This is a genomic window from Kitasatospora sp. NPDC048298, assembly GCF_043201465.1.
In the GTDB taxonomy this organism is placed as follows: Bacteria; Actinomycetota; Actinomycetes; order Streptomycetales; family Streptomycetaceae; genus Kitasatospora.
In genome coordinates, this window is record NZ_JBICYZ010000011.1 from 1 (window position 1) to 57,145 (window position 57,145).

Annotated in this window: 48 protein-coding genes (1 of these 48 cut by a window edge); 28 read left to right on the forward strand and 20 right to left on the reverse strand. The window is 74.6% G+C overall.

Translation table 11 applies throughout. The annotated features are described in order from the left end of the window. Positions 1–138: 138 nt before the first annotated feature. The gene (locus ACGF0D_RS11590; RefSeq protein WP_392875358.1) at positions 139–1,272 is read right to left on the reverse strand and encodes an alpha/beta hydrolase; all 1,134 of its coding nucleotides are present in this window, start codon (positions 1,270–1,272) and stop codon (positions 139–141) included. A gap of 311 nt (positions 1,273–1,583) precedes the next feature. Between ACGF0D_RS11590 and ACGF0D_RS11595 the strand changes: the two genes are divergently transcribed. From ACGF0D_RS11595 to ACGF0D_RS11625, 7 genes are all read left to right on the forward strand, one after another. Further along, the gene (locus ACGF0D_RS11595; RefSeq protein ID WP_392875360.1) at positions 1,584–2,603 is read left to right on the forward strand and encodes a substrate-binding domain-containing protein; all 1,020 of its coding nucleotides are present in this window, start codon (positions 1,584–1,586) and stop codon (positions 2,601–2,603) included. Then, complete coding sequence (locus ACGF0D_RS11600) at positions 2,600–3,646, forward strand: ABC transporter permease (RefSeq protein ID WP_392915002.1); 1,047 nt, start codon at positions 2,600–2,602, stop codon at positions 3,644–3,646. The genes ACGF0D_RS11595 and ACGF0D_RS11600 overlap by 4 nt, the downstream gene beginning before the upstream one ends. Next, positions 3,643–4,560 carry an ATP-binding cassette domain-containing protein gene (locus tag ACGF0D_RS11605; protein WP_392915005.1) on the forward strand — a complete coding sequence of 306 codons (918 nt, stop codon included), beginning with the start codon at positions 3,643–3,645 and terminating at the stop codon, positions 4,558–4,560. The genes ACGF0D_RS11600 and ACGF0D_RS11605 overlap by 4 nt, the downstream gene beginning before the upstream one ends. Further along, positions 4,557–5,663 (forward strand): ROK family glucokinase, encoded by a 1,107-nt coding sequence (locus ACGF0D_RS11610; RefSeq protein WP_392875369.1) that lies wholly within the window; start codon positions 4,557–4,559, stop codon positions 5,661–5,663. Before ACGF0D_RS11605 ends, ACGF0D_RS11610 begins: the two co-directional genes overlap by 4 nt. Before the next feature lie 273 nt (positions 5,664–5,936). Next, entirely contained in the window at positions 5,937–7,727 is a 1,791-nt protein-coding gene (ggt, locus tag ACGF0D_RS11615; RefSeq protein ID WP_392875372.1) for a gamma-glutamyltransferase, read from the forward strand. Positions 7,728–7,863: 136 nt separating this feature from the next. Beyond that, complete coding sequence (locus ACGF0D_RS11620; RefSeq protein ID WP_392875375.1) at positions 7,864–8,667, forward strand: exodeoxyribonuclease III; 804 nt, start codon at positions 7,864–7,866, stop codon at positions 8,665–8,667. Between the two features lie 202 nt (positions 8,668–8,869). Continuing rightward, on the forward strand, positions 8,870–9,442 hold the full coding sequence (locus ACGF0D_RS11625; RefSeq protein WP_392915007.1) for a hypothetical protein: 573 nt from the start codon (positions 8,870–8,872) through the stop codon (positions 9,440–9,442). Between the two features lie 165 nt (positions 9,443–9,607). Here the strand turns inward: ACGF0D_RS11625 and ACGF0D_RS11630 are convergent, their stop codons facing one another. Then, positions 9,608–10,336 carry a lysoplasmalogenase gene (locus ACGF0D_RS11630; RefSeq protein WP_392915010.1) on the reverse strand — a complete coding sequence of 243 codons (729 nt, stop codon included), beginning with the start codon at positions 10,334–10,336 and terminating at the stop codon, positions 9,608–9,610. 225 nt (positions 10,337–10,561) lie between these two features. Between ACGF0D_RS11630 and ACGF0D_RS11635 the strand changes: the two genes are divergently transcribed. Further along, positions 10,562–12,229 (forward strand): DUF2398 family protein, encoded by a 1,668-nt coding sequence (locus ACGF0D_RS11635; protein WP_392915011.1) that lies wholly within the window; start codon positions 10,562–10,564, stop codon positions 12,227–12,229. Positions 12,230–12,473: 244 nt separating this feature from the next. Here the strand turns inward: ACGF0D_RS11635 and ACGF0D_RS11640 are convergent, their stop codons facing one another. The 3 genes from ACGF0D_RS11640 to ACGF0D_RS11650 form a co-directional block, all read right to left on the reverse strand. Then, on the reverse strand, positions 12,474–12,653 hold the full coding sequence (locus tag ACGF0D_RS11640; protein WP_392875385.1) for a hypothetical protein: 180 nt from the start codon (positions 12,651–12,653) through the stop codon (positions 12,474–12,476). A gap of 120 nt (positions 12,654–12,773) precedes the next feature. After that, positions 12,774–14,405 carry a BCCT family transporter gene (locus ACGF0D_RS11645; RefSeq protein WP_392915013.1) on the reverse strand — a complete coding sequence of 544 codons (1,632 nt, stop codon included), beginning with the start codon at positions 14,403–14,405 and terminating at the stop codon, positions 12,774–12,776. A 133-nt stretch (positions 14,406–14,538) separates the two neighbouring features. Then, positions 14,539–14,934, reverse strand: coding sequence for a MerR family transcriptional regulator (locus ACGF0D_RS11650; protein ID WP_392915014.1), 396 nt, complete (start codon positions 14,932–14,934; stop codon positions 14,539–14,541). A 493-nt stretch (positions 14,935–15,427) separates the two neighbouring features. On the opposite strand from ACGF0D_RS11650, the gene ACGF0D_RS11655 reads away from it, so the two are divergent. Further along, complete coding sequence (locus ACGF0D_RS11655; protein WP_392915218.1) at positions 15,428–16,678, forward strand: sulfite oxidase; 1,251 nt, start codon at positions 15,428–15,430, stop codon at positions 16,676–16,678. 81 nt (positions 16,679–16,759) lie between these two features. On the opposite strand, the gene ACGF0D_RS11660 is transcribed toward ACGF0D_RS11655, so the two are convergent. Further along, a complete protein-coding gene (locus ACGF0D_RS11660; RefSeq protein WP_392875393.1) occupies positions 16,760–17,410 on the reverse strand; it encodes a TetR/AcrR family transcriptional regulator in 651 nt (216 codons plus the stop codon). A 90-nt stretch (positions 17,411–17,500) separates the two neighbouring features. Further along, a complete protein-coding gene (locus ACGF0D_RS11665; protein ID WP_392875396.1) occupies positions 17,501–18,409 on the reverse strand; it encodes an acyl-CoA thioesterase in 909 nt (302 codons plus the stop codon). Positions 18,410–18,627: 218 nt separating this feature from the next. On the opposite strand from ACGF0D_RS11665, the gene ACGF0D_RS11670 reads away from it, so the two are divergent. The 3 genes from ACGF0D_RS11670 to ACGF0D_RS11680 all read left to right on the forward strand — a co-directional run bounded on the left by ACGF0D_RS11670 (position 18,628) and on the right by ACGF0D_RS11680 (position 23,914). Continuing rightward, positions 18,628–20,076, forward strand: a complete 1,449-nt coding sequence (locus ACGF0D_RS11670; RefSeq protein WP_392915016.1) for an SWIM zinc finger family protein — start codon at positions 18,628–18,630, stop codon at positions 20,074–20,076. Further along, on the forward strand, positions 20,073–22,817 hold the full coding sequence (locus tag ACGF0D_RS11675; RefSeq protein WP_392915018.1) for a DUF6493 family protein: 2,745 nt from the start codon (positions 20,073–20,075) through the stop codon (positions 22,815–22,817). The genes ACGF0D_RS11670 and ACGF0D_RS11675 overlap by 4 nt, the downstream gene beginning before the upstream one ends. Before the next feature lie 152 nt (positions 22,818–22,969). Next, positions 22,970–23,914: a DUF389 domain-containing protein gene (locus ACGF0D_RS11680; protein ID WP_392875405.1), complete on the forward strand. Its 945-nt coding sequence runs from the start codon at positions 22,970–22,972 to the stop codon at positions 23,912–23,914. 20 nt (positions 23,915–23,934) lie between these two features. Here ACGF0D_RS11680 and ACGF0D_RS11685 read toward each other — a convergent pair whose 3' ends face one another. The 3 genes from ACGF0D_RS11685 to ACGF0D_RS11695 form a co-directional block, all read right to left on the reverse strand. Further along, positions 23,935–25,143 (reverse strand): MBL fold metallo-hydrolase, encoded by a 1,209-nt coding sequence (locus ACGF0D_RS11685; protein ID WP_392915219.1) that lies wholly within the window; start codon positions 25,141–25,143, stop codon positions 23,935–23,937. A gap of 375 nt (positions 25,144–25,518) precedes the next feature. After that, the gene (locus ACGF0D_RS11690) at positions 25,519–25,971 is read right to left on the reverse strand and encodes a MaoC family dehydratase (RefSeq protein WP_392875408.1); all 453 of its coding nucleotides are present in this window, start codon (positions 25,969–25,971) and stop codon (positions 25,519–25,521) included. A 74-nt stretch (positions 25,972–26,045) separates the two neighbouring features. After that, on the reverse strand, positions 26,046–26,651 hold the full coding sequence (locus ACGF0D_RS11695; protein WP_392915020.1) for a pyridoxamine 5'-phosphate oxidase family protein: 606 nt from the start codon (positions 26,649–26,651) through the stop codon (positions 26,046–26,048). A gap of 120 nt (positions 26,652–26,771) precedes the next feature. Here ACGF0D_RS11695 and ACGF0D_RS11700 point away from each other — a divergent pair, with 120 nt between their 5' ends. From ACGF0D_RS11700 to ACGF0D_RS11760, 13 genes are all read left to right on the forward strand, one after another. Beyond that, positions 26,772–27,659, forward strand: coding sequence for a hypothetical protein (locus tag ACGF0D_RS11700; RefSeq protein ID WP_392875413.1), 888 nt, complete (start codon positions 26,772–26,774; stop codon positions 27,657–27,659). Positions 27,660–27,796: 137 nt separating this feature from the next. After that, on the forward strand, positions 27,797–28,420 hold the full coding sequence (locus tag ACGF0D_RS11705; RefSeq protein ID WP_392915021.1) for a hypothetical protein: 624 nt from the start codon (positions 27,797–27,799) through the stop codon (positions 28,418–28,420). Further along, positions 28,414–29,355 (forward strand): hypothetical protein, encoded by a 942-nt coding sequence (locus ACGF0D_RS11710; protein ID WP_392915022.1) that lies wholly within the window; start codon positions 28,414–28,416, stop codon positions 29,353–29,355. Before ACGF0D_RS11705 ends, ACGF0D_RS11710 begins: the two co-directional genes overlap by 7 nt. A 160-nt stretch (positions 29,356–29,515) precedes the next feature. Further along, positions 29,516–30,418 carry an SAF domain-containing protein gene (locus ACGF0D_RS11715; protein ID WP_392915024.1) on the forward strand — a complete coding sequence of 301 codons (903 nt, stop codon included), beginning with the start codon at positions 29,516–29,518 and terminating at the stop codon, positions 30,416–30,418. Next, positions 30,418–32,007, forward strand: a complete 1,590-nt coding sequence (locus ACGF0D_RS11720) for a hypothetical protein (protein WP_392915026.1) — start codon at positions 30,418–30,420, stop codon at positions 32,005–32,007. Before ACGF0D_RS11715 ends, ACGF0D_RS11720 begins: the two co-directional genes overlap by 1 nt. After that, complete coding sequence (locus ACGF0D_RS11725) at positions 31,997–33,622, forward strand: CpaF family protein (protein ID WP_392915028.1); 1,626 nt, start codon at positions 31,997–31,999, stop codon at positions 33,620–33,622. Before ACGF0D_RS11720 ends, ACGF0D_RS11725 begins: the two co-directional genes overlap by 11 nt. After that, positions 33,622–34,587: a type II secretion system F family protein gene (locus tag ACGF0D_RS11730; protein ID WP_392915031.1), complete on the forward strand. Its 966-nt coding sequence runs from the start codon at positions 33,622–33,624 to the stop codon at positions 34,585–34,587. The genes ACGF0D_RS11725 and ACGF0D_RS11730 overlap by 1 nt, the downstream gene beginning before the upstream one ends. Next, entirely contained in the window at positions 34,584–35,462 is an 879-nt protein-coding gene (locus tag ACGF0D_RS11735) for a hypothetical protein (RefSeq protein ID WP_392915033.1), read from the forward strand. Before ACGF0D_RS11730 ends, ACGF0D_RS11735 begins: the two co-directional genes overlap by 4 nt. Positions 35,463–35,569: 107 nt before the next feature. Next, positions 35,570–35,869, forward strand: coding sequence for a hypothetical protein (locus ACGF0D_RS11740; RefSeq protein WP_392915036.1), 300 nt, complete (start codon positions 35,570–35,572; stop codon positions 35,867–35,869). 38 nt (positions 35,870–35,907) lie between these two features. Further along, positions 35,908–36,282 (forward strand): TadE/TadG family type IV pilus assembly protein, encoded by a 375-nt coding sequence (locus ACGF0D_RS11745; protein ID WP_392875436.1) that lies wholly within the window; start codon positions 35,908–35,910, stop codon positions 36,280–36,282. 167 nt (positions 36,283–36,449) lie between these two features. Beyond that, entirely contained in the window at positions 36,450–36,818 is a 369-nt protein-coding gene (locus ACGF0D_RS11750; protein ID WP_392875439.1) for a pilus assembly protein, read from the forward strand. 163 nt (positions 36,819–36,981) lie between these two features. Continuing rightward, positions 36,982–37,428, forward strand: coding sequence for a hypothetical protein (locus tag ACGF0D_RS11755; protein WP_392875442.1), 447 nt, complete (start codon positions 36,982–36,984; stop codon positions 37,426–37,428). After that, positions 37,428–41,525 (forward strand): LysM peptidoglycan-binding domain-containing protein, encoded by a 4,098-nt coding sequence (locus ACGF0D_RS11760; RefSeq protein WP_392915039.1) that lies wholly within the window; start codon positions 37,428–37,430, stop codon positions 41,523–41,525. The genes ACGF0D_RS11755 and ACGF0D_RS11760 overlap by 1 nt, the downstream gene beginning before the upstream one ends. Positions 41,526–41,661: 136 nt before the next feature. Here ACGF0D_RS11760 and ACGF0D_RS11765 read toward each other — a convergent pair whose 3' ends face one another. Then, a complete protein-coding gene (locus ACGF0D_RS11765; RefSeq protein ID WP_392915041.1) occupies positions 41,662–42,192 on the reverse strand; it encodes an HAD domain-containing protein in 531 nt (176 codons plus the stop codon). Between the two features lie 171 nt (positions 42,193–42,363). Here ACGF0D_RS11765 and ACGF0D_RS11770 point away from each other — a divergent pair, with 171 nt between their 5' ends. Next, positions 42,364–44,817, forward strand: a complete 2,454-nt coding sequence (locus ACGF0D_RS11770; RefSeq protein ID WP_392915044.1) for a hypothetical protein — start codon at positions 42,364–42,366, stop codon at positions 44,815–44,817. A gap of 153 nt (positions 44,818–44,970) precedes the next feature. Here ACGF0D_RS11770 and ACGF0D_RS11775 read toward each other — a convergent pair whose 3' ends face one another. Continuing rightward, complete coding sequence (locus ACGF0D_RS11775) at positions 44,971–46,341, reverse strand: S8 family serine peptidase (protein WP_392875451.1); 1,371 nt, start codon at positions 46,339–46,341, stop codon at positions 44,971–44,973. Positions 46,342–46,586: 245 nt separating this feature from the next. Then, complete coding sequence (locus tag ACGF0D_RS11780; protein ID WP_392915046.1) at positions 46,587–47,576, reverse strand: helix-turn-helix transcriptional regulator; 990 nt, start codon at positions 47,574–47,576, stop codon at positions 46,587–46,589. Positions 47,577–47,669: 93 nt separating this feature from the next. On the opposite strand from ACGF0D_RS11780, the gene ACGF0D_RS11785 reads away from it, so the two are divergent. Beyond that, entirely contained in the window at positions 47,670–48,068 is a 399-nt protein-coding gene (locus ACGF0D_RS11785; protein WP_392875457.1) for a VOC family protein, read from the forward strand. Between the two features lie 182 nt (positions 48,069–48,250). Here the strand turns inward: ACGF0D_RS11785 and fabG are convergent, their stop codons facing one another. The 3 genes from fabG to ACGF0D_RS11800 all read right to left on the reverse strand — a co-directional run bounded on the left by fabG (position 48,251) and on the right by ACGF0D_RS11800 (position 51,589). Further along, a complete protein-coding gene (fabG, locus tag ACGF0D_RS11790) occupies positions 48,251–49,009 on the reverse strand; it encodes a 3-oxoacyl-ACP reductase FabG (RefSeq protein ID WP_392875460.1) in 759 nt (252 codons plus the stop codon). Positions 49,010–49,176: 167 nt separating this feature from the next. Then, on the reverse strand, positions 49,177–50,376 hold the full coding sequence (locus ACGF0D_RS11795; protein WP_392915049.1) for a thiolase family protein: 1,200 nt from the start codon (positions 50,374–50,376) through the stop codon (positions 49,177–49,179). 49 nt (positions 50,377–50,425) lie between these two features. Then, positions 50,426–51,589 carry an acyl-CoA dehydrogenase family protein gene (locus ACGF0D_RS11800; protein WP_392915051.1) on the reverse strand — a complete coding sequence of 388 codons (1,164 nt, stop codon included), beginning with the start codon at positions 51,587–51,589 and terminating at the stop codon, positions 50,426–50,428. Between the two features lie 172 nt (positions 51,590–51,761). On the opposite strand from ACGF0D_RS11800, the gene ACGF0D_RS11805 reads away from it, so the two are divergent. Continuing rightward, positions 51,762–52,514, forward strand: a complete 753-nt coding sequence (locus ACGF0D_RS11805) for a TetR/AcrR family transcriptional regulator (protein ID WP_392915054.1) — start codon at positions 51,762–51,764, stop codon at positions 52,512–52,514. 211 nt (positions 52,515–52,725) lie between these two features. Here ACGF0D_RS11805 and ACGF0D_RS11810 read toward each other — a convergent pair whose 3' ends face one another. The 4 genes from ACGF0D_RS11810 to egtB form a co-directional block, all read right to left on the reverse strand. Further along, complete coding sequence (locus ACGF0D_RS11810) at positions 52,726–54,153, reverse strand: sugar porter family MFS transporter (protein WP_392875803.1); 1,428 nt, start codon at positions 54,151–54,153, stop codon at positions 52,726–52,728. 151 nt (positions 54,154–54,304) lie between these two features. Further along, the gene (gene egtD / locus ACGF0D_RS11815) at positions 54,305–55,276 is read right to left on the reverse strand and encodes an L-histidine N(alpha)-methyltransferase (RefSeq protein ID WP_392875470.1); all 972 of its coding nucleotides are present in this window, start codon (positions 55,274–55,276) and stop codon (positions 54,305–54,307) included. 51 nt (positions 55,277–55,327) lie between these two features. Next, positions 55,328–56,077, reverse strand: a complete 750-nt coding sequence (gene egtC, locus ACGF0D_RS11820; RefSeq protein WP_392915056.1) for an ergothioneine biosynthesis protein EgtC — start codon at positions 56,075–56,077, stop codon at positions 55,328–55,330. After that, a protein-coding gene (egtB, locus tag ACGF0D_RS11825; RefSeq protein WP_392915059.1) for an ergothioneine biosynthesis protein EgtB crosses the window boundary here: on the reverse strand, positions 56,077–57,145 show its 3' portion. 386 nt of this gene lie beyond the right edge of the window; 1,069 of the gene's 1,455 nt are visible here — the last part of the coding sequence; its start codon lies off the right edge, out of view — the gene reads right to left on this strand; its stop codon occupies positions 56,077–56,079. The genes egtC and egtB overlap by 1 nt, the downstream gene beginning before the upstream one ends.

The following is a 57,145-nucleotide window of genomic DNA, read 5'->3' on the forward strand; positions in this document are numbered from 1 at the left end:
GTGGTGGTGGGGGGTGGTGGCCTTCCTGCGGGGGCGCCGCCCGCCCCCCCCCCCCCCCCCCCCCCCCCCCCCCCCCCGCCCCCGCCCCCCCCCCCCCCCCCCCGGGCCCTGCCCGTACGGTTCGCTACTGCCGGTCGGTCACTGTACCGGGATGACGGAGGTCAGCCACTGGAAGGCGGACGGGACCATCTTCTTCCACTGCTCGGTGGTGTGCGGGCCGGAGCCCTCCTCGACCTGGACGGTGGTCGGGGCCTTGGCCGCGGTGCGGATCGCCTCGCCGTCCTCGAAGCCGTCCCCCTTGGAGCCGCTGACCAGCAGGGCGACCTTCGGCGGCTGCGCGGCGGTCTTCAGGATGTTGACCGGGTTGTTGGCCTCGCGCAGCTTGGCGTCCTTGCCGACCAGGGAGTCCGGCTCCTGGGCCGGGTCGTTGTAGCCGGACATCGCGATGGCGGCCCGGTACCGGTTGGGGTGGGCCAGCGACAGCTTGGCCGCGCAGTGGGCGCCGGCCGAGTAGCCGGCGATCGCCCACCGGTCCGCGGACGGGTCGGCGCGGAAGTTGTCCAGCACCATCTGCGGGACGTCGCGGGTGATCCAGGCGTCGGCGTTGATCTTGCCGGGGATGTCGGTGCAGCCCGCGTCCTGGTTGTTCAGCAGCTTCGTGCGGGGCGAGACCAGGATGAACGGGGCGACCTTGCCCTGCTGCATCAGCGGCTTGAGCTGGTCGGAGACCTTGAGGGTGCCGTACCAGGTGGAGGAGGAGCCGGGGTAGCCGGGGATCAGCTCGACCACGGGGAACTTCTTGTCCTTGAACGCCGGGTCGTTGTACTGCGGCGGCAGCCAGACCAGCACCTCGCCGTCGACGCCGGAGACCTGGCCCTTGAGCTCGGTCCGCTGCACGTCCTTCGGTACCGCCGGGTCGTCGACGCCGCCGAAGCTCTGCTTGACCTTCGGCGGCTCCTTGGCGGCGTCGGCGGCGCTCTGGCCCGGTGCGGCCGCGGCCGGGTCGACCGGGGTCACCACGGGCACCGCGCGGACGTGGTTGCCGGTGCCGAGCAGGTCGTCCCAGTTGCCGTAGATCAGGTTGGCGTTGTTGACCATCACGAAGACCATCAGGACGGCCGTGACCTGGCAGAACATGATCATGACGATCCGAGTGAGGTACCGCACCGGCTCGGGGCCGCCGACCTTCCCCCAGAACAGCAGCGCCACCGCGATGGAGACCGGCACCAGGATGACGGTGAGGAGGAAGAATGGCGTACCTGTCAGTTCCATCGATTCTCGTATCCGGGTCGCACGCCGCCCGGGCCCCACTCGCCCGGACGCACGTCAATGGCATCAGACGGCGATGGACCGATGATCGGTTGCCGTCCGAATCTGTGCGGAACCTGAGAGGAACATCACGTTCTCGTGATGAACCCCCTTCGGATCGGCGCCTAAGTCTGCCACCCGAACGGACGCCGTCCGGACCAGGTGCTCAGCGAACTACCAGGAAAGGTCCCCCGGGGCACCATACCTCCCAGGCCGTTCGAGCTGCCGGGCGAGGCGGTGCGATCGCGCGCGGCCCGGGCAGGGAGACTATGGGGATGAGCATCACCCGCTTTCGCCCGTCCCGCCGCTTCTGGCCCGTGTGCGCCGTTCTGGCACTCGCGGTCACCGCGGCCGGTTGCAGCAGTACCGGAGGCAGACGCGCCGAGGAGGCCCGCGCCAAGGCCGCGGCCACCGGCGGCAGCGCCGTCACCACCCCGCGCTGGAAGGTCGCCATGGTGACCCACGCCGGAGCCGGCGACGCCTTCTGGGACACTGTGCGCAAGGGCGCCGAGCAGGCCGCCGCCAAGGACAACATCACCTTCCTGTACTCCAACGACGCGCAGACCCAGAACCAGGTCCAGCTCGTCCAGGCCGCCATCGACCAGAAGGTCGACGGCCTGCTGGTCACCCTCGCCAAGGGCGACGCCATGGCCGACGTCCTCGGCAAGGCCAAGGCCGCCGGCATCCCCGTGATCACGATCAACTCCGGTCAGGAGTTCTCGCAGAAGTTCGGCGCGCTGACCCACGTCGGCCAGGACGAGTCCACCGCCGGCCAGGCGGCCGGCGCCGAGCTGGCCTCGCGCGGCCGCAAGAACACCCTCTGCGTGATCCACGAGCAGGGCAACGTCGGCCAGGAGCAGCGCTGCTCCGGCGCCCAGTCCAAGGCCGGCGGAACGTTCCAGGTGCTCTACGTCAACGGCGTCGACATGCCCGACGCCCGCGCCGCGATCTCCGCCAAGCTCCAGGCCGACCCGTCCATCGACACCGTGCTCACCCTCTCCGGCCCGATGGCCGCCACCGGCCTCCAGGCCATCCAGGACGCCCACCGCGGCGTCGAGCTGGACACCTTCGACCTGGGCACCCAGGTGGTGTCCGGGCTGAAGTCCGGCAGCGTCGGCTTCGCCGTCGACCAGCAGCCCTACCTCCAGGGCTACACGGGCGTCGACCTGATCTGGCTGTACAAGTACAACCTGAACATGCTCGGCGGCGGCAAGCCCGTCGAGACCGGCCCGCAGATCCTGACCAAGGACAACGCCGACGCGCTCGCCGAGTACGTCGCGAGGGGGACCAGGTGAGCACCCCCGACCTCCTCGCCAGGGACGGCCTGCTCGACGACCGTCCGGCGGCCCTGCGGCGGCTCCTCGCCCGCCCCGAGCTCGGCTCGCTGATCGCCGCCGTCGCGGTCTTCGCGGTCTTCGCCGCCGTCGCCGAACCCTTCCTACGGGTCTCCTCGATGGGCACCGTGCTGTACGCCGCCTCCACCATCGGGATCATGGCCGTGCCGGTCTCGCTGCTGATGATCGGCGGCGAGTTCGACCTCTCGGCCGGCGTGCTGGTCACCACCGCCGCGCTGACCTCGTCGATGGTCTCGTACCAGTTCACCGCGGTGACCTGGGTCGGCGTGCTGGTCTCGCTGGCGACCACGCTGGCCATCGGCTGGTTCAACGGCTGGATGCTCGGCCGCACCAGGCTGCCCAGCTTCATCGTCACGCTCGGCACCTTCCTGATGCTGACCGGCGCCAACCTGGGCGTCACCAAGGCGATCTCCGGCACCGTCTCCACCAAGTCGATCGCCGACATGGAGGGCTTCGCCTCCTGCCGGTGGCTGTTCGCCTCCGAGGTCACCATCGGCGGACTGGCGATCAAGGCCACCGTCTGGTGGTGGCTCGGCCTGCTCCTGGTCGGCAGCTGGGTGCTGCTGCGCACCCGCTTCGGCAACTGGATCTTCGCGGTCGGCGGCGACGCGGACGCGGCCCGCGCGGTCGGCGTGCCGGTCGCCCGGACGAAGACCCTGCTCTACCTGGGCGTCGGCTTCGGCGCCTGGGTGCTCGGCCAGCACCTGCTGTTCTCCTTCGACACCGTGCAGTCCGGCGAGGGCGTCGGCAACGAGCTGATCTACATCGTCGCGGCCGTCATCGGCGGCTGCCTGATCACCGGCGGCTACGGCTCGGTGGTCGGCTCCGCGCTCGGTGCGCTGATCTTCGGCATGGCCAGCAAGGGGATCATCTACGCCCAGTGGAACCCGGACTGGTTCAAGTTCTTCCTCGGCGCGATGCTGCTGCTGGCCGCGCTGCTGAACGCCTACGTCAAGCGCCGGGCCGAGCGGGGGCCGCGATGAGCAAGGACGTTTCGGCGGCCTCCACGGTCTCCGCCGGGGACGAGCTGCTCTCCCTGGACGGCGTGGGCAAGAGCTACGGCACCGTCCGGGCGCTGCAGGACGTCTCGCTGACCCTGCGGGCCGGCGAGATCAGCTGCGTGCTCGGTGACAACGGGGCCGGCAAGTCCACCCTGATCAAGATCATCGCGGGGCTGCACCAGCACGACGAGGGCACCCTGACCGTCGGCGGCGAGGAGGTCCGCTTCGACTCCCCGCGCCAGGCCCTGGACCGCGGCATCGCCACGGTCTACCAGGACCTCGCGGTCGTCCCGCTGATGCCGGTCTGGCGCAACTTCTTCCTCGGCTCCGAGCAGGGCATGCGCCGCTGGGGCGGCCTGCGGCTGGACGCCGACGGGATGCGCGCCACCACCCGCGAGGCGCTCGCCAGGATGGGCATCGACCTGCACGACGTCGACCGGCCGATCGGCACCCTCTCCGGCGGACAGCGCCAGTGCGTGGCGATCGCCCGCGCGGTGCACTTCGGCGCCAGGGCGCTGATCCTGGACGAGCCCACCGCCGCGCTCGGCGTCAAGCAGTCCGGGGTGGTGCTCAAGTACGTCACCGCCGCCCGCGACGCCGGACTCGGGGTCGTGCTGATCACCCACAACCCGCACCACGCGTACCTGGTCGGCGACCACTTCACGCTGCTCAAGCGGGGGCGGATGGCGGGCAGCCACCCGCGAGCCGAGATCAGCCTCGAACAGCTCACCACCGAGATGGCCGGCGGCTCCGACCTTGCGGAGCTCTCGCACGAGCTGGCCAGGCCGTCCGTCTCCGGTCCGTCCGTCTCCAGTCCGTTCGCCACCGGCCCTTCCGACTCCGGAGATTCCGGCTCCGATCCGTCCGACCCCCGTGAGGAGCGTCCGCAGCTGTGACCAGCTCCCAAGGCAGCACCCGGCCGCCCGTCCTGCCCACCCTGCTCGGCCTCGGCCCGCGCGCCGAGCGCCGCCGCCGCGCCCTGCCCGCCGGGATACTGCGCCTGCCCACCATCGGCGTCGACATCGGCGGCACCAAGGTGGTCGCCGGGGTGGTGGACGGCGAGGGCAAGGTGCTGGAGAAGCTGCGCACGGACACGCCGCACAAGAGCAAGAGCCCCAAGGTCGTCGAGGACGTCATCGTCGACCTGGTGCTCCAGCTCGCCGACCGGCACGACGTCCACGCCGTCGGCATCGGCGCGGCCGGCTGGGTCGACGCCGACCGCTCCAAGGTGCTGTTCGCCCCGCACCTCAACTGGCGCAACGAGCCGCTCCAGGAGGCGCTCAGCGAGCGGCTGCGGTTCCCGGTGATCGTGGAGAACGACGCCAACGCGGCCGCCTGGGCCGAGTGGCGCTTCGGCGCCGGCCGCGGCGAGGACCACATGGTGATGCTGACCCTGGGCACCGGCATCGGCGGCGCGGTGGTCCGGGACGGCTACGTGGACCGCGGCAAGTACGGCCTGGCGGGCGAGTTCGGGCACATGCAGGTGCTGCCCGGCGGCCACCGCTGCCCGTGCGGCAACCGGGGCTGCTGGGAGCAGTACTCCTCCGGCAACGCGCTGGTGCGCGACGCGCGCGAACTGGTCGCCGAGGAGTCGCCGGTGGTGCAGCCGCTGCTGGCCCGGGCCGGCGGCACGGTCGAGGGCATCACCGGGCCGCTGGTCACCGAGGCCGCCCAGGACGGCGACGCGACCGCGACCGAGCTGCTCTACGAGGTCGGCACCTGGCTCGGCGTCGGCATCGCCAACCTGGCCGCCGCGCTGGACCCGGGCCGCTTCGTGATCGGCGGCGGGGTCTCCGAGGCGGGCGACCTGCTGCTCGGCCCCGCCCGGGACACCTTCCGCCGCACCCTCACCGGACGGGGCTTCCGCCCGGAGGCCGCCATCGTGCACGCCGCCCTCGGCAACGAGGCCGGCCTGGTCGGCGCGGCCGACCTGGCCCGGCAGGTGGCGCGGCGCTTCCGCACGATCAAGCGGCGGCGGGTGGAGCGCAGCGCGCTGTAGCGGGGAGCCGCTGACGGCGGACGGCGGACAGCTGACGCCGGACGGCTGACGACGAACGGCCGACAGCTGACAGCTGACAACAAACAGCCGACAGATTTCAGATGACAGATTTCGTTTTCTGTCATCTGAAACCTGTCGGCTGTTGCCGTTCCGCTTCCACCGGATCCGCCCCGCCGACCCGTCAACTACCCATTGATATCGGCGCGGTGTGGTTGTCGGATCATGCCTCCTGTGGAACAACTGATGAGTTGACGTCGACTCAGGAGGACTCGCATGAGAGCTCTGGCCCGTCTCGCGCCGTCTCTGTTACTCACCACCGCACTGGTCTGGTCCGGCGTCGGACCGGCCGGCGCCGCGGCCCCGCCGTCGAAGGTGCCGGAGGCGGTGGGCTGGGGCGGGGCGGTGGCCACCGTCGACGCCGACGCCACCGCCGCCGGCATCGAGGTGCTGCGCAACGGCGGCAACGCGGTGGACGCGGCCGTCGCCGCCGCCGCGGCCCTCGGGGTCACCGAGCCGTACTCCTCCGGCATCGGCGGCGGCGGGTACTTCGTCTACTACGACCACGCCACCGGCCGGGTGCACACCATCGACGGCCGCGAGACCGCCGGCCGCACCGCCGACAGCGGCCTCTTCCTGGAGGACGGCAAACCCCTGGCCTTCGCCGACGCCGTCACCAGCGGCCTGTCCGTCGGCGTCCCCGGCACCCCCGCCACCTGGGACGCCGCGCTGCGCCACTGGGGCACCCGCTCGCTCGCCCGGAACCTCGAACCGGCCGAGCGGATCGCCGACAACGGCTTCGTCGTGGACGACACCTTCCGCAACCAGACCGCCGACAACTACGCCCGGTTCAAGGACTTCCCGGCGACCGCCAAGCTCTACCTGCCGAACGGCAAGCCCCCCGAGACCGGCAGCGTGCAGCGCAACCCCGACCTCGCCGCCACCTACCGGCTGCTCGCCAAGGACGGCGTCAAGGCCTTCTACCAGGGCGAGTTGGCCCGGGACATCGCCGACACCGTGCAGCACCCGCCGGTCGACCCGGCCTCCGGCCGGGGCGTCCGCCCCGGCAAGGTCGACACCACCGACCTCGCCGACTACCGGGTCCGCGACCAGGCGCCCACCCACGTCTCCCACGGCGCCTACGACGTCTACGCGATGGCCCCGTCCAGCTCCGGCGGCACCACCGTCGGCGAGGCGCTCAACATCCTGGAGGACGGCGGCGACGTCTCCGCCTACAGCAGCACCCAGTACTACCACCACTTCCTGGAGGCCTCCCGGATCTCCTTCGCCGACCGCAACCGGTGGGTCGGCGACCCGGCCTTCACCGACGTCCCCACCAGGCAGCTGCTCTCCGAGCGCCACGCCGCCGCCCGGGCCTGCCTGATCAGCCCGGACCACGCGCTCACCAGCCCGCTCGCCCCCGGCGACCCGAGCCACCCCGCGCCCTGCGCCGACACCGGCCAGGCCGTCCCCGAGCCGTACGAGGGCCCCAACACCACCCACCTGACGGTCGCCGACCGCTGGGGCAACATCGTCTCCTACACGCTCACCATCGAGCAGACCGGCGGCAGCGGCATCACCGTCCCCGGCCGGGGCTTCCTGCTCAACAACGAGCTGACCGACTTCGACTTCACCCCGCTCGCCCCGGGCGTCCCCGACCCCAACCTGCCGGGCCCGGGCAAGCGGCCGCGCTCCTCGATGTCCCCGACGATCGTGCTGCGCGACGGCGAGCCGCTGCTCGCCACCGGCAGCCCGGGAGGCGCGACCATCATCACCACCACCCTCCAGGTGCTGCTCGGGCGGCTCGACCGGGGCCTGAGCCTGGAGCAGGCCATCGCCGCGCCGCGCGCCAGCCAGCGCAACAGCGCCGCGACCCAGGCCGAGCCAGGCTTCCTGGCCCTGCCCGAACGGGCCGCGCTGGAGGGCCTCGGGCACAGCTTCGTCAACGGCGGTGAGATCGGTGCCGCCACCGGCGTGGAACGGCTGCCGGACGGCCGCTGGGTGGCCGCCGCGGAACCGGTGCGGCGCGGCGGCGGCTCGGCCGCGGTGGTCCGGCCCGCACGCTGATCGGACCGGCCTGTCGGTGCCGGGCGGTATGTTCGGGGTGGGCCTCCCGGGAGGGGAGGCCCACCCCGTCCGTCATGCCCGTCCGCACATCCGTCGCACACCCGTCCGCACCGAACCACCGGGAAGGCCGCCCGCCGTGACCGTCCGCATCGCCACCTGGAACATCAACTCCGTCACCGCGCGGCTGCCCAAGCTCCTGGAGTGGCTGGAGAGCGCCAAGCCCGACGTGCTCTGCCTCCAGGAACTCAAGTGCGCGGCCGACGCCTTCCCGTACGAGGCGGTCCGCGAGCTCGGCTACGAGACGGCCGCGCACGGCACCGGCCGCTGGAACGGCGTCGCGATCGTCTCCCGGCTCGGCCTGGAGGACGTCGTGCGCGGCCTGCCCGACCAGCCCGGCTACCTCGCCGACGGCGCCCTGCTGCCCGAGGTCGAGCCGCGCGCCGTCGCCGCCACCTGCGGCCCGGTCCGGGTCTGGTCGGTGTACGTGCCCAACGGCCGCGAGGTCGGCCACGCGCACTACCGGTACAAGCTGGAGTGGCTGGAGGCGCTGCGCAAGGCCGCCGCCGAGGACGCCGCCGGCTCCCGCCCGTTCGCCGTCCTCGGGGACTTCAACATCGCCCCGACCGACGAGGACGTCTTCGACACCGCCGCCTTCGAGGGCCTCACCCACGTCACCCCGGTCGAGCGCGCCGCGCTCACGGCCCTCGGCGAGATCGGCCTCCAGGACGTGCTGCCCCGCCCGCTCAAGTACGACCGCCCCTACACCTACTGGGACTACCGCCAGCTGGCCTTCCCCAAGAACCGGGGCATGCGGATCGACCTCACCTACGCCAACAAGCCCTTCGCGGACGCCGTCACCGACAGCTACGTGGACCGCGAGGCCCGCAAGGGCAAGGGCACCTCGGACCACGCGCCCGTCGTGGTGGACCTCGACCTCTGATCCGGTCGGCGGGCGGCACGGCAGTGGGCACGGCGGCGCCGTGACCGGCATCACAGCGGGGCATGGGCCGTAACCCGAACGGGTGTGAGCGCTGGCCGGGCGTGAGGCGGGTACCTACCGTCGGTGAATGACCGGGTGCGGTTGATTGACCACGTGGACATGGGAGTCCCCGGCCGCGCCCGAGAATCCCGGAGGTTCCGGCATGCGCCCCATGTGTACGGCCGCCGCCGCCCTGATCGGCGCGACGGTGCTGACCGGCCTGACGGCCCCCCTCGCATCCGCCAGGGACGGCTCCGCCTCGGTCAGCCCGTCCCAGGCCGCACCGGGCCAGACCGTGACGGTCACGGTCTCCTGCGAGAAGTCGGACAAGCCCGACGCCAAGACCATCACCGCCCGCTCCGCCGCCTTCGAAGGCGGCCCGGCGACCCTCACCCTGGGCCCCGACGGCAAGCACAGCGGCTCCGCCCGGCTGGCCGACCAGCACGCCGGGGACAGCAGGGTCGACGGCACCTGCCCGGACGGCGGGGCCTTCGCCACCACCGTGACCTCCACCAGCCCCGACAGGAGCCTCGGCGAGTGGGGCGAGGCCGCGGGGGAGTGGGCCGGCTCGCTCGGGCAGTCCGGCGCCGACAGCCGGCAGGTCGCCCCGCACGGCTCCGTGCAGACCGGCCTCGGCGGCTCGGTCGCGGCGAACCCGGCGGAACTGGCCGGCGGCCTCGCGCTGGTCGCGGGCGGCGTCGGCGGCTTCTGGCTGCTGCGGAGGCGCGGTGCCTGAGGCCTCGCCCCGCGCCCGAGGGCGCGTCCCCGTGTCGTGCCGCCGGAACCCTTGAGGATCGGCGGCGCGGCGGCATGTCGGACGGTCGGACGGTCCGGTGATCCGGCGACCCGGCTGTCCGGTGATCCGACGACCCGGCAGTCAGGAGATCCGGCGGTCAGGCGGTCAGGCGGTCTGCGGCCCGGCGCCCTCGCCGGCCTCGCGGTGGAGCCGCTCCTGGTGCCGGAGGGTGCCGTCCGCCAGCAGGTACTGGGCCAGCACATAGGTCGCCATGATCCAGAACTGATGGCCCGGCAGCTCCCGCCACTTCGCCAGCTGGGTGGCGATCAGCGTGTCGGAGAGCAGGAACAGCGCCCCGCCCAGCCCGGTCCGCCAGCCCAGCCCGGCCGAGGTGACGGCCGTCGAGGCCAGCAGCAGGCTGTAGCCGGCCACCGGCACGCGCAGGTCCCCGAGGTCCGGCCAGAGCTGCCCGACCAGGGTCACCCAGGCCGTCGCGTACGCGGCCGCGACCACCAGGGCCCGGCGGCGGTCACTGAGCGCGCCGCGCTGGACGAACATCGTCACGTAGCAGACGTGCGCCGCCGCGAACGAGCCCATGCCCGCGAGGAACGCGGGGTCGTTCTTCAGCTGGAGCAGCACGTCCCCGCCCGCGCTCAGCAGCAGCGCCGGCGCCAGCAGCTTCGGCGCCTCCCGTCCGGCCTTCGCGGCCGCCGTCACGCTGTGCGCGGCCAGCAGTGGCATCAGGGCCGGCTTGGTGGCGTTCTGGAGCACCGAGACACCGGAGGCGATCGCGCCCAGGTGTGCCGCCGAGGTGGCCGCGAAGCCGCCCAGCAGGCCGGTGGCCGAGCGCAGGCGTGCTCCGAGGCCGACGCGGTTGGTGGTACGGACAGTCATGCGTGCGCCTCTCGGTGATCTGCTGCTTCGGACCGACCCTAGAGGAGCCGGAGCGGCGGCGGAAGAGCCGGTTACCGGTGCGTAACCCCCGTCGGGCGCGGCGGATGACGGGGCGGCCGGTTAGCGGAGCGCGGGCGCCCGCTTCGAGGGCTCTTGCGGAGAGTTCCTCAGGAGAGCGGTTGCTGCCGTCGGGTGACCCGGGCACCGTCTAGTCTGGACCCCGACATGGATCAGCAGGAGTACGCGGTCGGCGCCACCCGGGTGGCCGCCGGCAGGCCGGACGGACGCACGGGCGGGGCAGGACGGGGAACCGCCGACGCCGTCCTCGCCGTACGCGAAGCCGGGCCCGCCGCCGACGTCACGCTCTCGCCCGACCCCGGACTGCTGCGCCTGGCCCACTGGTTCGCCGCCGCCACCCCCGGCACCGCCGACGACCTCTGCGCCGCCTCCTTCGGCCTCTACCCGGCGCGCCACCTCGGCGGCGCCGCCGAACCCGCCGCCGAGCCCGGCGTCAGCTGGTGGCACGGCCCCACCGCGCACGGCGCCACACCCGTCCGGCCTCGCGAGGACCGCACCGACGGCGGCCTGCGCCGCGCCCGGCGCGACGACGCCGCACTGCCCGTCGTCCGGTCAGGTGCCAAGCCGGGCAGGCCGGGTCGGCACCGCAGGCCCGAGGGCGCGCCGGTGGCGCGGCTCACAGTGACGGCGCAGGATCGTTCCGGCGAGGAGCTCCCCGCGGCCGAACGCCGGATCGCCGCCCGGCTGTTGCTCGCCCATCCGCTGGTCACCGCCTCCGGCCCGCACGCCGACGGCTTCCCACTGATCCGCCGTCACCGCGACTGGCTCGCCGAGCGCTTCGACACCCTGCTCGGCTACCGCCTCGTGGTCGGCCCCTGGCACGCCCGGCTCTGCAAGGCCGGCCTCGGCGCCGACGCCGCCCGCCGCCTCGAACACCCCGTCACCGGCGCGCCGTTCACCCCGGCCGGTTACGCCCAACTCGCCCTCGCGCTGGCCCTGTTGGTCGACGCCCCGGAGGAGCTGGGACACCGGCGGCTGCTCGACGCGATGGGCGCCGCCGCACCCGAACTCGCCGCCGAACCGGCCGACCTCGACATGGCGCTGGCCGCGCTGGCCGGCTGGCAGGTGCTCGGCGAGCTGCCCGCCGACCCGGCCGACGACTCCTTCGTGCTGACCGTGGACCGCGAACTCGCCCGGGCCGTCCCGGCCGGCCCGCCCGCCCTCGCCGACGACGCCGACGACCTGATCCGCCGCGCCGCCGAGGCCGAACCCGCCACCGCCGTCCGCCGCCTGCTCGCCGAGACGCCCGCCGTCCTGGCCGCCGACCTCCCCGAGGACCACCGCGCCTGGCTGACCGAGCACCGGCTCAGCGGCCCGGCGGCGCTCGCCGAGTTCCTCGGCCTCGAGGCCGAACTCCGGGCCGAGGGCGTCGCCCTGCTCGACCCGGCCGCCGAACTCACCGACCTCGCCCTCCCCGGCGCCGGCACCCTCGCCCAGGCCGCCCTGCTGCTGGTCGAGCGCCTGGTGGAGGAGGTCCGCCCGCTGCCCGGCGAGACGGTGGCCGGCGACGTCGCGATCCCGGACGCGCTGATAGACGGAGTCCTCGGCGACATCGCGGACGAGTACGGCCTCCCCGCCCGCTACCTCGCCGACCGCACCGCTCTGCGACGTGACGCCCTCGACCTGCTCCACCGCCTCGCCCTGATCGCCCCCACCCCCCACCCCACCCGGCCCCCGGCCTGGCGCCTGCGCCCCCCGGCGGCCCGCTTCGCCCCGGCACCCGACCTCCACCCCACTCCCGGCACCGGCCGCCACTCCCGCCCCGGCCCGTTCGTCCCGCTCCCGCCCGGCCCCCGCACCGAACAGCGGGCGTAGCGGGGCCTGCGCCCCCCGGCGGCCCGCTTCGCCCCGGCGCCCGATCTTCACCCCGTCCCGGTTGCCGGCCGCCCGTCACGCCTCGGCGCCCGACCTCCACCCCGTCCCCGGTATCGGCCGCCATCCCGTCCCGGCCCGCTCGTCGCGCCCGTCAGTGACCGGCCGGGGGTGCCCGCTCGGTGGTGGCGGAAAGCAAGAAGCACCGCGTCCGGTGTGGGACCGCGGTGCCGGGTGGGGCGGGTTGCTACTTGCTGGCGGAGGCGCTGGTGACGGGGCCGTGTTCGACGGTTTCCACGGTGGCGCCGACGCCCAGGGTGCCGAGGGCGATCGAGGCGAGGACGGCGGTGACGGCGAGCAGCCGGCGGTGCCGTTGGGGCAGGGGGAAGCGCGGTTCCTGGAAGGGCGCCTGAGGGCTGGCGTTCATGACAGGGAGGTTTCCAGGGCGGTGTGAACGGTCGGTACGCGCGGGTGAAGTCCGGACGGGGGTTGGGCGTCGGTTGGCCGCATATGCCCCACCCGTCGCCGGGCGGGGCATATGTGCTGGTCAGCGGCGTGTGTTCGGCTCGCCGACGACCTCGCGGACGGCGTCCCGCAGGCCGTGCGGCGGGTGGAGGCGGGAGGGGCCGGCGGCCGGGTCCTCGCGGAGCTCCTTCACCAGCGAGACGCACAGCAGCAGCATCACCACCACGAACGGCAGCGCGACCAGGATCGTCGCGTTCTGGAGCGCGGTGAGCCCGCCGGCCAGCAGCAGGGCCGCCGCGACCCCGCCCATCAGCACGCCCCAGACCACCACCAGCCAGGTGCGCGGGTGCAGCGAGCCCCGGCTGGAGAGCGAGCCGAGCACCAGCGAGGCGGAGTCGGCGCTGGTGATGAAGAAGGTCATCACCAGCAGCACCGCGATCACGCTGGTCACCGAGCCGAGCGGCAGCGAGCGCAGCATCTCGAACAGCGAGGCCTCCGGGCCCTGCGGGATGGTCGCGACGAGGTCGGCCGCACCGGTGGTGACCAGCCGGATCGCCGTGCCGCCCATCACGCAGAACCAGATGACCGTCGCCCCGCTGGGCACCAGCAGCACGCCGAGCAGGAACTGTCGGACGGTGCGGCCGCGCGAGATCCGCGCGATGAAGGTGCCGACGAAGGGCGCCCAGGACAGCCACCAGGCCCAGTAGAAGATCGTCCAGGAGCCGAGCCAGGCCTCGTCGGTGAAGGCGCCGGTCTGGGTGGACATCACGAGCAGGTCGGAGAGGTAACCGCCGACCGAGGAGGGGATCGCGTCGAGGGCGAACACCGTCGGGCCGAACACGAAGACGAAGAGCATGATCAGCGAGGCCAGGACGACGTTCGCGGTGGAGAGCCACTTCACGCCCTTGTGCACCCCGGAGAACGCGGAGACCACGAACGCGGCGGTCAGCGAGCCGATGATGACCAACTGGGCGTTCTGGGTGTTGCGGACGGAGGAGATGTAGCCGAGCCCGTCGGCGACCTGGAGCGCGCCGAGGCCGAGGCTGGTCGCGGAGCCGAAGACGGTCGCGAACACGGCCAGCAGGTCGATCGTCCGCCCCGGCCAGCCGTCCGCGCCGCGCTGCCCGATCAGCGGGACGAAGGCGGCGGAGATCCGGTTGCCCCGGCCCTTGCGGAAGGCGGTGTAGGCGAGGGCCAGGCCGCCGACCGCGTAGATCGCCCACGGGTGCAGGGTCCAGTGGAAGAGTGAGAACTCCAGGGCCTGCTGGGCGGCGGCCGCGCTCTGCGGTGCCAGACCGGAGCCGGGCTGCGGGGTGGCGAAGAGCTGGAGCGGCTCGCCGACGCCGTAGAACATCAGGCCGATGCCCATGCCGGCGCTGAACATCATGGCGATCCAGGCGAGGTTGGAGAACTCCGGCCGGTCGTCGTCGCGGCCGAGCCTGATCCGGCCGAACCGGCTGAACGCGAGCAGCACGCTGAGCACCAGGAAGACGTCGGCGGCCACCACGAACAGCCAGCCGAAGTTGTGCAGCACCCAGCCGAGCGCCGTGTCGGAGGTGCGGCCGAGCGAGTCCTCGGCGAAGACGCCCCAGGCGACCACCGCCAGAACCAGGACCGCGCCGATGCCGAACACCGCCCGGTCGGCCGGAAGGGTCGCGGCGGGTTCGTCGGGCTCCTTCGCGGGCTGGTCGGGCGGGGGTGGCTGGCTGCTCATCGGATGGACCTCTCGACATACTCGGCGGGCTCGGCACGCTCGGAATCAAGCTGTATGTCGCACTATGTCCAGTTCGCTCCGCCGGTGGCGGGACGGCGCGCCGGGGACGCGCCGGGTCGGGATTCACGTCCCGTCAGGCCGCCCGCCCCTCGCCGTAGCCGTGCCCGGACTCGTGCCCGGAGTCGTGTGCGGTGGTGATGTAGTGGGAGAGCGCGCGGCGGTTGCGGGTGAGGTCCTCGATCCGGGAGTCCAGGTCGGCGAGTTCGTCGCGCAGGATGGCGAGCAGCTGCGGGCAGGCCTCCAGGACGGGGACGGGGCCGGTGGCGCAGGGCAGCAGCTCGGCGATGACCCGGGTGCTCAGACCGGCCGCGAGCAGGCTGCGGATCTGCCACACCCGGACGGTGTCCTCCTCGCCGTACTCGCGGTGGCCGGCCGTCGTCCGGCCCGGCCGGAGCAGGCCCTGCTCCTCGTAGTAGCGGAGCAGGCGGGTGGACACCCCGGTCAGGCGGGCGAGTTCTCCGATGCGCATGACCGGGCGAACGCCGCCGCCCGTCGGGGTGTTCCCGGGCGGCCTCGACTCGCTGTGAACTCCGCTGCCACGCCCGGCGGTTCGGGAGCGGAATCGGCCATCTACGGGTGTTCGCAGGTGAGTTCGGACGCAGGCCGGGGTTTCCCCGAGGGCCGGAACGGTAGGAGTCCAGACGGTGAGAAGGTCGGGCCGGGGAACGGGGGCCCGTCCAGGACGGCCTTCACGCCCCGGACGTGGTCGCGCGCACAGCCGAACCTCCAACGCTGACACGGAAGGAACACCGTTCATGGACAACGAGGTCCGCATTCCGAACGAAGCAACCCCGACACAGGACACCCCGGCACAGGACACCCCGGCACAGGACACCCCGGCACGGGACGCCAGGGCACAGGACACCCGGGCACAGGAGACCCGGACACCCGACGCCCCGGCGCGTGCGGCCGGGGACGGTGTGCCGCCCGCCGACGGCGTGGAGCGCCGGACGCTGCTGCGGATGGCCACCGCCGCCGGGGTGCTCGCCGCGCCGGTCCCGGCCGTCCCGGCGCTCACCCCGGGCCGGGCGGCGGCCGCCGAGGAGGGGGCCACGCCCGCCCCCGGCCCCGCGCCTGCTCCCGCCGCCGCGTCCTCGTCCGTGCCCGGGATCGTCAAACCGCTGCCCGCCGAGTGGTTCGTGCCGCGCGGCACCAACGCCGAGACGCGCTGGGACGCCTTCCGCGACGCCGACGGCGACGCCGTCGTCGGCCGCCACGTCCCGGTGGAACGGTTCTTCGTCCGCAACCACACCAGCACCCCGCTGATCGACCCCGACACCTGGCGCCTGCGGCTCTTCGGCAGCGGCCTGCGCGGCGGCCCGACGGCCGAGCACCCGGTCGAGTTCGGCCTCGAGGAGCTGCGGGAGCTGCCCTCCACCCGGATCAGCGCGCTGATCGAGTGCGCCGGCAACGGCCGCAGCTACTACGCCGGCCAGCAGGGCCAGCCCGTCCCGGGCACGCCGTGGACGCTGGGCGGCGTCGGCTCGGCGAGTTGGCGGGGCGTCCGGCTGGCCGAGGTGTTGCGGGCCGCCGGGCTGACCGGTGCGGCGGTGGACGTGCTGCCCGTCGGCCTGGACCCGGACTACGTCGTCGGCGGCACCAACTACGGCCCGGTGCGCCGCCCGCTGCCGATCGCCAAGGCGCTGGACGACGTGCTGCTCGCGTACGAGATGAACGGCGAGCCGCTGACCCCGGACCACGGCGCGCCGGCCCGGCTGGTGGTGCCCGGCTGGGTGGGCATCGCCTCGATCAAGTGGGTGGGCAGCCTGGAGGTCGCCGACCGTCCGCTGTACTCGCCGTGGAACACCGACTTCTACCGGATGTTCGGCCCGGACTACCCGCCCGGCGGTGGCGAGCCGCTCACCACCCAGGTGGTCAAGAGCGCGTTCGAGCTGGCGGCGGGCGCGCGGCTGGCGGCGGGCCGCCGGCACCGGCTGCACGGGCGCTCGTGGTCCGGAGCGGCGGCGGTGCGCCGGGTCGAGGTGAGCGCCGACGGCGGCCGGACGTGGCGGCGCGCCGACCTGCGCGACGAGCCGCGGGCGGACGGCTGGACGCGCTGGGGCATCGACTGGCGCCCCGAGCGGCCCGGCCGGTACGAGCTGCGCGCCCGCGCGACGGACCGCCGGGGCAACACCCAGCCCGAGCGGGCGGTGTTCAACCGGGAGGGCTACCTGTTCGGAGCGGTGGTGGCCCACCCCGTGACGGTGGTCTGAGCGCTGTCGGTGTCCTGAGCCGTGTGCCCTGGGCCGCGCCGGTGCCCTGAGCCGAGCCGATCGTCCGGGGCCGACGGGCGCTCAGCCGGTGGACTGGACCTCGTACGGGGCCGGGTAGCGCGTCTCGTACGGGTTCAGCACCAGCCGCACCACGTCCTCCAGGCGGCGCCGGGCGTCCCCGAGGGTGGTGCGGCCGGTCACCCAGGCGGTCAGCTCGCCCTGCCAGGCGTGGGCGACGATGTGCCGCACCAGGTCGCTCGCGGCGGCCGGCACCTCGGCCGTCACGGCTTGCAGGGCGGTGCTGTCGGCCCGGGCCATGCCCTGCAGCGCCTCGCTGGCGAACGGGTCGGTGGAGGCGGCCACGGCCACCCGTAGCCGGGCGAGTTCGGGCTGTCGCTGGTAGGCCCGCATCCCGCCCCGGACGAACCGCACCGCCCGGTCGGTGGCCCCCAGTCCGGCTCTCGGCCCGCGCAGCTCCGCCACCAGGTCGGCCAGCAGCAGGCGATGCCACTCGGCGATCGCCGCTGCCAGGAGGTGGTCCTTGGAGGAGAAGTAGCGGTACGCCGTCCCCAGGGCGACTCCGGACCGCTCGCAGACCTGCTTCATCTGCATCCGCTCGACGCCGATCTCGTTCACCAGGGCGAGCGCGGCCGCGATCAGGTTTTCGCGGCGTTCGAGCTGACGCGGAGACATCGCCTCCACCGGCCGTGGTGACAGGTCAACCTTGGTCACCCGCACCATGATACGGGCCGGGGCCGCTCAGGAGTATGACGCCGTCCGGCCCCCTTCCGTTCGTGCGGTGGTCACCGGGCCGCGAGGGCGTCACGAGGGGTCGCGGATCAGCGCCTCCTGGACGGCGGAGGCGACCAGCCGGCCGTCCAGGTCGTAGAACTCGCCGAGCGCCAGGCCCCGGCCGTCCGAGGAGGACGGGCTGCGCTGGGCGAACAGCAGCCACTCGTCGGCCCGGAACGGGCGGTGGAACCACATGGCGTGGTCCAGCGAGGCCATCACCAGCCGGGGCGGTTCGGTGCGCTGGAAGAAGTTCGGCTGCACGTTCAGCCCGGCGGTGGAGGCCAGGGTGAGGTCGGACAGGTAGGTGAGGGCGCCGGCGTGCAGCAGCGGGTCGCCGTCCGGCAGCGGGGAGGCGGTGCGCATCCAGACGAAGTGCTGGAGCAGACCGGGAACGGCCGGCGGCAGTCCCGGGGCGTCCGCCGGGACGAACCGCACGTCGAGGTCGCGGAAGCCGCCGCCCGCGGCGAGCGCCCGGCGCACCTCCTCGGGCAGCCGGGCGACGGCGTTCGGCAGCGACTCGGGGTGGGGCAGCGGAGGGACCTCGCGCTGGCGGTCGGGGGCCGGCTCGGGGTGCTTGAAGGACGCCGAGAGGGTGAAGATCTCGTTGCGCCCCTGGAGCGCCGTCACCCGGCGGGTGGTGTACGACACGCCGTCGCGGACCCGCTCGACCAGGTAGTCGATCGGGTGCTCCGGGGAGCCCGGCAGCAGGAAGTAGCCGTGCAGCGAGTGCACCGGGCGCTGCTTGCGGGAGGTGCGCCCGGCGGCGACGAGCGCCTGCGCGGCCACATGGCCGCCGAAGGCCCGCATCGGGGCGCCGGCATGGCAGTGGCCCCGGAACGTGTTCTCGTCCAGCTGCTCGATCTCCAGCAGCTCGGCGAACGGGGCGGCCGGCCGGGCGTGCCGTTCGGCCCGGACATGGGGTTCGGTCAGGTCGGTCACGAGGCCATAGTGGCAGAAGCCAACCGTGCCGCGGTGTGACCTGGGTAACGTCGTCGCGATGGCCGTCGGATGACATAGAACACGTTCCAGTTCGATTCTCGGGTCGAGGGCCCGGGAGGCCGGTCCGAGGCCGGGGCCGAGGCGGGGTCAGTGTCGTCCTGAGGCGGGGTCGGTGCCGCCCCGACGGATTGTCAGTGCCCTCACCTAGCGTGCTCGGCATGACGCAATCCGCACACGCGTACGCCTATCTGCGCCCGTCGGCCGTCCTGGACGGCGCCGACGGCCGGTGCCTCGACCTGGCCACCTCCGGCGGCGCCACCCCGCTCGGCGCCGCCGCCAACCCGCGCTTCTTCGCGGGCTTCCTGGCCGATCCGGCGCCGGCCGCCGCGGCCCTGCTCGCGGTCGCGGACGTCGCCGCCGCGCGCTACTACCAGCCGCAGCTGCGCGCCTCGCTCGACCCGGTGGTCACCGCCAACGGGGACCGGCTGCGCTTCGAGTCCTTCTCGGGCTGCTGCGGCGTCTACGCCCGGCTCGACGTGCTCCAGGCCGGGCTCGACGGGGACGAGATCGGCCACGGCACCACCAACGTGGACGTCAACAACCCGCTGCGCGAGGCGCTGACCAGGATCGGCCCCGCGGACCCGCTGCACCTCGCGGTCGGGCCGGACGCGCTGGAGGTCACCACCTTCGACGGCCCGCTGGTCGAGAAGAAGGTCCCGCTGCCGGAGCGCTGGCTGCGCGGCTTCGCCGAGACCCAGGTGGTGGCCGCCGGCTTCGAGCTGCGCGCCGAGCTGCCCGCCGCCGAGGCGGTCCGCTTCCTGCGCTCGCTGCCGCGGGCCGGGCGCGGCGGGCGGGCCGGCGTCGGCTGGGTCGTCCCGGCCGGGACGTCACTGCGGCCGACCACCCGTCCGGTCCCCGGCGCGGTCTGCCTGCCCGGGCCCGAGCGGCTGGTCGCGCTCCAGCGGGTGCTGCGGCACGCGCTCGCCCTGCGGGTGTACGGGCCGGTGGCGGCCGGGCAGCCCACCGCCTCCGCCTGGGAGGCGGTGCTGCCCGGCATGCGGCTGACCCTGACGCTGTCGCCGGACGTGTCCCGGGGCTTCTCCGGCGAGGGCGGCGTGCTCGACTCGCTCGCCACCGCGGCGGCCGAGCGGGACGCCGAGCTGATCGCGGTGCTGCTCGCCTGGGAGCCCCGGATCGAGGTCGGGGACCTCGCCGCCCAGTCCGGGCTGAGCCCCGAGCGGGTCCGCGCCGCGCTCACCCGGCTGGGCACCGCCGGGCAGATCGGTTACGACGCCGCCGAGGCCGCGTACTTCCACCGGCAGCTCCCGTACGACGCCGGGCGGGCCGAGACGGCCAACCCCCGGCTGCGGGCCGCCCGGGCACTGGTCGCGGCGGGCGCGGTGCGGTTCGAGGAGGGCGGGGCGACGGCCGTCGTCACCGTGGACGACCACATCCAGCGGGTGCGCACGGACGCGTCGGGGCGGTCGAGCTGCACCTGCCTGTGGTGGGGCAAGTACCGGGGCGGGCGCGGGCCGTGCAAGCACGCGCTGGCGGTCGGGATGGTGCGGGACGCGGCCGCCGGGGCCGTGTCGTCCGCCGGGGCCGTGGAGACGGCCGGGACCGTGGAGGCCACCGGGGCTGCGGGGACGAAGGGGGCCGGAGCGTGAGCACGACCTCGGGCACCGAGCGCCAGGGGCCGGTCGACGAGCTGCTCGCCGCCGTCCGGTCCGGTCGGCTGGCGCGGATACCGGAGCTGCTGGCCGCCCTGGACGCGGCCCAGCGGCGGGCCTGCCTGCCCGCCCTCAAGGAGCTGCGCAAGGAACTGCGCCAGGACTGGTCACGGGAGTCGGCCGAGGTCAAGGGCAGGCTGCTGGTGGCCGGGGCCGGCTGCCACGCCGGCCCGGCCGGCGCCGCCACCTGGCTGGCCGGCAGCGACTTCGGCGTCCGGGACTGGGCCCGGAACTCCGTGCTGCACCAGGTCATCGAGGCGCAGCCGGTGGAGTGGCAGGTCGAGGTGGTCACCCGGCTCGCCGCCCGGCCGGTGCGGAGCTGGGGCTGGTCGATGTACCCGGTGATCGAGGCGGTGGTCCGGCGCACCGGCTGCGAGGTGCCGCGCGGCGAGTCCTTCGTCCGGAGTTGGATGGACCACAGCGACGAAACGGGCGGCCCGCGCCCGACGCTGGCCGACGTGCTGCGCGAGGACGCCTTCACCCCGGTGCTGCTGCCCGAGCTGTTCGAACTCGCCGATGTCGGCTACACGTTGACCTTCCGGCTCAGCCCGCGCCCCGGCGACATCTGGACGGAGGCGATCGGCGAACTGGCTGCGGCCGGAGTGGTGGACCGCACCCAGCTGCTCGACCGCTGCCTCGCCCGGCTGCTGCGCGGCGGCAAGGCCACCGACCAGCGGGCCTTCCTGGAGGTGCTGCGGGCGCTCGCCCCGACGGCCGAGGAGTACGCGGCCAGGGTGCGCGACGTGGTGGCGCTGCTGGACGGCCTGTCGGTGATCGCCGGGCACGCCCAGGACGTCCTCGCCGGGCTGGACGAGGCCGGCCTGATCGAGCCCGAGGTGCTCGCCGAGGCCTCGGCGGTGGTGCTGTTCCGGAACGAGAAGAAGCTGGTCCGCGCCCAGCTGGCCTGGCTGGAGAAGGCCGCCCGGCGCGCGCCCGCGCGTTCGGGACCGGTGGTGCTGGCCGCGGCCGAGGCCTTCGGACATCCGGACACGGCCCTCCAGGAGCGGGCGCTGAACGTGGTGGCCCGTCACCTGAAGGCGGCGGGGGATGCGGTGCTGGCGGACCTGCGCTCCGCCGCCGAGACGCTCAACCCGGCCCACCACCGGCGCGCGGGCGAGCTGTTCGGCGCGCCGGTCGGCGGCGACGGGGGCGACCCGGACACCGGATGGAACGAACTCCTGCCGCCTGCCCCCGAGCCGCGCCCGCTCGGCGCGCCGATCGGCTCGGCGGCCGAACTCGCGGAGGAACTGTCCGCCCTGCTCGCGGCGCGCGAGCCCGGCATGGCGGCCTTCGAACGGGTGCTGGACGGGCTGGTCCGGCTGACCCACCGGGACCGGGCGGCGCTGGTCGAGGCGCTGGAGCCGGTCCGCCGGGTGCATCCGTGGCGCGGCACCGGCAGCTGGGGGGACTGCACGCCCCGGGAGATCCTCTTCGTGGTGGCCGCGGTGGCCGGGGAGCTCCCGCCGCGCCGGTTCTGGGACTCCCTCCGCGGAAGGGACGGCTCGGCGCTGCGCGGCCCGGGCACCACCGTGCCCGGGGCCGTTCTCGCCGCCCGGCTGGAGGAGGCGGCCTGGCAGGTGACGGCCACCCGGCCGCCGTACCTGCTCGCCACCCCGACCGATGCCACCGGCGCGCTGGACCCGGCCGTGCTGGTCGAGCGGATCGCCGGGTACGAGGCGGCGGGTGTCACACCGGGGAAGGCAGACCTGTCCCAGGCCCTGCTGCGGGTCGGGCCGGTGGCGGTCGGGCCGGTGACAGACGGGTCGGTGGCAGAGGGGGCGGCGCTGAAGGCCGCCGAGGCGCTCACCTCCCCGGCCGGGCGCCGGCTGGCGCACTGGCTGCGCACCGGCGGACTGCACGGTCAGCCGTCCAAGCGGGTGCTGTTCGCGCCCGGCAAGGGGCTGCGGCGCACCAACGTGTACGGGAACCGCTGGTGGGAGGAGATCGAGCGGATCGCCGTCGCCCAGCCGGGCATCGGCGCCGGGCCGGTGGGGCCGGGCGGCGAACGCCTCCCCAGCGAGTTCCTGGCCCTGCTGGACGGCACCGAGCCCAGCGTGGCCCGCGCCCGCAAGGTGTACGACTGGAGCCGGCGGCCCGTCGCGCACTGGTTCGCGATGCTCCCCTGGCACCGGGAGGAGCTGGCCGCGCGCTGGCTCGACCCCTTCGCCGAGGGCGCCGACCGGGACGAGCGCGGGGCCGCCGGCCACCTCCCGCTGCTCGCCGAGGCCGGCGGCCCGGCCGGGCTCGCGCTGCACCTGGCGCTGGCGTACGGCCTGGGCGCCCGGCACGTCGAGGACCGGACGGCGGCGGTGGACGCCCTGCTGGTGCTCGCCGCGCGCGGTGACCTGGACAGCGCGCTGCTCGGCCGCGAACTCGGGGCCCTGGTGGCCTGCGGCACGGTGACGGCCGGCCGGCTGGGAGCGGCGCTCACCCTGGCGGCGGAGAGCGGCGCCCGGGCGACGGTCTGGTCGGTGCTCGGGGCGGCCCTGCCGGCTCTGCTGGGGGAGGCCGATCCGTCGACGCGCGGGCTGGGCGACCTGATCGCGCTGGCCACCGACTGCGCCCGGCGTACCGGCGCCCGCGGGCCGGTCGCCGAGGTGACGGCGGTGGCCGGGCGCGGCGGCGCGGGCCGGGTGGTCAAGGAGGCCCGGGCGCTACGGGACGTCCTCGCGGGCTGAAGGGCTGAAGGGCTGAAGCGCTGAGGGGCCGGGCCGTTGACGGGCCGCGGTGCGGGATCGGGGTGGCGCGGGCCCGGGGTGGTGCGGGGTCCGGTGCGGGGCGGGCCTAGGGTGGGCGGGACCTTCCGCCTGCCCTGCCCACCGGAGCGCCCGTGCTGCACCTTCGCCTGATCGTCCCGCCCGACCTCCGGAACCGCGTGCTGGACTGCCTGGACGAGGTCGTCGGGGTGACACACGTCGTCCTGCTCCCGGACGCGGCCGTCCGGCCCGCCGGCGACGTGGTGCTCTGCGACGTGGCCCGCGAGGCGGCGGACGAGGTCCTGGGCGCGCTGCGCGCCACGGGGCTGGCCGAGCGCGGCGCGATCGACGTCTCGGCGGTCGAGCTGACCCTCTCGGCGGCGGCCGAGGAGGCCGAGCGGCTGGCCCCCGGGGAGGGGGCGGACGCGCTGGTGTGGGAGTCGGTCTCCGAGATCACCCACGAGGAGTCCACCCTCACGTGGGTGTTCCTGGCCTTCCTCACCACCGCCACCATGCTCGCGGCCTGTGGCGCGGTGCTGGACAGCGCGATCCTGATCGTCGGCGCGATGGCCGTCGGACCGGAGTTCGGGCCGCTGGCCGGGCTCTGCGTGGCGGTCGTCCAGCGACGGCTGCGCCCGGCACTGCGATCGTTGAACGCGCTGGTGACGGGTTTCGTGGTGGCGATGGGGCTGACCGTCTGCTTCGGGATGCTGATGGAAGGCCTCGGGCTGTTCAGCGAGGCGAAGTTCGACGCCGTGCGGCCGAACACCTCGTTCATCTGGCAGCCGGACGCGACGTCCTTCGTGGTCGCCTTCCTGGCGGGCGTCGCGGGGCTGCTCTCGCTCACCTCCTCGAAGGCCGGGGCCCTGGTCGGCGTGGCGATCTCGGTCACCACCGTGCCCGCCGCGGCCAATGCGGCCGTCGCCCTCGGCTACGGCGACGTCAAGCAGTTCTGGGGCTCCAGCGCGCAGCTGCTGCTGAACCTGCTGGGGATCGTGCTGGCCGGGGTGCTGACCCTGTTGGTTCAGCAGGCGGCTTGGGCGGTGATCCGGCGTCGGCGGGTGACGGCGAAGGGGTGACGACTTTCAGCTGACGACTTTCAGCGAACAGATTTTGAAATCTGTTCGCTGAAAGTCGTCGCCTGTTCGCGCGCCCCGCCCCCGCCCGCCGCCACCCCTTCGCCCGGCCGCCGCTCGTCGACCAGCGGCGGGACGTCGCGCGGGGCGGCGGCGACGGCGCGCCACCACAGGCGCAGGGCGGGCGGGCGCGCGGGTTCGAAGGGCTTGCCGGGGCGGGGCACCGCGAGCCGGGCACCGAGCGCCTGGGCCGCGGTGACCACCCGCTCCGCGGGTTCCTCCCAGGGGTGCAGCGCGAGGTTGAAGGTGCACCAGTGGATCGGCAGCAGCAGCTCGCCGCCCAGGTCCAGGTGCGCCCGCACGCCCTCCTCGGGGGTCATGTGCACCTCGGGCCAGAAGTCGCTGTACGCGCCGACCTGCATCATCGTCGCGTCGAACGGGCCGAGCCGGCGGCCGATCTCGGCGAAGCCGGGGAAGTAGCCGGTGTCCCCGCTGTGGAAGATCCGCCGTCCGCCGCCGGCCACCACCCAGGACGCCCACAGGAACAGCGAACTGGTGCGCGGCCCGCGGCTGCAGTAGTGCCGGGCCGGTGTGGCGGTCAGGGTCAGCCCGGCGACCTCGGCCGACTCCCACCAGTCCAGTTCGACGATCCGCGCGGCCGGTACGCCCCAGTGCTCCAGGTGCGCCCCGACCCCGAGCGGCACGGCGAACACCGCGTCCGTCCCGATCAGAGCCCGGACGGTGTCCATGTCGAGGTGGTCGTAGTGGTCGTGGGAGATCACGACCACGTCCACCGGCCCGAGTTCGGACAGCGGCAGCGGCACCGGGTGCAGCCGTTTGGGCCCGGTCCAGGAGAAGGGGGAGCAGCGCTCGCCCCAGACCGGGTCGAGCAGCACCCGCCGCCCGCCGATCTCGGCCAGCACGGAGGCGTGCCCCAGCCAGGTCAGCCGCAGCCCGGACTCCGGCGGCGCTGCCAGGTCGACCGGGAGCAGCCGGTGCAGCGGAATGGCGGCGGTCGGCCTCCGGCGGGCCTTGTCCCCGGTCAGCTGGGCGTGGGTGATCTCCAGCGGGCTGCGCTCGTACACCAGGCGGCGGGTGGGCACCGGGTTGCGGAAGGCGCCGTCGGCGAACTGCGGGGAGCGGCGGATGCGGGCCAGCCGCTCGCCCCTGGGTTCGGCGCCGAAGGGGTCGGTCCGGACCCGGTGCCAGGCGGCCCGGGGCAGTCCGGCCAGGCCGGGGACGGCGCGCTCGGCGGCGGGGCCGGTGGCCGGCGGGACGAACTGCGAGGACAGACCGGCGAGGCGGGAGAACCACGGGGCTGGGCGGGGCACGGCTCCTCCAGGGACGGTCACGGCTACCGGGCGGGCCGGGGCGTGCAGCGCAGCGCCAAATGGGGCTGCTGCGATACGACAACCATCTCGTCGGAGGTTACTCGTCGTGGGCCGTCCGGACCTGGTGGAGAGCCCGGCGCGGTCCAATCGGGGGACCCGGGAGGAATGGGCCGCACGCCGCCGCCCGGGCCCGCCCGCTCCGCTCCGCCCGGCCCCGCACGCCTGCCGGTCCGGGCACGCACGCCGTCGGCCCGGGCCCGCGTGGGCGCGCTCCCGTCAGGCGTAGAAGCGGGTGATCGTCTCCGCGACGCAGTGCGGCTTGGTGCTCCCCTCGCTGACCACGGTGAACCGCACCACCGCCTGGACGCCGCCCGGCACCTCGGTGGCCGAGAGCAGCTCGGCGGTGGCCCGGATCGCGGTGCCCACCGGCACCGGGGCCGGGAAGCGCACCTTGTCGGAACCGTAGTTCAGCGCCATCCGCACGCCCTCGACGGCGTAGCACTCCTTCGCCAGCACCGGGATCATCGACTGGGTCAGGTAGCCGTGCGCGATGGTCGAGCCGAACTGGCTGTCCTTGGCCCGCTCCGGGTCCACGTGGATCCACTGGTGGTCGCCGGTCGCCTCGGCGAACAGGTCGATCCGCCGCTGCTCGATGGTGTGCCACTGGCTGGTGCCCAGCTCGGTGCCGACGGCGGCGGTCAGCTCGGCGAGGGAGGCGAAGGTCGTCACGGTGAGCTCCTGGTGGGGACGGGCCCGGGGAGGGATCAGGACGCCGGAAGCGTATGCCTACCCACCGGTATCTGTCAGGAGCCGAACGGAAAACCGGTGTTCACGGGCCCGGCGTCCGCGCTCCCCAGGCCCACCTGCCCGGCACCCGTCCGCCCGGCACCCACCTGCCCGGCGTCCATCCGCCCGGCACCCACCTGCCCGGTGTCCGTCCGCCCAGTGTCCATCCGCCCGGCGTCCGAAGGCCGCCGCGTCTGGCGGGCCGGGGCGCCCGGCCCGGTCGGGAACAGTCGGCGGCCGCTCACCAGCTCCGGCACCAGCGCGACGAACAGTGGCTCCGGATCGCCCACCCAGGGCCGCAGTCCGGAGCGCAGCACCCGCCGGATCTGCTCGGGGTCGGTCATCACGTCGGCCCGTCCGTGCACCAGGACGCTCCACCCGGTGCGGGTGACCGGGTCCAGCAGATCCGCCTGGAAGGCCACCACCGTGCCGTCAAGCCCGCGCGCGGTGGCACTTCCACGGCGCACGGCGAGCACCAGCCGCCCGTCCAGGACCTCGAAGGAGACCGGAAGGACGGCCGGCAGCGCGTGCTCGGTGTACACCACGCGCCCGACGGGCACGGTGCTGAGCAGCCGCAGGCACTCGGCCTCGCTCAGGGTCTCCACACGGTCCTCACGCTCCATGCGTCCGATCGTCCTCGGTCGGCGCGCGTACCGATAGGGCCCATGGTCCCTGAGCGGACGGGCCGGGAGCCCCGTCGGAGGCCCTCGGGGGCGGTAGCCTGCCCGGCGGGTGGAGAAACGGTGGAGGAGGGGGACGGCCGGATGGCGGGCGGGGTCGATCTGGTGGTGATCGGGGCGGACGGCGGCCCCGACCGGGCCTTCGGGGGTGCGGCGCTCGCACCGGACGGCGCCCGGCTGCTCGCCGAGGTGCTGCCCGGGATGTGCTTCGACACCGGAGCGGCCGGTTGCAGGGTCACCACGGTGCCGCCGGACGCGGACGCCAACGCCATGCTCACCGCCGTCCGGGACGCCGCCCAGCACCCCGGCCGCTGGCTGTTGGTCTGCCTGGTCGGCCAGTTGGTGGCCGACCCGCGCGGGCGCCGGCTCGCCCTGGTCACCGCCGGCAGCACCGCCGACAACGCCTACCGTCGGGGCCTGGCCTGGGACTGGGTGGTCAGCGCGATGGTGCACGGTGACCAGGAGGAGGCCCTGCTGCTGGTCGACGCGGTGGCCGACCGGGACACCTGGGCGGCGGTGGAGAACGGCGAGGACGGCGCCGGCGAACTGCTGAGCTACTCCAGGGTCCCGCTGTGGGGCCGGATCGGCCGCTACGCCCCGGGGAACCGTTACACCCCGGGCAGACGTGGCCGGGACGCCGTACTGCCGGGCGGGGAGGGCTCGTTCAGCCGGGCTCTGACCACCGTCCTGCGCCAGGGCGTCCCGGGTGCCCCCGCGGCCGTCGCCCCGCTCGATCTCCAGCCGGCCGTGGCCGCGCTGACGGGCGGTGGAGAACCGGTCGGTAGTTCGGGTGCGCCTGGCGCGCGCCTGCTCGTTCCGCCGCACGCCGGGCGGCTTCTGATGCGCAATCGGGCCGCGGTTCGGGGCGCATTGGCCGGATTGTCGCTTTCCGAGGAACTGTTGGCCGTTCTGTGGCGGGAAAGTGCCCCGACGGAACCGCCTTCCGCGTAAGGTCAGGGGGCCTGAGGTGTTGCCGTGATGGGGTGGGTTGGCGAAGAATCGATCCCCAGCGGAAACACCGGCGGGACGGCGGAATTCTCCTGGCGGCCGTGGATCACGGATCAGGTCGGTCGCAATGAGGTGGGGCCATGCGGCAGCGCGGAAATGTGTTGCGCCCTGGGGCGGTTGGGGTCGGTGGGGCGGTACTGGTGTTGCTGCTCGGCGCCTGTGCGAGCGGTGGTGCGGGTGGTTCCGTCGATCGCCTCGGGTCGGCTGCGCCCACCGTCGCGGGAGTGGATCCGCTAACTCCTTCGAGTGGTTCGGTAAACGGCTCGATCGCGCCGACCAGCGGCCCGGAAGGGGCCATGGGGCGGCTGGCTCTGAAGGCGTATCAGGATTGGTGGCAGGCCCAGGCGGACGCCTTCGGGCGTGCGGATTCGGACGGCTACGGACTGGAGCAGTACTCCTCCGGCCGGGCGCTGTCCGACAGTCTGGTAAGCCTTCGTCAACTGCGCGACGCCAAAGCGGTGATGACCGGAACGCCGCGCAATTCCGCGGTGGTCAAGGGCATCGACCTGAAATCCGATCCGCAGACCGCCGTGATCGAGGACTGCGTCGACCTGTCGGACTGGCACCGCGTCGATGCCGTGACCAGGGCCGCCAAGGATCCCGGATCCCGGCTGAACCGGTACGTCGCGACCGCGTCCCTGCGCTGGTTCCAAGCACATTGGTTGATCAACGACTTCAAGCGGGAGGTGGACCGGACATGCTGAACGCGCGGAAACCGGCCCGGCGGATCGCGATCGCCGTGTCGATGTCGGCCGGACTGCTGCTGTCCTCGGCGGTGAACGCGTCCGCGGACGAACCACCGGGCGGCGGGGCCGAACAGTGCTACCCGACGGTGATCTGCGTGGACGTCCACTCCGGTGGAACGACCCCCGGGCCCGGCGGATCCCAGCCCGGCGGCGGCGGTTCGGACACCGGGCCGCAGCTGTGCGACTACCACCAGGTCACGTGGGCCTGCCACGACCCCGAGCTGGGCTGGTTCAGCAGCAGCAAGGGCTGCTACTTCCGCCCGCTGGACAACCCGCCGGCCGCGGGCGACCCGGCGTGGGGCGGCCACGACCCGAAGGACGGCGCGCTCTACACGAAGGTCTGCCCGCAGACCGACGGGGGCATGGGCGGCGCCGAGATCGTCTTCGAGGCCACCACGCCGGGGCAGGACGTCACCACGGAGGCCAGAGTCATCGAGCGGGCCACCGACCAGGTCCACTTCACGCCGCCGGTGGGCCGGGCCGCACCCCAGAACACCGCGGTGGTCAACGCCCCGGTCTGGCTCTGGGCGGACGGCGCCGCGCTGCCGGGCGTCGGCCACGCGGAGCTCGCGGGCATCGCGGTCACCGTCACGCCCCGGCTGGTGAAGGCGGACTGGAGCTTCGGCGGCAACCTCCAGACCTCCTGCGCCACGACCGGCACGCCGTACGACCCCAAGTACGGCGACGCGAAGTCCCCGGACTGCGGCTACGAGTTCAGGACCAGCTCGGCCGGCGAGAAGAACGGCGTCTTCAACGCCACGGTGACGATGCAGTGGGAGGCCACCGTGGTGGTCACCGGAGGGCCGAACCCGCGGACGTTCAAGCTTCGGGGCATCAGGCGGAGCAGCGTTCCCTTCCAGCTCAAGGTCGCCGAGATGCAGGTGCTCAACTGAGCGCGCCCGACCGGGAGCGGCCGGCCGGCCGCTCCCGGGTGGGGGCGCCGGTACGGCGATTCACACACTGACCAGCCAGACCAGCCAGACCAGCCAGACCAGCCAGACCAGCCTGACCGGCCAGACGAGCCGGAGACGAACGAGGGAAGGGCGGAACCCGGTGGAGAACCGTACGTTCGCGACGCCGGGATCCGGCACCTCCGCGGGCGCGGCGGCGTCCGTGCCGCTCCCGGAGCAGCCGGAGCAGGGCGGCCGGGGCAAGGGCCGGGGGCGGGCCGTGCCGCACGCGCCCGGGCGGACCATGCGGGCGCGGCGGCGGCGCCCGGCGGTGCTGGCGATGGCGGTCGCGCTGATCGCGGCCGGCGGGCTGGGCGGGGCCGTCCTCTACAACAGCACCGGCCAGCGGGTCGCGGTGCTGGCGCTGGCCCGGGACGTGCCGTGGGGACAGGTGATCACCGAGGACGACCTGGTGGTCGCCCGGATCGCGGGAGATCCGGCGCTGCACCCGGTGTCGGCCCAGGACCGGGCGAAGGCGGTCGGCATGCGGGCCGCCACCGACCTCAAGCGCGGCGCGATGCTCACCGGCTCCGACCTCGCCCAGGGCCTGTCGCTGCAGCCCGGGCAGATCGTCGTCGGCGTGTCGGCCAAGCGCAGCCAGCTGCCCGCCAGCCGGCTGCAGCCCGGCGTCCAGCTGGTCATCGTCTTCACCCCCGACAACGGCCGGGCCGACTCGCTGCCCGCCACGGTGATCACCGTCGGCCGGGTGGACACCGACGGCAGCCAGGTGATCGACGTGGCGGTCGGCACCGCGGACGGGCCCCGGCTGGCGCAGTGGGTGGCGAGCGGGCGGATCCAGGTACTGCTCGCGCCCCGCGGGTCGGCGGCCGGAGCCCCCGCGGCCGGTGCCCCCGCCGGCGGCGCCGCGCCGGCCCCGGCGACGAGCGGCGCGCCCTCGGCCGCCGCCGGCACCCCGGGCGCCCCCGCACCGGGCGCCGCCACCCCGGGCGCCGCCACCTCCGGCGGTGCCTCGCCCGGAGCGCCGGCCGCGACGGGCGGTGCCTGATGGCCGTGATCGCGGTGGTCGGCGGCCCGGGCGCACCGGGAGCGACCACCACCGCCCTGGCGCTGCTGCTGTCCTGGCCGCTGCAGCCCGGCCGGCGGATCCTGCTGGTCGAGGCCGACCCGGACGGCGGCGCGGTGCTCGCCGGCGCCCTGGAGGGCCGGGTCGAGGCGGTGTACGGGCTGCGCAACCTGGCCGTCGCCGACCGCCGCGGGCTGCTCGCGCAGACCATCTGGGAGCAGCTGATCGACCTCTCGCCCGAGGGTGGCGCCGAGCGGCTGCTGCTGCCCGGGCTGACCGACCCCACCCAGGCGCCCGGCCTCGCCTACACCTGGGAGCCGCTCGCCGAACTGCTGCGCGGCGTGGAACAGCAGGGCTACGACGTCATCGTGGACCTCGGCCGCTCCGGCGCCACCGGCCACAGCGCGGTGCTGGCCCGCCGCGCCGACGTGGTGGTGGCGACCGTGCGCACCACGCTGCGCGGGCTGAGCTCGGTCCGGCCCCGGCTCGCCGCCCTGGCCGAGGACCTGGCCGCGGCCGGCACCGGGGCGGACGCGCTCGGGCTGCTGCTGGTCGCCGAGGGGCCGTACACGCGGGCGGAGGTGTCCCGAGAGCTCGGACTGCCGGTGCTCGGGGTGCTGCCGCACGCCCTCCGGACGGCGAAGGTGCTCTCCGACGGCGGGGACACCACCGACCGGCGGTTCATCCGCTCGGAGCTGATGCGGACGGCGCGGTCGGCGGCGGACGAGGTGCAGCTGCTGATCCGCCGTCGGCGCCAGCGGCTCGCGCCGGGTGTCGCGCAGGACGCGGCGCCGGCCCAGCTGACGGCCGGCGGTGCGGCGGGCGGTGCGGCGGGCGGTGCGGCGGGCGGTCCGGCGGCCCCGGTCGCGGCGGCGGTGCCGACGCCCCCCGTCCCGACGGCTCCGGCCCCGGCGTCCCCCGTCCCGACGGCTCCGATGCCGGCCCCGCCGATACCGACCCCGCCCATGCCGATGGCGCCGCAGCAGGCGATGCCCTCGCAGCCGTCGATGCCCGTGCCCCCGGCCGGGCCCACGCCCTCGCCCGCGCCGGGCCCGTACGGGCAGTCGGCGTACGGACAGGGCGGCCGGCCGGGGTACGCGCAGCCGGGGTACGACCAAGCCGGGTACGTCTCGGGTGGTGGGTACGGGCAGGGCGGCCACGGCCAGGCCCCGTACGCCTCGGGCGGGTACGGCGCGGCGGCCCACGGCCACTCCGCGCAGGAGCAGTCTGCGCAGGGGCAGTCCATGCAGGGCCAGTACGCACAAGGACAGTTCACACAGGGCCAGTTCACGCACGGCCGGTCCGGCTACGGGACGGCCGAGGGCGAGCAGCCCTCCTACAGCCCGCCGCAGCCCGTCCCGCCGGTGATCACCACAGGACCGGTGGCGCCGCTGGCCGGGCTCGCCCCGCAGCCGGCCGCGCCGGCGCCGTTCCCGGCCCACGTCCAGTCCGCCCCGTACGGTGAGCCGGACGACCGGTACCCACTCCAGCAGCCGAGCGTGACGGACCGTCGGGACGATCCCGACGGTCCGTACCCGCCGAACCCCGGGGAGGTGCTCCGTGCGCGGTAGCCCCCTGCACCAGCGTCCCGCCTCCGATCCGGCCGCGCTGCCCTGGGCCACACCGGTGCCGGCGCCCGGCCCGGTCGCCCCGCCGCACGGGTACCAGCCCGGCCCGGTCGCGCCCCAGCCGGCCGCCGCCCAGCCCGTCGCGCCGCAGCCCGTCCCGCCCGGCACGGCCGGGCCCACCGCCGTGCCCTCCCAGCTGCCCTCGCTGGACCTGCGCGGTGCCGCCACCAGGCCCGCCGTCGACCCGCAGGTCGCCCGCGAGCTCAAGCGCCAGGTCGCGGCCGAACTGCACCAGCAGATCACCCGGTTGACCGCCGCCTCCGGCTCCGATCCGGACCGCGCCACCCGCCGCCAGCGCGGCCGGGCGCTGATCGAGGAGGCCGTCGCCCGGTGGTCCGACGCGTACGCCCAGACCCACGGCATCCCGCCCACCCGGGAGCAGGACCGCGCCCTCGCCGAGGCCGTCTTCGACCTGCTGTTCCGGGCCGGCCGGCTCCAGCCCTACCTGGACGACCCGGAGATCGAGAACATCCTGATCAACGGCTGTGACGACGTCTGGGTCTCCAAGGTGCACCAACCCCTGCGCCAGGTACCGCCGGTGGCCGACAGCGACGCCGAACTCGTCGAGCTGCTCCAGGACCTGGCCCGCCAGCACGGCGGCGGCGAGCGCAGCCTGTCCACCGCCAGCCCGACCCTCGCGCTGCGCCTGGAGGGCGGCATGCGCCTCCAGGCGCTCACCGAGGTGACGCCCCGCCCGTACGTGGCGATCCGACGCCACCGGGTGGCCTCCGCGACCCTGCCCGAGATGGTCGAACTCGGCACCCTGGACGCCACCTTGGCGGCCTTCCTGGCCGCCGCGATCCGGGCCAGGAAGAACGTCATGATCACCGGCACCCAGGGCGTCGGCAAGACCAGTCTGCTGCGCGCGATGGCCGCCGAGATCCCGCCGGACGAGCGGATCGGCACCCTGGAGTCGGAGTTCGAACTCTGGCTGCACACCCTCGGCCACCTGCGCCAGGTCGTCCCGATGGAGGCCAGGGAGGGCAACGGCGAACGCGTCGAAGGGCGCCTGGCCGGGGAGTTGAGCATCGGCGACCTCATCCCGGCCGCGCTGCGCATGACGCTCTCCCGGATCATCGTCGGGGAGGTCCGCTCCGGCGAGGTCGTCCCGATGCTGCGGGTCATGACCAACGGCGAGGGCGGCTCGATGTGCACCCTGCACGCCCGCGGCCCGCACATGGTCGTCGACCGCATCGCCGAACTCTGCCTGGAATACGGCTCGCACATGACCGACTCACTCGCCTACCGGCTCACCGCCAACGCCCTGGACCTCATCGTGCACGTCACCATGGTCGACGAGACCGCCGTCGGCGGCCGCCGGCACCGCTTCGTGTCCCACGTCCTGGAGGTCACCGGCCTCGGGGAGAGCGGCCGGCCCGCACTGAACACCGTCTTCGGCCCCCGGCCGGACCTCGGCGAGCCGCGGGCCGTCCCGCACACCCCGCCGCAGTGCCTGGACGACCTGCGCCGGGCCGGCTTCGACGCCTCGCTGCTCGGCTCCCGGTACGGGAGTTGGGCCACCCCGCTGCAGCTGCGGATCGGCGGTGGCGCGCGGTGATGCTGCTCTTCGCCCTGTGCGGGCTGGCGCTCGCGGGCGGCCTGGTCGCCCTGGTGGTCTGGGCCCGCGGCAGCGAGCCCGGCGACGAGGACGGGGCCGAACCGGCGGTCAACCCGCTGGCCGGCCGCCTCCACGTGTTCTGGTACGGCGCCCCCGGGACGGCCGCGAACCGGATGGTGCGGCTGCGCCGCGTCCAACTGCCGCTCGCGCTCGCCGGGGCGCCGCTGGCCTGGCTGTTCACCGGCATCCCGCTGACCGCGCTGCTGGTGCCGCTGGCCGTCTTCGGCCTGCCCTGGCTGTTCGACACCACCCGCCCGGACACCCACCGGATCGAGCGGCTGGAGGCGCTCTCCGAGTGGACCCAGCGGATCGCCGACGTGCTGCTGCTCGGCGTCGGCCTCAACCAGGCCATCGTCACCAGCCGCCGCACCGCCCCGGCCGCCCTGGAGGACGAGATCGGCGAACTGGCCGCCCGGCTGCAGGCCCGCTGGCGGCCCGAGGAGGCGCTGCGCGCCTTCGCCGACAGCCTCGCCGACGCCACCGCCGACAAGGTCCTCGCCGCGCTCGTGCTGCGGGCCGGGGACAGCGGCCCCGGACTCGCCCGCACCCTCTCCGACATGGCCGACTCGGTGCGCGAGGAGGTCCGCCAGCGCCGCGCCATCGAGGCCGACCGGGCCAAGCACCGGACCACCATCCGCTGGCTGGTCGGCATCATCGTGCTGGTCGTCACGGTCGGCTCCTTCAACACCGAGTACACCCGGCCGTACGGGACCTTCCTCGGCCAGGTGGTGCTCGCCGTCGTCGCCGCCCTGTTCGTGGCGATCATCGCCTGGATGCGGGCGCTGGCCTCCCACCCGCCGGTGCCCCGGCTGCTGACACCGGACCGGCGCAGCAGGAGCGGGCGGCGGTCCGCCGCACCGGCGACCGAGCCGGAGCCGGCCGAACTGCTCGGGGAGGTCCGGTGATCTCCCCCTGGTCCGTGCTGGCCGGCGCCGCCGCGGCCGGCGGCCTCGCCCTCCTGGTCGCCGAACTGCGCCCGGCGCCACCGGACCTGCGCCAGGCGCTGGACCGGCTGCACGCCACCCCCGCCGACCGCGAGCAGCACCCGGACGAGCGGCCCCGCTGGTACGACCGGATCGGCGAACGGTCCGTCCACGTGCGCGGGGTCTCCGTCCCGCGCCGCGAACTCTCCCTGATCGGCCGCACCCCGGCCCGGTTCATGGTGCACAAACTGCTGTTCGCCGCGCTCGGCCTGATGCTCCCCGCCTACCTGGGCGCGATGGCCGTGCTGATGGACGTCGGCCTGCCGTTCGCGCTGCCGCTGGTCATCGGCCCGCTGCTGGCCGGACTGCTCTGGTTCGTCCCGGACGCCATCGTGCGCGGCGAGGCCAAGGAGGCGCGCACCGAGTACCTGCACGGCATCGCCGCCTACCTGGAACTCGTCGCGATGGAGCGGGCCGCCGACTGCGGCCCCGCCGAGGCGCTGCGCCGGGCCGCCTCGGTCGGGCAGGGCGCGGTGTTCCGGCGGATCCGCGACGCCCTGGAACGCGCGGCCACCGACCGACTCCCACCGTGGGCCGGACTCGACGCGCTGGCCGAGGAGTTGGGGCTGAGCCCGCTCCAGGACGTGGCCGACATCATGAGGCTGTCCGGCAACGACGGCGCCGCCGTGTACGACACCCTGCGGGCCCGCGCCAAGGGCCTGCGCGGGGAACTGCTCGCCGAGGACCTCGCCCGCGCGAACGCCGACAGCGAACGGATGGTCGCGCCGGGGGCCGCGCTGACCCTGCTGATGACCGTCCTGATCGTCTTCCCCGCCCTGCACCAGATGCTCAACTGACTGCGCCAACCGCCTCGTTCACGTCCTTCTGGGCCCTATCGGCCCGGTCGGAGCAGCCGGCACCACCCGCCACACCACACCACACCGCCACACCCCCGGAGACCCCGATGACCGTACGACTCGTCCAGCTGGCAGACCGGGTGCTGCGCCCCGTCCTGCTACCGGTCCAGTTCGCGCTGCTGCTGTTCACCTTCCGGCTCGGCCGGCTGCGGGCCGCCCGCGCGCGCGGTGACCGCGGTGCGATCAGCATCGAACTCGCCCTGGCCATCATCGCGTTGGTGTTCGTCGCGGGCGCCGTGGCGACCGCGCTCTACCTGCTGAAGGACAGGGTCGTCAAGAAGGTCGAGCAGGACCCGAACATGCCGGGCGGCGGCGCGGGCGCGGGCGCGGGCGGCGCCACCCCGTGACGCGTCCTGCTCTCCGCCGCAGGGGCGACCGGGGGGCGATGAGCCTGAGCCTGGCCATCGTCTTCCCGGTCGTCCTGCTGCTCCTGCTGCTCGTCGTCCAGGCCGCGCTGATCTGGTACGACCGGCAGGTCGCGCTCACCGCCGCCCGCGAGGGCGTGGACGCCGGCCGGGTGCAGGGCAGTGCGACGGACGGCGAGAAGAACGAGGCGGCCCAGCGGCAGGCCCGCGACTTCCTCGACCGGCAGGGCGTGCACGGGTACACGGTGCGTACCGACGGCAGCACGGCACAGACCGTCAGGGTCACCGTGCAGCTGACCCCGCCGCTGCTGATACCCGGGCTCAGGGCGCCCGCCGTCACCCAGTTCGCCGAGGCGCCGCGAGAGCGCTTCGTGGCGCCGGTGGTGACGCCGTGACGGGCGTGGCGGGCGTGGCGGGGGCACCGGGCGTACCGGGGGCGCCGGGGGCACAGGGGGCACCGGGCGGCGGTCGCCGGCCGCGGTCCCGTCTCCGGCTCCGGTCGCGTCCGCGCAGGCGGGACCGGGGCGGGATCGCGATCGAGGCGGCGATCGTCGTGCCGGGCGTGGTCGGACTCGTCCTGGTGGCCATCGCCGCCGGGCGGGTGCAGTCCACGGCCGGCACCGTGGAGGCCGCCGCCCGGGCCGCGGCCAGGACCGCCTCCCTGCAGCGCAGCGTGGACGGCATGGACCAGCCGGCCAGGGACTCCGCCCTCGCGACGCTGCGCCAGCAGGGCGTGTCCTGCCGCAACGGGGACGTGCGGGTCGGCAGGGGGGAACTGAACCTGCCGGGCGGACCGGTCACGACCGTCACCGTCACGGTGGTCTGCGACGTGGAACTGGCCGACCTGCTCGGCGGACCGTCCGGGGTACCCGTGACGAAGCACCTCGTCGGCGAGTTCACCTCGGTGGTGGACCGTTACCGGGGCACATGACGGCGCGCGGCGCCGTCACCCGGAAGACGGGGGATTGGAGACGGCCCGTGCGGGGGAGACGCAAGCGGAGAGCGCTCGGGGGATGACACAACGGTACCGAGCGGCGCCCGGTGGGGGCCGGTGGGGAGAGCATCGTGCGAAGTGGGGGGAGGGGACGGGAGTGGTGAGCCGTCTGCGGCGACGGCTGTCGGCGCGCCGGTCCGACCGGGGCGCGGTGGCCCTCTTCGTGGCGATCTGCGCGGCGTACGTCGTGCTCGTCATCGCCCTGGTGATCGACGCCGGCGGCCGGCTGCGGGTCGCCGAGCGGACCGACGCCTACGCCCTGGAGGCCGCGCGGGTCGGCGGCCAGCAGCTCGACCGGGCGGCCGTCCTGCAGGGCAAGGGCTTCAAGGTCCAGGAGAAGTACGTCCGGGACGCCGCAGACGCCTACCTCGCCCTGTACGGCCTGCGGGCGGGCGAGGTCGAGTTCTCCGGCGACGGCAAGGTCGTCACCGTCACCGTGCGGGCCGACTACCGCCCGGTCCTGCTGGGCGCCCTCGGGGAACGGAAGGTAACGGGCAAGGGCAGTGCGACCCTCGTCCACGGAGTCGAGAAAGCGGAGACCGACTGATGGCCGCGCCACGTGCCAAGGACCAGGCCCGTACCGCCCAGGCCCGTACCGGCCGGGCCGGGACGTCCCATCGCGCCGGCGGCGCCCGAGGGCCCGCCGCCCCGGCGCCCCGACCACCCCGCGGGCGCGGCCGTGCCGTGATCACCGCGCTCGGCGCGCTGGTCACCCTGCTCGCCCTGCTGCTCGGTGTCCCCGCGCTGCTGCTGTACGGCACGGAGGCGGTCGCCGGGATGGGCGAGGTCGCCTCGGGCGGGGTGGGCGAGGCGCTCACCAGTCCGGACGACGGAAGCCTGTTCCTGTGGGCGCTGGTGGTCGTCGGCTGGATCGCCTGGGCCTGCTTCGCGCTCTCCGTCCTGCTGGAGATCCCCGCCCAGCTGCGCGGCCGGATCGCCCGCCGCATCCCCGCCTTCGGCTGGAGCCAGCGGCTCGCGGCCGGGCTGGTCGGCTCGGTGCTCGCGCTGGTGCCGGTGGCCGGTTCGGCCTTCGCGGCCGTTCCCGAGCCGGCCCACGGGTCCGTCGCCCAGGCCCAGTTGGCGCCGGGCGGCGCGCAGCGTGCCGCACTGCCCACCGCGCAGGCCGCGCCGGCCCTGACGCCGGCCGCCGAGCAGCAGGCCACCTACACGGTGCGGGACGCCCGCCCGGCCGACAGCCTGTGGTCCATCGCCGAGCGCCAACTGGGCTCGGGGGAACGGTGGATGGAGATCGCCAAGCTCAACGACGGCCGGGTGATGGGCGATTCGGGCATCCGCTTCGACGCCGAGCGGCCGATCCAGCCCGGCTGGGAGCTGCTGATGCCGGCGGACGCCAAGCCTGACGAGGCGAGGACACCGGCGCCGGCTCCCGCCCCGGCTCCCTCGGGGGACGCCGCGCAGGGCACGCCGCAGAGCGCGCCGCAGGGGGCCCCGCAGGCCGGGACGGAGGCCGGCGGCCCCGGTGGTGCGGGCGGTTCCGGTGGGCAGCACACCATCACCGTCCAGGCCGGGGAGAGCCTGTCGACCATCGCCCAGCGGGAGCTGGGGGACGGGGAGCAGTGGCCGAAGCTGTTCGAGGCGAACAAGGGGGCGCAGGCCCCGGACGGCGAGCAGCTGACGGATCCGGACGTGGTGGTGCCGGGGATGGTGCTCACGGTGCCGGGGGCGGGGGCCGCCACTCCGGCGCCCGCGCCTGCTCCTGCTCCCGCTCCCGTGGACCAGGCGCCTGCTCCCGCTCCGGCGCCCGCTCCGGCTCCGGCTGCCGGGGACCAGGCCGCGGCGCAGACCCCGGCGCCGGGCGCTCCCGCGCAGGGCGCGCCGCAGTCGACCCCGGTGCCCGCGCCCACGCACACGCCGGCGCACGCGCCCGCCGCGCACGCCGACCCGGCCGCCGACGACGACTACAGCGTCGCCCTCTCGGCCTCCACCGTCGGCGTCCTGCTCGCCGCCATCATGGTCGGCGCCGTCGCCCACAAGCGCGGCACCCAGCAGCGCGCCCGCCGCCCCCGGCACCGCATCGCGATGCCCGAGGCCGAGGCCGCCGCCTTCGAGAACGAACTGATGGCCCGCCAGGACCAGGCCGGACTGGAACTGCTGGACCGCGCCCTGCGCACCCTGGCCCGCAACACCGTGCGCGGCGGCAAGCGGCTGCCCGCCATCGTCGCCGCCCGGATCACCCAGGGCCAGACCGTCGAACTGCACCTGTCCGGCCCGGCCACCCCGATCGCGCCGTTCCGCGCCGCCCACGCCGCCAACGTGTGGTGGTGCAGCGCCGACTCGGGCGACCTGCTCAGCCCCGGCCAGGCCCGGAAGACCCCCGCGCCGTACCCCGCGCTCGTCACCCTCGGCACCTCGCCGGACGGCTCGGTCGTCCTCGCCGACCTGGAGGCCGTCCGGCTGCTCCACCTGTCCGGCCACCCGGACGACGCCCGGGACGTGCTGCGCACCCTCGCCATCGAACTGGCCCACAGCCCGCTCGCCGACCGGCTCCACCTGCACCTGGTGGACCTCGCCGAGGAGGTGCCGATCAGCGGCCCGGCCGCCGAACGCGTGCACCGCCACCCCACCCTGGAGGCCGCGCTCGCCGCCCTCGGCCCGCGCACCGCCAAGGCCCGCGCCACCCTGGTCGCCGCCGAGGCCACCAGCCCGCGCGAGGCCCGCAGCCGCGGCCAGGCCGACGATTCCTGGACGCCCGAGATCGTGCTCTGCGCCCACCAGCCCGGCGGGGACGTCCCCGCCGAGCTCGGGCGCCTGCTCGACGCCCGCCCGCGCACCTGCGTCGCCGTCATCACCCGCGCCCCCGAGCGCGGCACCGGCCCGGTCGCCCGCTGGACCCTGCCGACCTCCGGCCAGGCCGCGATCCCCGGCCTGCACCTCACGGTCGAGCTGCAGCGTCTCGACGTGCAGCAGTACGACCAGGTCGCCGAGCTGCTCCGGGTCGCCGACGACACCACCCAGCACCCGGCCCCGGCCTGGACCCTGGACGGACCGGAGGACGACACCGACACCACCGAACTGCCCGCCGCCGTACCGGTGCTGGCCGCCGTCGGGGCCTCGGTCGCCTCGGTCGCCTCGGTCGCCTCGGCGGTCGGCGGGGCGTCGGCTGGTGGCGGCCCGGGCGGAGGTGCTTCGGGCGCGGGCGCCTCGGGCGGAGGCGCCGCTCGTGGCGGGGCCGTGGCGGGCGGGACGGACGAGGGCTCGGACGCGGCTGCCGGTCCCCGGCTGCTCGCCCGGGTCATCGGCACCGGGGCCAGCCCGTTCGCGGGCACCGATCCGGTGGCGCCGGCCCCGGCGACTGCCGCCCTGCCGCCCGCGGCTCCGACTTCGGCTCCGGTTCCGGCTCAGGTGCCGGCCGGCCCGGCGCGGTTCGTCGTCAACGGGCAGGGACGGCAGGCGGCCACCGACGAGACCACCCGCGACCTGCGACGGCCTGACCCGACGGAGGGCGACGGGGTGGACGAGCCGGGGGACTCCGCTTCGGAGTCCACGGCGACGGTCGTGCTCGCCGTCCAGCCCGTCGTGCCGCGGCCGGTGGCGGTGGATCCGGTGGCGGCGGAGCCGACCGGCTCGAAGACCGTCGAGGAGTCGGCGCCGCGGGCCGAGCACGCTCCGGAGTCCACTTCGGAGTTCACTTCGGAGGCGGCTTCGGAGTCCGCCGCCGAGTCCGCCGCCGGGACCGGGCCCGCCGGGGCCGCCGGGTTCGCGGAGGCCGTCGAAACCGCGGACGCGGTCGGTACGGAGGAACCGGCGCCCGCCGTCGAGCCCGGCCCCGCCGCCGTCGCCCAGGTCGCCCGGACGACGCCCCGTCGCAGCGACAGCGACGACCTGCTCGCCATCCTCCGCTCCCCGGAGGCGCACGCCCCGCGCAACGCCCCCCGGATCCGGTTGCTCGGCCCGGTGGACGTCGCGGGAGCCCTCGGCGCCGCCGCACCCGGCGCGCTGCCTCGGCTCACCGAGCTCGCCGTCTACCTGGCGCTGCGGCCGGGTTCCGAACTCCACGTACTCGACCACGACCTGCACCCCGGGGCGGCGCACCTCGACCCGCACCCCACCGCGGCCGACGCCAGGAGCCCGCTGTCGGCCAAACTCTCCGACCTGGCCGACTGGTTCGGCACCTCGCCGGAGGGCCGCGCCTTCCTGCCCACCGAGGGCACCGAGGGCTACGCCTTCGCCCCGGCGGTCACCTGCGACTGGGACGAGTTCCGCGGCCTCTACCGGCGCGGCATGCGCAGCACCAGTGCCACCGCCGACGCGGCCCTCGCCCACGCCCTGGCCCTGGTCCGCGGCGCACCGTTCGCCGAGGCCCCGCCGGCCTCGTACGGCTGGGCGGAGGCCGAGCGGCAGGACATGATCGCGGCGATCGTCGACACGGCCCACGAACTGGCCGCCCGCCGCCTGCAGTACGGCGACCACCGCAGCGCCGAGGCCGCCGTCTTCCGCGGCCTCGCCGTCGCCCCGGACGTCGAACTGCTGCACCGGGACCTCTTCTACGCCTACGCCTCGGCCGGCGCCCGGGACCAACTCCTGCGTGCCGTCAACCGGTTGGACGCGCTCAGCCGCCGCACCGGCCGGGATCTGGACGCCGACACCGTCGCCCTGCTGCGGGACCTGCTCGCGGGGTCCTGACGCGGACCGCCGACTGCCCGGTCAATCCCCACAGGGGTGGCCGGGCAGTCGAGTTGACGGGCCGGCGGCCGATGTGGCGGCCGTGTGGACGTCTCGCACGGATGTGGTCGGCGGGTGGGAAGGGGATGGCGGCCGGTCAGACCGTCCGCAGCCAGGTGTCCAGGGCCGTGAAGTCCGCTTCGGTGAGCCCTCGTCGGGGGTCCACCCGGTGGAGCAGGGCGCGGGCGGGGGAGTGCGCGGCGACCCAGCGGTCGTCGGCCTCGGTGATCTCGTCGTCCACCCAGGCGAACGGCCGTCCGTCCGCCCATTCGACCAGCGCACGGGTCTTCCAGTGCAGACCGTCCGGCCCGTCGGGCCAGTCCGGGGTGTCCGTGTCGTCCACCGGCCAGTCCACGACGGGCAGTCGGGGCAGGCCGAGCCAGGGCGCGAGGCACTCGTTGGCGTCCTCCAGCCAGGTCGTGGCCCAGACCGGCTCGGCCGGCAGGCGCAGCAGTCGCGGCCCCAACTCCGGGTCCACGCGGGCGATCAACGGGTTCCCGGCCGGGGCAGTGTCGGACGGGACGTACGGGCTGCGGTAGGTGGGGTAGCCGCCCGGGGGCGGGTCACCGAAGGGGATCAGCGGGCCGTCCACGTCGAGGAACAGCAGGGGGCGATCGGGATCGATCATGGCGGCACCATAGCGGGACGGGGCGGGCGGTGGGCCGCCGATCGGCCACCCGGCCTGGAACGGGTGAGCCGGGATCTCGTAGGGTGGCGCGCACGGAGTGTGGTGGCAGGCACCACGCAGGCGAGGGCATCAGACGCCGCGGGAGCGGCGGGGCGGGGCGGTGACCAGGAGATGGCGGAGACGACAGCGGTTTCCGGAGGTCCCGACCCGGCACCGGAATCGGGTCCCTGGGACGCCGTACCGCCGCCCCCGCGCCTCCCGGCCGAGGACCACCCGCCCGGTCCCGCCGCGCTGTACGAGCCGCCGCCGGCGCCTCCGGCCGCCCCCTCCCCCGTCCCGGCGCCCGCTCCGGTCACCGCCTCCGTGCCGGGTGCCGCGCAACCGGTCGGGCAGGCGCCCGCGCCGCCGCCCGCGCCCCCGGCGGCACCGCCCGTTCCGCCCACCGGATGGACCCTCACCGGGCTGCCCGCCGTCGGGGCCCTGTCCTCGGCGACCCCGCCGCCGTTCCCGGTCCAGAGCGCGGCGCCGGTGGCCGCCGTCGGTGCGGGCGGTGCCGGCAGCGCCGGTGGCACCGGCGGGCTCGGTGCCGCGCCGCGCGGGCGGATCCTGGTGATCGAGGGCGGGTACGGCACCTCCGGCCGCCGCACCTGGGGCCGTGGCGGGCCGACCCAGGCGCCGGTGCTCTCGGCGATGCTCGCCGCCGTCTCGCCGCAGGTGCTCCTCGCCGCGGACGCGGTGGACGCCGTCCACCTCCCCGGTGCCGGCGACCCGCACACCGTCCTCGCCCACCTGCGCGCCGCCTCCCGCCACCCCGGACCGCTGCTGATCCACCTGGGCGGCCACGTCGTCGCCGACAAGCGCGGCGGACAGCTCCAACTGACCCTGCGCGACGCCAAGCAGGACGGCCTCCCCTGGCCGGCCATCGCCGCCGAGCTGAGCCACCGTCCGGCCGAGTGGCAGACCCTCGTCATCGCCGACCTGAGTGCCGACCAGAACGCCTGGCCGTACCTCCAGGGCACCGTCTCGCCGCTCAGCGAGGGCATCCCGCTGTGGGCGGTGGTCAGTCCGGACCCGGAGCAGATCGGAACCTTCACCCGCGCACTGATCGAGGCGCTGCACGGCGGTCGGCCGGGTGCGGGCGAGGTGCTCGCGCCGGAGCAGCTGCGGCAGCAGGTGTACTCGGTGCTGCGTCCGGACGTGGTCATCCTGGCCACGCACGCCCCGGACCGGCCGTTCTTCCGCAATACGGCCCGTCGCGGCGAGGGCCTGCCGGCCGAGGTTCCGCCGGTGCCGGCATCGACGGCCTCGATGTCGGCGGTGTCGGCGGTTCGGGCGGCCGGTGTGGTGCCCTCCGACATGTCGTCGCCCCCGGCGCCGCCGCTACCGCGTCCGGGGGAGCCGCGGGACGCGGTCCCCGAGTGGCCGGTGTCGGCTCCGGCCGCGGTGCCCGCGCCGCCGGCCGGGGCCCCGGCGGCCGCAGGCGGTCCGGTCAGCCTGGTCAAGCCGGGCGTTCCGCCCACTGCGCCGCGGCCGGCCCGTCCGGTCAGCCTGCTGAAGGCGGGCGAGACAGCGGCGGCCCCGGGCGTGACCCTGCTCAAGTCCGCCCCGGCCGACGCCGTGCCCGAGGACAGCACGCCCCCGGCGGGTGTCACGCTCCTCAAGCCCCGGCCGGAACCGACGGGTGAGGCCGTCGCCGAGCCCGAACTCCCGCAGGAGGAGGCCGTGGTGGCCTCCGAGGTCGCGGTCGGGGAGGCCGTCGCGGAGGCGCGCGAGGCTGTCGGGGAGCCCGAGGCCGGGATCGAGACGGCGTCCGAGGCCGAGGTCGAGTCCGCGGTCGAGTCCGAGGTCGAGTCCGAGGTCGAGGTCGAGGTGGCGTCCGAGGCGGCGTCCGAGGCCGAGGCGGAGCCCGGAACCGCGGAGGAGCCCGGGGACGCCGTCCCGGTGGAGCCCGCGTTGACGGACGAGGTGCCCGTCGAGGAGGAGCCCGTCGACGTCGTTCCGGCCGAGGAGGCAGCTGCTGACGAGCTGTCGGCCGACGCCGCGCCGCGGGACGAGGTGCCGCAGGACGAGGTGCCGGTCGGCGAGGCCACCGCCGACGCGCCGTCGGCCGACGAGGCTCCGGCTCCGGTCGACACTTCGGTCGACGCCACTGCCGAAGCCCCGGCCGACGAGGACGGCGCGGCCGGTCCGCCCCGCGCGGACTACCGCGAGGTGATCGGACGGATCGTCCGTAGCGCCGACGTCGGGGACCACGCCGCCGCCACCGATCTGGCCTTCGCCCTCGAACTGGAGGCGATCGCCGAGCACGGCGCCGTCTCCGAGCCGGTGCTGCAGGTCCGGCAGGTCCGGGCGCACGTCTGCCGGCTCGCGGGCCGGACGGCCGAGGCCGCGGACATCTACCGCGAGGTGGCCCTGACGCTGCTCCGCTCGCAGGGTCCGGACCACCCGGAGACCCAGCGGGCGGCCACCAACGCCGAGGCCTGCTGGCGGGCCATCACCGACCGTGCGGAGGCCATCCGGATCGCCCCGGAGATCATCGAACTGCGCGCCTACCTCCCGGGCGCCGACGGCCGCAAGCTCCGCGCCGCCGAGCGCTACCTCGCCCAGCTCGCCGCCACCGGCTGACCGACCGCCGGCGGACAACAGCGGACGGAAGACAGCAGACGGAAAACAGCGAACAGCTGACAGATTTCAAAATCTGTCAGCTGTTCGCTGTCGTCTGTTATCTGTTACCTGTCACCCATCGCCCGCGTCACCTGCCACGGGCGACCCGCCTGCTCACCGACCGGCGATCGCGTGCACGAACTGCGTTCCGTCGATGGTGCCCAGGCCGCTGGCGAGGTCGTAGCCCTCGGTGGCGTTGTAGCCGGTGACGCCGTCCCAGCCGTTGTCGCCCTGCTTCACGTCCACGATGCCGCTCCACTTGCTCGGCAGCAGGTTCATGCCGTACAGGCGCCAGTTGAGCTGGCCGAGGCGGTGTCCGGCGAGCTGGTCGGCGAGTGCGACGACGCCCGAGAACAGCGGGGTGGCCTCGCTGGTGCCGCCGGTGAGGTGCCAGCCGACGGAGGTCGGGTCGTAGGACTCGTAGGTCCAGGCGGCGCCGTCCACGGCCGCGCTCATGCTGATGTCCGGGGTGCCGCGGTGGTTGCCGGTGACGCCGGCGACACCCGCCTGGTACCACGGGCGCTCGAAGATGCCCGAGACGCCACCGCCGCCGGCGCCGGACTTGTCGTGCCACACCTTGTCGGGCGCGGTGCGGTTGCCGGAGTCGTCCAGGGTGAGCTGGGTGCCGCCGATGGAGGTGACCAGCGGGTCCGAGGACGGCCAGGAGTTGACCTTGTACGGGTACAGGTCGGTGCCGTTCTCCTTGGCGTCGGTGGCACCGTTGTCGCCGGAGGCGGCCAGCACGGTCACGTTGTGGTCGGCGGCGGCCTGGAAGGCGTAGCGCAGGTCGGTGAGCGACTTGAAGTCGCCCTTGTCGTACCCCGGGAAGGTGTTCTCGGTGGCGCCGAAGCTCTGCGAGATGACGTCGGCGCGGCCGGCCTTGATGAGGGCCTTCTCGGCGTCCATCATCTCGGGCAGGCCGGTGGTGCCCTCGGTCTCGGCGACGCCGGTCTCGACCAGGATGATGTGCGCGTCGGGGGCGATCGCGTGGGCGTACTCGACGTCCAGGGTGGTCTCGCCCGCCCAGCCGGTGTGGTCGGGGTTCTTCGGGTCCCAGGTGGGGACGTTGCCCCACTTGACCACCTCGACGTTGGTGTCCGGGATGCCCCACTGCTTGTCGAAGACCTCCAGGTCGTGCTGGATGGTCGGGGAGCCGAAGGAGTCGACGATGACGATCGTGCGGCCCTTGCCGGTGATGCCCTCCTGGTACAGCGGGTTCAGGTTGTAGGCGGCCCGGTACTGCAGCGGCGAGTAGCAGTGGATGCCGACCTGGCTGACGCACTGGGTGGTGCTCAGCGGGGCGGGGCGGCCCTGGGCGCTGTGCTGCCCGAAGGAGGCGGGGCGCACGTGGACGCCCGTGAGGTCGTGGGCGGGGGCGGCGATCGCGGTGCCGGCGGCCGGAACGGCGACGGTGCCGGCCGTGAGGGCGGTGGCCCCCACGGCGAGCAGGGCCAGGGCGCGGCGGAGGGTGGCGGGGCTGCCCATGGGGCTCCTTGGGACGCAGGGCCCGACCTGGTTCGGTCGGGTCGGTCCGGCCATCCCATCGAGAGCTGCATGATCATGCCATAGTCATTTGGTGGGGTCATACGATCGTGGCCATGGTCATGCTCGGCCACGCGAAAAGGTAAAGGCCGTCCCAGGGGAAAGTAACCTCCCACCTGGGGCAGTTGGGTGATGATGCGTCAGAAATCCGCCCGACCGTGCCGTCTCCTGGCATCGGTGCCTCGCCGTCAGACCTGGCGGGCGCAGGACGTGAGGCGATCGGCGAGCGCGATGACGAGGTCGCGCAGCGCGTCGGGGCGCTCGATGACGAACGGCCGGTCGAGCGAGGCGAGGACCCGGGGCAACCAGTCGAGCTCCTGCGCCCGCAGCTCGACGCGCAGCCAGTGCCCGGCCGTCGGGTCCTGGCCGGCCGTGGGCTCGTGCTCCTCCAGGCTCGCGACGCTCGCGGGCAGGTGCGCGCGGATCTGCTCGACCGTCCCGTGGATCCGCAAGGTCACCTCGTGCCGGTACTCGGCCGTGGCGAACCCCGACAACACGCGCTCGGCCGGAGCGGGACCCACGGGCGCTTCGAACGAGCCGGGCAGGGCCCTCGCGGCCGCGATGCGATCGAGCCGGAAGGTCCGGTCCTCGCCGACCCCGGCGTCCTCGCCCGTCACGTACCACCGGCCCGCATGGGCGACGATCCCGTACGCGTGCAGTGTGCGTTCGCTGCGCCGTCCGTCGCGGTCGGTGTAGCGGATCGAGACCGGCCGGCGGTGGCGCACCGCATCGGCGATGGTGAGCAGGAGCCCGGCGTCCGGCTGGTCCAACTCGCCGGGCTGATCCGTGAAGGCGAGGGCTTCCAGGAGGGCGTCGAGCCGGCGGGCGATGTGCTTGGGCAGCACCCGCCGGATCTTCGCCGAGGCCGTCTCGTTCGCCGTGCGCTCCGCCGTCGTCAGTCCTGCCCGGCGGCCGGCGACCAGGCCGAGCAGCACGGCCAGCGCCTCGTCGTCGCTGAGCATGAGCGGAGGCAGCCGGTACCCGGGGGCCAGCCGGTACCCGCCGTAGCGGCCGCGCACCGACTCCACGGGCACGTCCAGGTCGATCAGCTGGTCCACGTACCGCCGCACGGTGCGCCCTTCGACGCCGAGACGGTCGGCGAGTTCGGCCACGGTCCGGGTGCCGCCCGACTGCAGCAGCTCCAGGAGCGTCAGCACGCGGCCGGTGGGTCGGGACATGTTCGCAGCCTAACGCGAATAGAGGACCGATTCTGTCCACTAATCCGCCTAGCCTGCGACGTGCACGCCTCCAGCACAGCCAAGGAGATTCCCATGGACTTCGTCTCGATCCGCATCATCACCGGCGACGTCGCACGCCTCGTCGAGTTCTACGAGCGAGCGACGGGGATTCGGGCGGTACGGGCCACCGAGGACTTCGCCGAACTCAGGACCGCGGGCGCGACCCTCGCGATCGCCAGTACCCGCACCGTCCCGCTGTTCGCCCCGGGCTCCGCCCGCCCGGCGGACAACCACAGCGTGATCACCGAGTTCCTCGTCGACGACGTGGACCGCGTTCACCGGAACCTGACCGGCTTCGTCACCGACTTCGTCAACGAACCCACCACGATGCCCTGGGGCAACCGGTCGCTGCTGTTCCGCGACCCCGACGGCAACCTCGTCAACTTCTTCACCCCCGTCACCCCGGAGGCCATCGAGAAGTTCGCACGCTGACGCCACGCCCGGCCGCTCACCGGGAGCCCTGAGATCTCGGGGCCCCGGTGAGCGGCCGCCGGGTCCAGGAGCCGCCACCGGCGGGGGCAGCGGACCGCGCCGCTGCCCCCGAACGACGTCCGCGCTCCTGCGGCGGCTCACCGTCGAGGGCGCCGAGGAAGCGGCGTCCTGAGACAACACGCCTAGCGCGCACCGCCGTTGACGTACAGCGTCTGTCCGCTGACGTAGGAGGCCTCCTCGCTGGCCAGGAAGGCGACGACCGAGGCGATCTCCTCCGGCTGCCCGACCCGGCGCAGCGGCGTCCGGGCGGCGACCTCGGTCTGGTGGTCCTCGGCGCTGCTGCCGACCCGCTCGGCGGTGGCGGCGGTCATCGCGGTGGCGATGTACCCGGGCGCGACGGCGTTGACGTTGATGTTGAACGGCCCGAGCTCGATCGCCAGGGTCGCGGTGAGGCCCTGGATGCCGGCCTTGGCGGCCGCGTAGTTGGCCTGGCCCCGGTTGCCGAGGGCGGAGCGCGAACTGAGCGAGACGATCTTCCCGTACTTCTGCGCCACCATGTACTTCTGCGCGACGTGGCTGCAGTTGTACGCGCTGGTCAGGTTGACCGTCAGCACCGCGTCCCAGTCGGACTTCGGCATCTTGAAGAACAGGTTGTCCCGGGTGATCCCGGCGTTGTTGACGAGGATGTGCACCCCACCGAGGTCCGCCGCGACCTGCGCGAACACCGCCTCCACGGCGTCGTAGTCGGCCACGTCGCAGCCGTACGCCCGGGCGGTGCCGCCCTTGGCGGTGATCTCGGCGACCGTCCCGGCCGCCCGCTCGGCGGTGAGGTCGACGACGGCGACCGCCGCGCCCTCCTCCGCCAGCCGACGGGCGGTGGCCGCCCCGATGCCCTGCGCCGCTCCGGTCACCACGGCGACCTTCCCCGCGAACCGCGTCATGTGAACTCCTTGGAAGTTGGATCAACAGGCGACGAGCGACGAGTGGCAGGCGACGGCTGACATAGGACGGCGAACAGATGACAGATGACAGATTTCGTCATCTGTCATCCGCCATCCGTCATCTGTTCGCCGCCACCCGTCAGCCGCCTCCCCGCCACCGCCGGTCGTCAGACGTTCTCGACCAGCACGGCCGTACCCTGCCCGACACCCACGCACATGGTGGCCAGGCCGCGCCGGGCGCCGGTACGGCGCATCCGGTGCAACAGGGTGGTGAGGATGCGGGCGCCGGAGCCGCCCAGGGGGTGGCCGAGCGCGATCGCGCCGCCGCTGGGGTTGACCACCTCCTCGGCCCGCTCCGGGCTGAACCCGATGCCGTCGGCGGAGGCGAGCGCCTGGGCGGCGAAGGCCTCGTTCAGCTCGGCGGTGTCCAGGTCGGCGAGCGACCAGCCGGCCCGCGCGAGCACCTTCGCCGTGGCCGGCACCGGCCCGATGCCCATGACGTCCGGGTGCACCCCGGCCGAGGCCCCGGCCACGTACCGGCCGAGCGGCTGGAGCCCGAGGTCGCGCAGCGCCTCCTCGCCGACCAGGAGCAACCCGGCCGCGCCGTCGTTCATCGGCGAGGCGTTCCCGGCGGTGACGGTGCCCCCCGGCCGGAACACCGGCTTGAGCCCGGAGAGCTTCGCCAGGCTGGTGTCCTCGCGGATGCTCTCGTCCCGGCTGACCGTCACCCCGTCCGGCCGCTCGACCGGGACGAGTTCGGCGTCGAAGTGCCCGTCCTTGCGGGCGGCTCCGGCCCGCTGGTGGCTGCGCAGCGCGAAGGCGTCCTGGCGCTCCCGGCCGATGCCGTACCGGGTGGCCACCTCCTCGGCGGTCTCGCCCATGCTGAGCACGCCGTGCAGTTCGGCCATCCGCGGGTTGGTGAGCCGCCAGCCGAGCCGGGTGTCGAAGGTCTCCATCCGGTGCGGCAGCGCCTCGTCCGGGCGGGGGAGGACGAAGGGGGCGCGGGTCATCGACTCGCAGCCGCCGGCCAGCACCACGTCCGCCTCGCCGGAGCCGATGGCCCGGGCGGCGAGGGTGACGGCCTCCAGCCCGGAGGCGCAGAGCCGGTTGACGGTGGCACCGGGGACGGTCTCCGGCAGGCCGGCCAGCAGGACGGCCATCCGGGCGGCGTTGCGGTTGTCCTCGCCGGCCTGGTTGGCGGCGCCCCAGTAGACGTCGTCGATCCGGGCCGGGTCGAGCGCGGGCGCGTCGGCGAGCAGGGCGCGCAGCACGGTGGCCGAGAGGTCGTCCGGGCGGACCGTGGCGAGCGCACCGCGCAGCCGGCCGATGGGTGTGCGGCGGGCGGCGGCGAAGTAGACGGGACGCACGTCGTCGGGCTCCTTGTCGGGTGGCGGGGCGGGGGCGGGGCGGAACGGGTCAGAAGGCGTTGACGCCGGTGAGGGCGCGTCCGATGAGCAGCTGGTGGATCTGGCTGGTTCCCTCGTAGAGGGTCATCACCCGCGCGTCGCGCAGGTACTTGCCGACCGGGTACTCGTCGATGAACCCGTACCCGCCGAAGACCTGGAGCGCGTTGTTGGCGGCCCGGACGGCGGCCTCGCTGGCGTACAGCTTGGCGACGGAGGACTCGGTGGCGAACGGCAGGCCGCGCTCGATGTGGTCGGCGACCTTCCAGGTGAGCAGCCGGGCGGCCTCGACGTCCACGGCGATGCCGGCCAGCAGCTCCTGGACGAGCTGGTGGGAGGCGATCGGCCTGCCGAACTGCTCGCGCTCGCCCGCGTAGCGGACGGCGGCCTCCAGACAGGCCCGGGCGATGCCGACGCAGCCGGCCGCCACCGACATCCGCCCCTTGGCCAGTGCCGCCATGGCCACCGAGAACCCCTTGCCGACCTCGCCGAGCCGGGCGCTGTCCGGCACCCGGACGTCCTCGAAGGTGAGCCCGGCGGTGGCCTGGCCGCGCAGGCCGAGCTTGCCGTGGATCTCGGTGCGGGTGAAGCCGGGCAGGTCGGTGCGGACGAGGAAGGCCGTGATGCCCCGGTGGCCCCGCTGTTCGGGCGCGTCGCCGCCGGTGCGGGCGAAGACCAGGGCGACGTCGGCCCAGGTGCCGTTGGTGATGAACGTCTTGGCGCCGCTGATCAGCCAGTCCTCGCCGTCCCGGACGGCCCTGGTGGTGAGGTTGGCGGCGTCCGATCCGGTGCCCGGCTCGGTGAGCGCGAAGCAGGCGAGCGCCTCGCCCGAGGTGAGCCGGGGCAGCCAGTGCCGCTTCTGCTCCTCGGTTCCGAAGGCGTTGACGGACTTGCCGACCAGGCCGAGCGAGACCGAGACGATCCCGCGCACGGCGGAGTCGCCGCGCCCGAGCTCCTCCAGCACGAGGCAGTACGCGAGGTGGTCGCCGCCGCTGCCGCCGTACTCCTCCGGGATGGTCAGCCCCAGGAAGCCCACCTTCGCCAGCTTGCCGACGATCGCGCGGTCGACGGACTCGGCGCGGTCCCACTCGGCGGCGTACGGCACGATCTCGCGGTCGGTGAAGGAGGCGGCGAGGGCCCGGACGGCGGCCTGCTCCTCGGACAACTCCAGGTTCACGGAGGCTCCCGAATGCGGTGTCCAGGGCCCGGCGCGGGGCCCGGGCCCATTAAACTAGCGCTGCAAGTTTTATGGGGGCGACTGTAGCCCCGCCCGGCCCGCGCTGGGAAGGGGCACCTGCCAGAATCGGTCCCCACGCACCCGACCGGACGAACCGGAGGAACCCGTCGCGATGGCCCGTCCACGCACCCCGCTGCTCAGCCGAGAGCGCATCGTCGCCGCCGCGCTGCGGCTGATCGACGACGACGGGCTGGACGCCCTCTCCACCCGCCGACTCGCCACCGAGCTGTCGGTCAGCGGGCCGTCGCTCTACAACCACTTCGCCACCAAGGACGACCTGCTGGACGCGGTGGTGGACAGCGTCATCGGCGAGGTCGACCTGTCGATGTTCGGGACCGCGGAAACCACCGAGACCGCCGCAGCCGACGAAGCCGCAGGGACGGCCGGAACCGACGGAACCGCAGGGACGGCCGGAACCGCCGGCGCCCCCGCCACCCCCGCCACCCCCGCCACCCCCTGGGCCGAGGCGCTGCGCGACTGGGCCCGCTCCTACCGCGCCGCCCTGGCCGCCCACCCCAACATCGTCCCGGTGCTCGCCCAGGGCCCCCGGCGGCGGCCGAACGCGCTGCGGCTGGCCGACGCGGTCTTCGGCCACCTGGTCGAGTCCGGATGGCCGCGCGGCCAGGCCACCAGGATCGGCGCGCTGATGCGCTACTTCGTCACCGGCTCGGCCCTCGCCTCCTTCGCGGCCGGCTTCCCGGCGGACGCCGACGTCTACGACGCGGCCGACTACCCGCACCTCGGCGAGGCGCACCGGCTGGCCGGGTACCGCGGGACGGTGGACGAGGGCGCCTTCGAGACCGGGCTGGAGGCGCTGCTCGACGGCCTCACCCTGCGCTACGCCCGGCTCGCCGAGCGGACCTGAGCCGCCGGACCCCCGCCTCGCCCCCGCCCTCGCCCCGCGCCCCCGCCCTCGCCCCGCGCCCCCGCCCTCGCCCCGCGCCCCGGGGCCTCCGCCCGCGCCCCGCGCCTCGCGACCCTCCGCAGGGCGATCCCGGCCCCGCGGAAACGATTCGGCCCCCGCACCCCCGCGCTGATCGCGCCGGGGTGCGGGGGCCGAGAGTCCGACGGGCGGATCAGCCCATGTCCTCCAGTCGGACGCCCTTGGTCTCCTTCATGAACTTCGCCACGAAGAGGATGGACAGCGCCGCGAATGCGGCGTAGATCAGGTAGGTCGACGACAGGTTCCAGCGCGACATGGACGGGAACGAGACGGTGATCGCCCAGTTCGCGATCCACTGCGCGGAGGCGGCGACGGAGAGCGCGGCGGCGCGGATCCGGTTCGGGAACATCTCGCCGAGCATCACCCAGACGACCACGCCCCAGGACATCGCGAAGAACAGCACGAAGGCGTTGGCGGCGACCAGCGCCACGGTGCCCTGGAGGTCGGGCAGGGTGAGGTTGTCCCCGCTGCCGGTGGCCGAGGAGAAGGCCCAGCCGGCCGTGCCGAGCGCGACCGCCATGCCGGCCGAGCCGATCAGGGCGAGCGGCTTGCGGCCGATCCGGTCGACCAGCACGATCGCGATCACGGTGCCGAGAATGTTGATCACCGAGCCGACGAAGCTGATCAGCAGCGAGTTGCTCTGGTCGATGCCGACCGACTGCCACAGGATCGACGAGTAGTAGAAGATCACGTTGATGCCGACCAGCTGCTGGAAGACCGACAGGCCGATGCCGACCCAGACGATCGGGAGCAGGCCGAACCGGCCGCCGAGCAGGTCGCGGAAGCGCGGGCGGTGGTCGGAGGCGATCAGCGTCCGGATCTCGGTGATCCGGGCGTCGGGGTCGACGCCCTCGCCCTCGACGTCGGCGAGCACCTTGCGGGCCTCGTCCAGGCGCTCGGCCTGGATCAGGTAGCGCGGGGACTCGGGGATGACCGAGGCGAGCACGAAGTAGACCGCGGCCGGGACGACGCAGATGCCGAGCATCCACTGCCAGGCCTCCAGGCCGAGCAGGTGGCCGCGGGTGTCGCCGCCGGCGGCCTGCGCGAGCACCCAGTTGACCAGCTGGGATATCGCGATGCCGAGCACGATCGCGGCCTGCTGGAAGGAGGCCAGCCGGCCGCGGTACCTGGTCGGAGCGACCTCGGCGATGTACGTCGGGGCGATCACCGAGGCGATGCCGATGGCCGCGCCGCCGAGGACCCGCCACAGGGCGAGGTCCCAGGCGGAGAACGGCAGCATCGAGCCGACCGCGCTGACCGCGAACAGCAGCGCGCCCGCCTTCATGACCTTGATGCGGCCGTACCGGTCGGCGAACCGTCCGGCGACCGCGGCGCCGATCGCCGAGCCCAGCAGCGCCGAGGAGACGATCAGTCCGGTCACGCCGCTGCCGACGCCGAACTTCTCCTGGATGCCGGAGACGGCGCCGTTGATCACGGAGCTGTCGTAGCCGAACAGGAAGCCGCCGAGGGCCGCTGCCGCGGTGATGAAGACGACGAAGCCGAGGCGGCCGGGCGCGGGGGCCTCGACCGCCCCGGAGGGCTTCTGGGTGACGCTCACGATCTGACTCCTGGTACTCAACGCTGAGCTCGGTAGCCGAGATCGTAACCCCTATTCGTTTAAGTCTTGTACACCAGGACCCTCAAGTTTCGCTCTGAGAATTCGTAAGGTGAACAAGCAAATTGGGCCGCCACGGGAGCCCGGGCCGCGCCGGTCAGACCGGCGAGGCGAGCGAGAGCCCGAACCGGCCCTGCGGGTCGGTCCACCAGTGGGTCAGCCGCAGCCCCGCCGCCGCCAGCTCCCCGGCCACCCGCTCCCGGCGGAACTTGGCCGACACCTCCGTGCGCAGCTCCTCGCCCCGGGCGAAGTGCACCGGCAGGTCCAGGGCCGGGATCTTCACGGTCTGCGCGCGCAGCGAGCGCAGCCGCATCTCGATCCACTCCTGCTCGGCGTCCCAGAGCGCGACGTGCTCGAAGGCGTCCGGGTCGAAGTCGGCGCCCAGCTCGCGGTTGAGCACGTTGAGCACGTTCCGGTTGAACTCGGCCGTCACCCCGGCGGAGTCGTCGTAGGCGGCGACCAGCACCGCCGGGTCCTTGACCAGGTCGGTGCCGAGCAGCAGGAAGTCGCCCGGCTCCAGGGCCGCGCGCAGGCCGTGCAGGAAGGCCGCGCGCTCCAGGGGCAGCAGGTTGCCGAGGGTGCCGCCGAGGAAGGCGACCAGGCGCGGGCCGCCCTCCGGGGGCAGGCCGAGCCGGGCGGTGAAGTCGGCGAGCACGCCGTGCACCGCGAGCCCGGGGTACTCGGCGGCGAGCGCGGCGCCGGCCGAGGTCAGCGCGCTCTCGCTGACGTCCACCGGGACGTACGTCTCCAGGGTGTCGAGCGCGCGCAGGGCGTCCAGCAGCAGCCGGGTCTTCTCGGAGGAGCCGGAGCCCAGTTCGACCAGGGTGCGGGCCCCGGTGGCGGCGGCGATCTCGCCGGCCCGGGCGGCCAGGATGGCCCGCTCCGCGCGGGTCGGGTAGTACTCGGGCAGCCGGGTGATCTCCTCGAACAGCTCGCTGCCCCGGGCGTCGTAGAACCACTTCGGCGGCAGCCACTTGGGCTGGGACGTCAGCCCGTGCTGCACGTCGTGGCGCAGCGCGGTGCTGAAGTGGTCGGCGGGCAGCAGTCGGGTGAGATCGAAGGTGTCCATGACAGGGTGGTTCCTCTGTTCAGAAAGTGAAGGGAGAGTGTGGAGTGTGGGTCAGTTGCGGCCGGGGAGACGGCTCACGGTGACGCCGCGCGGGTCGGCCAGCAGCAGCGAGCCGTCCGGGACGGGCGTCCAGCCCGGAGCGTCGTCGTACGGTTCGGAGGCCACCACCGTGCCGAGGCCCGGCAGCGTGCGGTGGTACAGGGTGTCGCCCCAGGTGGTCGCGGCGATCGCGGCGCCGTCGGTGAGCAGCAGGTTGAGTCGCCCGGTGGTGTGCGCGGCGACGTCGGCGACGGTGCCCGCCAGCGCCTCGCCAGGCCCGGCGCCGGCCCGCAGCCGGTGCAGGGTCAGTGCCCACAGCAGCGCCGAGTCGGTGCGCGCCTCGAGGTCCAGCAGCTCGGCCGGGGGCAGCAGGGCGGCCAGCGCGTCCAGCTTGCCGGGCCAGCCGGCCACCGCGCCGTTGTGGCTGAACAGCCAGCGCTCGGCGGCGTACGGCGCGGCCGCGCCCTCGCCCGGCGCGCAGCCCTCGGTGGCGGAGCGGACGGCGGCCAGCAGTGCCCGGGTGCGGACCACCCGGGCGAGGTCGGCGAAGGTCTCGTCCGCCCAGATCGGCCCGGTCCGGCGGTAGCGGGCGGGCACCTCGTCCCCGTCCGCGTACCAGCCGAGGCCGAAGCCGTCCGCGTTGACCGTGCCGTACTGCTGGACCCGGGGCGCCCAGGACTGGCGGTACAGCCCGAACGGCGGGTGCACCAAAAGCTCTCGGGGCGCCACCGGCTCGCCCACATAGGCGATGTGACGACACATCAGGCCGCCTCCAGGTCGCGCGCGGTGCGGAACCCGGCGAAGATCTGCCGACGGATCGGGTAGTCCCAGTTGCGGAACGTGCCCCGGCAGGCGACCGGCGCCACCGCGAAGCAGCCGCCGCGCAGCACCTTGTACTCGGGGCCGAAGAAGACCTCCGAGTACTCCCTGTACGGCCAGGCCCGGAAGCCGGGGTAGGGGCGGAAGTCGCTGGCCGTCCACTCCCACACGTCACCGATCAACTGCCGGACGCCGTACGGGGACTGGCCCTGCGGATAGCTGCCCGCCCCGGCCGGGCGCAGGTGGCGCTGGCCGAGGTTGGCGTGCTCGGGGCCGGGCGGGCCGTCACCCCAGGGGTAGCGGCGGGAGCGGCCGGTGGCCGGGTCGTGGCGGGCCGCCTTCTCCCACTCCGCCTCGGTCGGCAGCCGCCGTCCTGCCCACCGGGCGTACGCGTCCGCCTCGTACCAACTGACGTGCAGCACCGGCTCGTTCGGCTCGACCGGCGCCACCGCGCCGAAGCGCCGGCGGAGCCACTGGCCGTCCTGGTGGTGCCAGAAGAGCGGGGCGGTCAGGTCGGCGCGCCGACGGTGCTCCCAGCCCTCCGGCGTCCACCAGCGCGGGTCGTCGTAGCCGCCGTCCGCGATGAAGCGCTGGTAGGCGGCGTTGGTGACCGGGGTGGTGTCCAGCAGGAAGGCCGGCAGGTCGACGGTGTGCGCCGGGCGCTCGTTGTCCAGGGCCCACGGTTCGGTGTCCGTGCCCATGGTGAACGGGCCCGCGGGGATGAGGACTTCGGCGGGCAGGGTGGCCGCGTCGGCGGGTGCGGGCGGCGGCGGGGGAGCGGCCAGGGCCGGCTCGCCCCGGCGGAGCTGGTGGGTGATCAGCATCGTCTCGTCGTGTTGCTGCTCGTGCTGGGCGATCATCCCGAACGCGAACCCGGCCTCCAGCAGCGGCGCGCCCTCCAGCGGGCTGGCGGCCAGCAGGTCCAGCACCCGGCCGCGCACCTCGTGGGCGTAGGCGCGGGCCTCGGCGGGCGGCAGCAGCGGCAGGCCGGGGCGCTCGGCGCGGGGGTGC

Bases quoted from the DNA above. Each gene is read 5' to 3' on its own strand.
- ACGF0D_RS11770 (WP_392915044.1), top strand. From the start codon at position 42,364: ATGGCGGAGACGACAGCGGTTTCCGGAGGTCCCGACCCGGCACCGGAA.
- ACGF0D_RS11805 (WP_392915054.1), top strand. From the start codon at position 51,762: ATGGCCCGTCCACGCACCCCGCTGCTCAGCCGAGAGCGCATCGTCGCC.
- ggt (WP_392875372.1), top strand. From the start codon at position 5,937: ATGAGAGCTCTGGCCCGTCTCGCGCCGTCTCTGTTACTCACCACCGCA.
- ACGF0D_RS11650 (WP_392915014.1), bottom strand. From the start codon at position 14,934: ATGCGCATCGGAGAACTCGCCCGCCTGACCGGGGTGTCCACCCGCCTG.
- ACGF0D_RS11710 (WP_392915022.1), top strand. From the start codon at position 28,414: ATGCTGAACGCGCGGAAACCGGCCCGGCGGATCGCGATCGCCGTGTCG.
- ACGF0D_RS11590 (WP_392875358.1), bottom strand. From the start codon at position 1,272: ATGGAACTGACAGGTACGCCATTCTTCCTCCTCACCGTCATCCTGGTG.
- ACGF0D_RS11745 (WP_392875436.1), top strand. From the start codon at position 35,908: ATGAGCCTGAGCCTGGCCATCGTCTTCCCGGTCGTCCTGCTGCTCCTG.
- fabG (WP_392875460.1), bottom strand. From the start codon at position 49,009: ATGACGCGGTTCGCGGGGAAGGTCGCCGTGGTGACCGGAGCGGCGCAG.
- ACGF0D_RS11695 (WP_392915020.1), bottom strand. From the start codon at position 26,651: ATGGAGCGTGAGGACCGTGTGGAGACCCTGAGCGAGGCCGAGTGCCTG.
- ACGF0D_RS11655 (WP_392915218.1), top strand. From the start codon at position 15,428: ATGGCCACCGCCGCCGGGGTGCTCGCCGCGCCGGTCCCGGCCGTCCCG.
- ACGF0D_RS11760 (WP_392915039.1), top strand. From the start codon at position 37,428: ATGGCCGCGCCACGTGCCAAGGACCAGGCCCGTACCGCCCAGGCCCGT.
- ACGF0D_RS11730 (WP_392915031.1), top strand. From the start codon at position 33,622: ATGCTGCTCTTCGCCCTGTGCGGGCTGGCGCTCGCGGGCGGCCTGGTC.
- ACGF0D_RS11720 (WP_392915026.1), top strand. From the start codon at position 30,418: ATGGCCGTGATCGCGGTGGTCGGCGGCCCGGGCGCACCGGGAGCGACC.
- egtC (WP_392915056.1), bottom strand. From the start codon at position 56,077: ATGTGTCGTCACATCGCCTATGTGGGCGAGCCGGTGGCGCCCCGAGAG.
- ACGF0D_RS11705 (WP_392915021.1), top strand. From the start codon at position 27,797: ATGCGGCAGCGCGGAAATGTGTTGCGCCCTGGGGCGGTTGGGGTCGGT.
- ACGF0D_RS11605 (WP_392915005.1), top strand. From the start codon at position 3,643: ATGAGCAAGGACGTTTCGGCGGCCTCCACGGTCTCCGCCGGGGACGAG.
- ACGF0D_RS11635 (WP_392915011.1), top strand. From the start codon at position 10,562: ATGGATCAGCAGGAGTACGCGGTCGGCGCCACCCGGGTGGCCGCCGGC.
- ACGF0D_RS11765 (WP_392915041.1), bottom strand. From the start codon at position 42,192: ATGATCGATCCCGATCGCCCCCTGCTGTTCCTCGACGTGGACGGCCCG.
- ACGF0D_RS11785 (WP_392875457.1), top strand. From the start codon at position 47,670: ATGGACTTCGTCTCGATCCGCATCATCACCGGCGACGTCGCACGCCTC.
- ACGF0D_RS11625 (WP_392915007.1), top strand. From the start codon at position 8,870: ATGCGCCCCATGTGTACGGCCGCCGCCGCCCTGATCGGCGCGACGGTG.
- ACGF0D_RS11640 (WP_392875385.1), bottom strand. From the start codon at position 12,653: ATGAACGCCAGCCCTCAGGCGCCCTTCCAGGAACCGCGCTTCCCCCTG.
- ACGF0D_RS11740 (WP_392915036.1), top strand. From the start codon at position 35,570: ATGACCGTACGACTCGTCCAGCTGGCAGACCGGGTGCTGCGCCCCGTC.
- ACGF0D_RS11595 (WP_392875360.1), top strand. From the start codon at position 1,584: ATGAGCATCACCCGCTTTCGCCCGTCCCGCCGCTTCTGGCCCGTGTGC.
- ACGF0D_RS11780 (WP_392915046.1), bottom strand. From the start codon at position 47,576: ATGTCCCGACCCACCGGCCGCGTGCTGACGCTCCTGGAGCTGCTGCAG.
- ACGF0D_RS11775 (WP_392875451.1), bottom strand. From the start codon at position 46,341: ATGGGCAGCCCCGCCACCCTCCGCCGCGCCCTGGCCCTGCTCGCCGTG.
- egtD (WP_392875470.1), bottom strand. From the start codon at position 55,276: ATGGACACCTTCGATCTCACCCGACTGCTGCCCGCCGACCACTTCAGC.
- ACGF0D_RS11670 (WP_392915016.1), top strand. From the start codon at position 18,628: ATGACGCAATCCGCACACGCGTACGCCTATCTGCGCCCGTCGGCCGTC.
- ACGF0D_RS11630 (WP_392915010.1), bottom strand. From the start codon at position 10,336: ATGACTGTCCGTACCACCAACCGCGTCGGCCTCGGAGCACGCCTGCGC.
- ACGF0D_RS11645 (WP_392915013.1), bottom strand. From the start codon at position 14,405: ATGAGCAGCCAGCCACCCCCGCCCGACCAGCCCGCGAAGGAGCCCGAC.